49 protein-coding genes, 2 tRNA genes and 3 pseudogenes (2 of these 54 cut by a window edge) are annotated in these 57,671 nt (G+C 35.1%); 17 read left to right on the top strand and 37 right to left on the bottom strand.

Annotated features, from left to right (window positions below):
* The 7 genes from rplD to carA all read right to left on the bottom strand — a co-directional run.
* A protein-coding gene (gene rplD, locus AAGD74_RS02035; RefSeq protein ID WP_012673183.1) for a 50S ribosomal protein L4 crosses the window boundary here: on the bottom strand, positions 1-446 show its 5' portion. It extends 169 nt beyond the left edge of the window; only the first 446 of its 615 coding nucleotides appear in the window; its start codon is at positions 444-446; its stop codon lies beyond the left edge, outside the window.
* Between the two features lie 2 nt (positions 447-448).
* Positions 449-1,171: a 50S ribosomal protein L3 gene (rplC, locus tag AAGD74_RS02030; protein WP_338482386.1), complete on the bottom strand. Its 723-nt coding sequence runs from the start codon at positions 1,169-1,171 to the stop codon at positions 449-451.
* A 9-nt stretch (positions 1,172-1,180) separates the two neighbouring features.
* Entirely contained in the window at positions 1,181-1,501 is a 321-nt protein-coding gene (rpsJ, locus tag AAGD74_RS02025; RefSeq protein ID WP_012673184.1) for a 30S ribosomal protein S10, read from the bottom strand.
* Between the two features lie 14 nt (positions 1,502-1,515).
* Positions 1,516-2,688 carry an elongation factor Tu gene (tuf, locus tag AAGD74_RS02020; protein ID WP_236514841.1) on the bottom strand — a complete coding sequence of 391 codons (1,173 nt, stop codon included), beginning with the start codon at positions 2,686-2,688 and terminating at the stop codon, positions 1,516-1,518.
* Between the two features lie 78 nt (positions 2,689-2,766).
* Positions 2,767-2,837, bottom strand: a tRNA-Gly gene (locus AAGD74_RS02015).
* A 4-nt stretch (positions 2,838-2,841) separates the two neighbouring features.
* Positions 2,842-2,924 (bottom strand) — tRNA-Tyr (locus tag AAGD74_RS02010).
* A 114-nt stretch (positions 2,925-3,038) separates the two neighbouring features.
* The gene (gene carA / locus AAGD74_RS02005; RefSeq protein WP_236514842.1) at positions 3,039-4,130 is read right to left on the bottom strand and encodes a glutamine-hydrolyzing carbamoyl-phosphate synthase small subunit; all 1,092 of its coding nucleotides are present in this window, start codon (positions 4,128-4,130) and stop codon (positions 3,039-3,041) included.
* A gap of 205 nt (positions 4,131-4,335) precedes the next feature.
* Here carA and AAGD74_RS02000 point away from each other — a divergent pair, with 205 nt between their 5' ends.
* Positions 4,336-4,818, top strand: coding sequence for a hypothetical protein (locus tag AAGD74_RS02000; protein WP_077188183.1), 483 nt, complete (start codon positions 4,336-4,338; stop codon positions 4,816-4,818).
* Between the two features lie 126 nt (positions 4,819-4,944).
* Here AAGD74_RS02000 and AAGD74_RS01995 read toward each other — a convergent pair whose 3' ends face one another.
* Complete coding sequence (locus AAGD74_RS01995) at positions 4,945-6,327, bottom strand: IS66-like element ISWen3 family transposase (protein WP_007548562.1); 1,383 nt, start codon at positions 6,325-6,327, stop codon at positions 4,945-4,947.
* 113 nt (positions 6,328-6,440) lie between these two features.
* On the bottom strand, positions 6,441-7,367 hold the full coding sequence (gene glpX / locus AAGD74_RS01990) for a class II fructose-bisphosphatase (RefSeq protein ID WP_338482825.1): 927 nt from the start codon (positions 7,365-7,367) through the stop codon (positions 6,441-6,443).
* 115 nt (positions 7,368-7,482) lie between these two features.
* Here glpX and AAGD74_RS01985 point away from each other — a divergent pair, with 115 nt between their 5' ends.
* A complete protein-coding gene (locus AAGD74_RS01985) occupies positions 7,483-7,935 on the top strand; it encodes an ankyrin repeat domain-containing protein (RefSeq protein WP_341810709.1) in 453 nt (150 codons plus the stop codon).
* A pseudogene (locus AAGD74_RS01980) lies at positions 7,886-8,830 on the top strand (IS481 family transposase); the annotation flags it as partial. The gene AAGD74_RS01985 and the pseudogene AAGD74_RS01980, both read left to right, overlap by 50 nt.
* A gap of 314 nt (positions 8,831-9,144) precedes the next feature.
* On the opposite strand, the gene AAGD74_RS01975 reads toward AAGD74_RS01980, so the two are convergent.
* Entirely contained in the window at positions 9,145-10,527 is a 1,383-nt protein-coding gene (locus AAGD74_RS01975; RefSeq protein ID WP_007548562.1) for an IS66-like element ISWen3 family transposase, read from the bottom strand.
* Between the two features lie 143 nt (positions 10,528-10,670).
* Between AAGD74_RS01975 and AAGD74_RS01970 the strand changes: the two genes are divergently transcribed.
* Positions 10,671-11,270 carry a hypothetical protein gene (locus tag AAGD74_RS01970; RefSeq protein ID WP_338482392.1) on the top strand — a complete coding sequence of 200 codons (600 nt, stop codon included), beginning with the start codon at positions 10,671-10,673 and terminating at the stop codon, positions 11,268-11,270.
* A gap of 85 nt (positions 11,271-11,355) precedes the next feature.
* Here the strand turns inward: AAGD74_RS01970 and ppdK are convergent, their stop codons facing one another.
* Entirely contained in the window at positions 11,356-14,091 is a 2,736-nt protein-coding gene (gene ppdK, locus AAGD74_RS01965) for a pyruvate, phosphate dikinase (RefSeq protein ID WP_338482394.1), read from the bottom strand.
* 210 nt (positions 14,092-14,301) lie between these two features.
* Here ppdK and AAGD74_RS01960 point away from each other — a divergent pair, with 210 nt between their 5' ends.
* On the top strand, positions 14,302-15,153 hold the full coding sequence (locus AAGD74_RS01960; protein ID WP_077188186.1) for an Rpn family recombination-promoting nuclease/putative transposase: 852 nt from the start codon (positions 14,302-14,304) through the stop codon (positions 15,151-15,153).
* Positions 15,154-15,259: 106 nt separating this feature from the next.
* On the opposite strand, the gene AAGD74_RS01955 is transcribed toward AAGD74_RS01960, so the two are convergent.
* Complete coding sequence (locus tag AAGD74_RS01955; RefSeq protein ID WP_341810708.1) at positions 15,260-16,615, bottom strand: phosphomannomutase/phosphoglucomutase; 1,356 nt, start codon at positions 16,613-16,615, stop codon at positions 15,260-15,262.
* A gap of 34 nt (positions 16,616-16,649) precedes the next feature.
* On the opposite strand from AAGD74_RS01955, the gene AAGD74_RS01950 reads away from it, so the two are divergent.
* Positions 16,650-18,755, top strand: coding sequence for a hypothetical protein (locus AAGD74_RS01950; protein WP_410529905.1), 2,106 nt, complete (start codon positions 16,650-16,652; stop codon positions 18,753-18,755).
* On the opposite strand, the gene AAGD74_RS01945 is transcribed toward AAGD74_RS01950, so the two are convergent.
* Positions 18,700-19,662, bottom strand: a complete 963-nt coding sequence (locus AAGD74_RS01945; RefSeq protein ID WP_341810706.1) for an IS481 family transposase — start codon at positions 19,660-19,662, stop codon at positions 18,700-18,702. The genes AAGD74_RS01950 and AAGD74_RS01945 overlap by 56 nt on opposite strands.
* A 117-nt stretch (positions 19,663-19,779) precedes the next feature.
* On the opposite strand from AAGD74_RS01945, the pseudogene AAGD74_RS01940 reads away from it, so the two are divergent.
* Positions 19,780-20,437, top strand: a pseudogene (locus AAGD74_RS01940) (IS5 family transposase); the annotation flags it as partial.
* A 365-nt stretch (positions 20,438-20,802) separates the two neighbouring features.
* Positions 20,803-20,937 carry a transposase gene (locus AAGD74_RS01935; RefSeq protein WP_406829215.1) on the top strand — a complete coding sequence of 45 codons (135 nt, stop codon included), beginning with the start codon at positions 20,803-20,805 and terminating at the stop codon, positions 20,935-20,937.
* Between the two features lie 250 nt (positions 20,938-21,187).
* Here AAGD74_RS01935 and AAGD74_RS01930 read toward each other — a convergent pair whose 3' ends face one another.
* From AAGD74_RS01930 to AAGD74_RS01920, 3 genes are all read right to left on the bottom strand, one after another.
* Entirely contained in the window at positions 21,188-21,946 is a 759-nt protein-coding gene (locus AAGD74_RS01930; RefSeq protein ID WP_338482827.1) for a cytochrome c1, read from the bottom strand.
* A gap of 368 nt (positions 21,947-22,314) precedes the next feature.
* Positions 22,315-23,547 carry a cytochrome b/b6 gene (locus AAGD74_RS01925; protein ID WP_338482423.1) on the bottom strand — a complete coding sequence of 411 codons (1,233 nt, stop codon included), beginning with the start codon at positions 23,545-23,547 and terminating at the stop codon, positions 22,315-22,317.
* An 85-nt stretch (positions 23,548-23,632) separates the two neighbouring features.
* The gene (locus AAGD74_RS01920; protein ID WP_341810705.1) at positions 23,633-23,857 is read right to left on the bottom strand and encodes a DnaJ domain-containing protein; all 225 of its coding nucleotides are present in this window, start codon (positions 23,855-23,857) and stop codon (positions 23,633-23,635) included.
* 196 nt (positions 23,858-24,053) lie between these two features.
* Here AAGD74_RS01920 and AAGD74_RS01915 point away from each other — a divergent pair, with 196 nt between their 5' ends.
* Together AAGD74_RS01915 and hisS are read left to right on the top strand one after the other, a co-directional pair.
* Entirely contained in the window at positions 24,054-24,626 is a 573-nt protein-coding gene (locus AAGD74_RS01915) for a NifU family protein (RefSeq protein ID WP_338482826.1), read from the top strand.
* A complete protein-coding gene (hisS, locus tag AAGD74_RS01910) occupies positions 24,623-25,846 on the top strand; it encodes a histidine--tRNA ligase (protein WP_077188193.1) in 1,224 nt (407 codons plus the stop codon). The genes AAGD74_RS01915 and hisS overlap by 4 nt, the downstream gene beginning before the upstream one ends.
* Positions 25,847-25,870: 24 nt before the next feature.
* Here hisS and surE read toward each other — a convergent pair whose 3' ends face one another.
* From surE to rseP, 8 genes are all read right to left on the bottom strand, one after another.
* Positions 25,871-26,623: a 5'/3'-nucleotidase SurE gene (gene surE / locus AAGD74_RS01905; RefSeq protein ID WP_077190543.1), complete on the bottom strand. Its 753-nt coding sequence runs from the start codon at positions 26,621-26,623 to the stop codon at positions 25,871-25,873.
* 1,340 nt (positions 26,624-27,963) lie between these two features.
* The gene (gene ffh / locus AAGD74_RS01900; RefSeq protein WP_341810704.1) at positions 27,964-29,307 is read right to left on the bottom strand and encodes a signal recognition particle protein; all 1,344 of its coding nucleotides are present in this window, start codon (positions 29,305-29,307) and stop codon (positions 27,964-27,966) included.
* Positions 29,292-30,851: a proton-conducting transporter membrane subunit gene (locus AAGD74_RS01895; RefSeq protein WP_236514983.1), complete on the bottom strand. Its 1,560-nt coding sequence runs from the start codon at positions 30,849-30,851 to the stop codon at positions 29,292-29,294. The genes ffh and AAGD74_RS01895 overlap by 16 nt, the downstream gene beginning before the upstream one ends.
* A gap of 303 nt (positions 30,852-31,154) precedes the next feature.
* Entirely contained in the window at positions 31,155-34,058 is a 2,904-nt protein-coding gene (locus AAGD74_RS01890; protein WP_338482422.1) for an FAD-dependent oxidoreductase, read from the bottom strand.
* Positions 34,059-34,103: 45 nt separating this feature from the next.
* Complete coding sequence (fabZ, locus tag AAGD74_RS01885; RefSeq protein WP_006279640.1) at positions 34,104-34,535, bottom strand: 3-hydroxyacyl-ACP dehydratase FabZ; 432 nt, start codon at positions 34,533-34,535, stop codon at positions 34,104-34,106.
* Positions 34,536-34,539: 4 nt separating this feature from the next.
* Positions 34,540-35,091: an OmpH family outer membrane protein gene (locus AAGD74_RS01880; RefSeq protein ID WP_077188197.1), complete on the bottom strand. Its 552-nt coding sequence runs from the start codon at positions 35,089-35,091 to the stop codon at positions 34,540-34,542.
* Positions 35,092-37,428: an outer membrane protein assembly factor BamA gene (gene bamA / locus AAGD74_RS01875; protein ID WP_338482421.1), complete on the bottom strand. Its 2,337-nt coding sequence runs from the start codon at positions 37,426-37,428 to the stop codon at positions 35,092-35,094.
* 8 nt (positions 37,429-37,436) lie between these two features.
* Positions 37,437-38,555, bottom strand: coding sequence for an RIP metalloprotease RseP (gene rseP / locus AAGD74_RS01870; protein ID WP_338482419.1), 1,119 nt, complete (start codon positions 38,553-38,555; stop codon positions 37,437-37,439).
* A gap of 99 nt (positions 38,556-38,654) precedes the next feature.
* Here rseP and AAGD74_RS01865 point away from each other — a divergent pair, with 99 nt between their 5' ends.
* Complete coding sequence (locus AAGD74_RS01865; protein WP_265024198.1) at positions 38,655-38,933, top strand: succinate dehydrogenase assembly factor 2; 279 nt, start codon at positions 38,655-38,657, stop codon at positions 38,931-38,933.
* Here AAGD74_RS01865 and AAGD74_RS01860 read toward each other — a convergent pair.
* The 3 genes from AAGD74_RS01860 to AAGD74_RS01850 all read right to left on the bottom strand — a co-directional run bounded on the left by AAGD74_RS01860 (position 38,908) and on the right by AAGD74_RS01850 (position 41,267).
* Positions 38,908-39,234, bottom strand: coding sequence for a cell division protein ZapA (locus AAGD74_RS01860; RefSeq protein WP_010082086.1), 327 nt, complete (start codon positions 39,232-39,234; stop codon positions 38,908-38,910). The genes AAGD74_RS01865 and AAGD74_RS01860 overlap by 26 nt on opposite strands.
* Positions 39,235-39,306: 72 nt before the next feature.
* On the bottom strand, positions 39,307-39,585 hold the full coding sequence (locus AAGD74_RS01855; RefSeq protein WP_010963035.1) for an HU family DNA-binding protein: 279 nt from the start codon (positions 39,583-39,585) through the stop codon (positions 39,307-39,309).
* 29 nt (positions 39,586-39,614) lie between these two features.
* Positions 39,615-41,267 (bottom strand): 30S ribosomal protein S1, encoded by a 1,653-nt coding sequence (locus AAGD74_RS01850; RefSeq protein WP_341810703.1) that lies wholly within the window; start codon positions 41,265-41,267, stop codon positions 39,615-39,617.
* Between the two features lie 139 nt (positions 41,268-41,406).
* On the opposite strand from AAGD74_RS01850, the gene trmB reads away from it, so the two are divergent.
* Entirely contained in the window at positions 41,407-42,072 is a 666-nt protein-coding gene (trmB, locus tag AAGD74_RS01845) for a tRNA (guanosine(46)-N7)-methyltransferase TrmB (RefSeq protein ID WP_338482416.1), read from the top strand.
* Positions 42,073-42,548: 476 nt separating this feature from the next.
* Here the strand turns inward: trmB and AAGD74_RS01840 are convergent, their stop codons facing one another.
* A complete protein-coding gene (locus AAGD74_RS01840; protein ID WP_077188200.1) occupies positions 42,549-43,196 on the bottom strand; it encodes a heme exporter protein CcmB in 648 nt (215 codons plus the stop codon).
* A gap of 106 nt (positions 43,197-43,302) precedes the next feature.
* Here AAGD74_RS01840 and AAGD74_RS01835 point away from each other — a divergent pair, with 106 nt between their 5' ends.
* Positions 43,303-43,695, top strand: coding sequence for a TraR/DksA family transcriptional regulator (locus AAGD74_RS01835; protein ID WP_064124828.1), 393 nt, complete (start codon positions 43,303-43,305; stop codon positions 43,693-43,695).
* Between the two features lie 296 nt (positions 43,696-43,991).
* Positions 43,992-44,130 (top strand): annotated as a pseudogene (locus AAGD74_RS01830) (IS4 family transposase); the annotation flags it as partial.
* 24 nt (positions 44,131-44,154) lie between these two features.
* On the opposite strand, the gene AAGD74_RS01825 reads toward AAGD74_RS01830, so the two are convergent.
* The 5 genes from AAGD74_RS01825 to AAGD74_RS01805 all read right to left on the bottom strand — a co-directional run bounded on the left by AAGD74_RS01825 (position 44,155) and on the right by AAGD74_RS01805 (position 47,059).
* A protein-coding gene (locus AAGD74_RS01825) for an IS5-like element ISWpi1 family transposase (protein ID WP_338482219.1) occupies positions 44,155-44,987 on the bottom strand; the annotation gives its coding sequence in 2 pieces (ribosomal slippage) (positions 44,155-44,618 and positions 44,618-44,987; 834 coding nt in all).
* An 87-nt stretch (positions 44,988-45,074) separates the two neighbouring features.
* Complete coding sequence (locus AAGD74_RS01820) at positions 45,075-45,461, bottom strand: cytochrome c-type biogenesis protein CcmH (RefSeq protein WP_015589263.1); 387 nt, start codon at positions 45,459-45,461, stop codon at positions 45,075-45,077.
* Positions 45,445-46,485 carry a hypothetical protein gene (locus tag AAGD74_RS01815; protein ID WP_077188201.1) on the bottom strand — a complete coding sequence of 347 codons (1,041 nt, stop codon included), beginning with the start codon at positions 46,483-46,485 and terminating at the stop codon, positions 45,445-45,447. Before AAGD74_RS01815 ends, AAGD74_RS01820 begins: the two co-directional genes overlap by 17 nt.
* The gene (locus tag AAGD74_RS01810; protein ID WP_077188202.1) at positions 46,478-46,840 is read right to left on the bottom strand and encodes a ferredoxin family 2Fe-2S iron-sulfur cluster binding protein; all 363 of its coding nucleotides are present in this window, start codon (positions 46,838-46,840) and stop codon (positions 46,478-46,480) included. Before AAGD74_RS01810 ends, AAGD74_RS01815 begins: the two co-directional genes overlap by 8 nt.
* 96 nt (positions 46,841-46,936) lie before the next feature.
* Positions 46,937-47,059, bottom strand: a complete 123-nt coding sequence (locus AAGD74_RS01805) for a hypothetical protein (RefSeq protein WP_007549233.1) — start codon at positions 47,057-47,059, stop codon at positions 46,937-46,939.
* Between the two features lie 655 nt (positions 47,060-47,714).
* Between AAGD74_RS01805 and AAGD74_RS01800 the strand changes: the two genes are divergently transcribed.
* From AAGD74_RS01800 to AAGD74_RS01790, 3 genes are read left to right on the top strand one after another with little or no spacing between them, the layout of a single operon-like run.
* Positions 47,715-49,268: a Mur ligase family protein gene (locus tag AAGD74_RS01800; protein WP_077188203.1), complete on the top strand. Its 1,554-nt coding sequence runs from the start codon at positions 47,715-47,717 to the stop codon at positions 49,266-49,268.
* A gap of 6 nt (positions 49,269-49,274) precedes the next feature.
* On the top strand, positions 49,275-49,865 hold the full coding sequence (locus AAGD74_RS01795) for a COQ9 family protein (RefSeq protein ID WP_064125504.1): 591 nt from the start codon (positions 49,275-49,277) through the stop codon (positions 49,863-49,865).
* Positions 49,866-49,869: 4 nt separating this feature from the next.
* Positions 49,870-50,202, top strand: a complete 333-nt coding sequence (locus AAGD74_RS01790) for a hypothetical protein (RefSeq protein WP_006279274.1) — start codon at positions 49,870-49,872, stop codon at positions 50,200-50,202.
* Here AAGD74_RS01790 and rsmD read toward each other — a convergent pair.
* The 4 genes from rsmD to AAGD74_RS01770 form a co-directional block, all read right to left on the bottom strand.
* A complete protein-coding gene (rsmD, locus tag AAGD74_RS01785; RefSeq protein WP_077188204.1) occupies positions 50,160-50,708 on the bottom strand; it encodes a 16S rRNA (guanine(966)-N(2))-methyltransferase RsmD in 549 nt (182 codons plus the stop codon). The genes AAGD74_RS01790 and rsmD overlap by 43 nt on opposite strands.
* A 122-nt stretch (positions 50,709-50,830) precedes the next feature.
* Positions 50,831-51,463, bottom strand: coding sequence for a hypothetical protein (locus AAGD74_RS01780; protein WP_010082417.1), 633 nt, complete (start codon positions 51,461-51,463; stop codon positions 50,831-50,833).
* Complete coding sequence (locus tag AAGD74_RS01775; protein ID WP_341810702.1) at positions 51,453-55,250, bottom strand: type IV secretion system protein; 3,798 nt, start codon at positions 55,248-55,250, stop codon at positions 51,453-51,455. The genes AAGD74_RS01780 and AAGD74_RS01775 overlap by 11 nt, the downstream gene beginning before the upstream one ends.
* An 89-nt stretch (positions 55,251-55,339) precedes the next feature.
* Positions 55,340-57,671, bottom strand: the 3' portion of a protein-coding gene (locus tag AAGD74_RS01770; protein ID WP_341810701.1) for a type IV secretion system protein. Its footprint extends 650 nt past the window's final position; the window shows 2,332 of its 2,982 coding nt (coding positions 651-2,982); its start codon lies beyond the right edge, outside the window; its stop codon occupies positions 55,340-55,342.

Genomic DNA, 57,671 nt, shown 5'->3' with positions numbered 1-57,671 from the left:
GAAGAAAATTTAAAATTTTTAATACATTTACACATTTCAGACGTTTTCTTCACATCAATATTTAAATTATCCAGAATAATTACTTGATTATTTAAATACTTTAGAGATAAAGCAATTTTTAAACCAAATTTGCGTACCTTCTTATTAAGAGAATAAGTATGACTCCTCACAACAGGGCCGAAAATAATCCCACCACCTCTAAATTGAGGAGATCGCAAGCTCCCTTGTCTTGCCCTACCGGTACGTTTTTGACCATAAGGTTTAGCTGTTGTACCAGAGACATCACTAATACCTTTTGTTTTATGAGTACCAGCTCTTCTCTTCGCTAATTGCCATCTCACTATATCATGCAAAATACTCAATTTTTGCTTAGCAGAAAATATCAAAGGATTGAGCTGAGCAGTACCTACATTATCATTAGATAGATTAACTAAATTACATTCCATAACTAACTTACCAAATTACTAGCATCATCATTTACATCTAACAGTAAACCTACCGGAAAAGGAACATCTTTATGTAAAGATTTTTTAACTGCATCTCTTACAAAAACATAGGAATTTTTAAACCCAGGAACATTATTACCCTTCACAGCAATTATACTATTTTCATGATCAATGGATAATATCTTCATATTTTGTGCAGTTATCCTGCTGTTACCTAAATGACCAGCCATTTTCTTTCCTTTGAATACTCTACCAGGATCCTGACATTGGCCAGTGGAACCTTGTGATCTGTGAGCAATAGAAACACCATGAGATGCCCTAAGCCCACTGAAATTATGCCGCTTCATCACACCAGCAAATCCTTTACCTATAGAATAACCCGTAATATCAAGATATTGACCAACCACAAAATGATTGATTCCCACTTTTTTACCACATTCTATTCCCGACAGGTCATTTAATCTACTTTCGTATAACTTACATTTATTATTTATACCCTTTTTCCTTAAATATTCCAACTGAGGTTTTGCTATATTTTTAAAATCTCCTGTGCCTAAAATGACTGAATTATAGCCACATTTATCTTGTCCTTTTATATCAATAATATAAGTTTCGCTGAGATGCAATAAAGTTACAGCCATGCGACTATTGTCAGAATACATAGCAGTATGACCAATATTCATCATTAGTAAACCAATTCTCCTCAGCGAATTTATTCTCTTCATTTCCTTCTCCTAAACCTTAACTTCCTTGACTTTTAAATCCACTTCTACGCCAGCAGAAAAAGATAAACCTGTAAGCATCTGCATCATAGTAGGAGTAAGATCATGTAAAACAATCAAACGCCTAGAAGTTCTCATTTCAAACTGTTCACGAGATTTTTTATCAACGTGAGGAGATCTATTAACAATAAATTTAGAATCTTTCCTTGGCAACGCAATCGGACCAGATAATTTTGCACTGGACCGCTTTAATTCATCAACAAATTTTCGAACACACTCCTCCAATAAAGAACAATCGAAAGCCTTAATGTTAATATATATATCTTGCTTCATCTTAGTTACTACACTCACTCCAAAATTTCAGAAACAACACCAGAACCAACAGTTCTACCACCTTCTCTTATCGCAAAACGCAATCCCTTATCCATCGCTATCGGTACTTGCAATTCTACTTCTATACTCACATTATCTCCTGGCATTACCATCTCCTTCCCATCTAGCAATTTTACGCTCCCAGTTACATCTGTTGTCCTTAAATAAAACTGTGGCTGGTAATTCGCAAAAAATGGTGTATGCCTTCCTCCTTCCTCTTTCTTTAATATATAAACCTCCGCCTTAAACTTTCTATGCGGTGTTATCGTCCCCGGTTTCGCTAATACTTGCCCTCTCTCCACTTCTTCTCTTTTTGTTCCTCTTAACAATATTCCTACATTGAGTCCTGCACTTCCCTTATCCAGCAACTTCTTAAACATCTCAACACCTGTGCATATCGTCTTTTGCGTCGCTTTCAGACCTATTATCTCTATCTCTTCTCCCGTCTTTATCTCTCCCTTCTCTATTCTTCCTGTTACCACTGTTCCTCGCCCCGATATCGAAAATACATCTTCGATTGGCAATAAAAATGGTAAATCCACAGGCCTTGGTGGAACCGCCACATATTCATCTAACTTTTCCATCAATTTATCTATTGATTTCTTTCCATATTCGCTGCTGTCATCCTCCAGCGCTTTCAATGCAGATCCCACTACCACAGGAACTTCATCCCCTGGAAATCCGTATTTATTCAGCAATTCCCTCACTTCCATTTCTACTAAATCCATCATATCAGCATCAGCAACATCAGCTTTATTTATATACACCACGATATATCCAACACCTACCTGCTTCGCCAGCAATATATGCTCTCTCGTTTGTGGCATTGGCCCATCAACCCCTGACACTACCAATATCGCCGCATCCATCTGTGCTGCACCTACTATCATGTTCTTTACATAGTCAGCATGTCCAGGACAATCAACGTGTGCATAATGCCTTTTTTCCGTCTGATATTCAACATGCGCTGTTGCTATCGTTATCCCCCTCTTCCTTTCTTCTGGCGCCTTATCTATCTGATCATACGCTACAAAATTTCCATAATGCTTTGTTATCGCCGCTGTTAACGTTGTCTTCCCATGATCCACATGTCCTATTGTTCCCACATTTACATGCGGCTTTCCAAATGCTTCCACTATTGCTGTCATAATTTAAACTTTTCCACCTAAAATACAAATACATCAATAAATAATATGTTGATTTTATAAAAATACAACAAAAAAAAGAGCGGATAGTGGGAATCGAACCCACGTCACTAGCTTGGAAGGCTAGAGCTCTACCATTGAGCTATACCCGCACAATGGAGGAGGTAGGATTCGAACCTACGTACGCTCACGCGGACAGATTTACAGTCTGTTACCTTTAACCACTCGGTCACTCCTCCGCAAAAATTTGTTAAGAGAATACTATTTTAGCATCTTAACTTAAGCTCTTATTGTATTTAATACTAAACGCCTAAAATTAAAAAATCAAGCAATAAAACCTACCCTGATTAAAATCACGCAGATTTCATTTTATACAACACAATATTGTCAATAAAACGTTTAAACAAATAATGCGAATCATGCGTACCTGGCGCTTCTTCTGGATGGTATTGCACAGAAAAGACTGGGTAATCCTTCATCATTATTCCCTCTACACTATTATCAAATAGAGAAATGTGAGTAATTTCAACATTACTTAGAAGAGAAGCTGAATCAACAACGAAACCATGATTTTGGCTAGTGATCTCAACTTTTCCACTAATTACATCATAAACTGGATGGTTACTCCCTCGGTGACCTATATCCATCTTGATGGTCTTTGCCCCCAAAGTAATCGCAAGTAATTGATGGCCCATGCATATGCCAAAAATTGGTATTTTAGATTTTATAATAATGTCTATTTCTGAAACTACACTTTCTCCTATTTCTTGCGGATCACCAGGACCATTTGAAAGCACTATACCATCTGGATTCATACTCAACACTTTTTGAGCAAAACCTGTGCTTGGTCTGATTAATTCAACTGTACAACCAAGTTCTATTAAGCGTGAAACTATACTGATTTTTACGCCAAAATCAACGATTACAACCCTATATTTTGCATTAAGGTCTCTTTTAAAATTACTATGCAAGCTAACTTTATTGGTTATTTCTATCCCATTTACAGGTTTGTATTTCTTCAATTCATCCAACACATGCGTCTCGCTTGACGGGTATATCATTCCATTTTGAGATCCATGTTCTCTCAAATGTCTCGTTAAAGCTCTAGTATCAACTCCTGATATCCCAATCACGTTATTTTTCTCTAACCAATCATTTAAACTGATATATGAAGAAGAGTGGGACATAGAAGAAAGTTCACGCATAACCACACCACTTGCAAAAATTTTCTTTCCTTCATTATCTTTATGGTTTACTCCAATGTTACCAATATGAGGAAAAGTGAACGTTATAATTTGATCGGCAAAAGAAGGATCAGTTATAGTATGCTGATACCCGGTCATACCAGTGGTAAAACAGATCTCACCTATGCACTTGCCTTTTTTACCTACTGATTTTCCCCAAAAGCATTTACCATCTTGTAAAATTAAAACTGCGTCCTGCACTTCATTATCTATTTAACTGATTCAAAACAGTATACAAGAATTTCAAATAATACGTAACTCTTTCTAAAACTCCAAATTCAACCATAAGGCGGCGAAGAACAATATGAAAAAAATTTTTAACACGCCCTTCCATAAAATATGTTGACTATCTCCGTATTTTATATTAGATATATTTAGTAGTTAAAAAATAGAGAGGTTAGTTATCATGCTAAGTGGGTTTCAGTCTAAAAATAAGTTACTGATTGCAGGAGCTGGTTTACTATTCTTTACGATGGTGTTGCCATCATTTTTTCTCTTAGCAAAAATAGCCATAGGATTAGCTATGACCGCAATTGCAATAATCGCGGTAAAAATTGTCTCAAAAATAATATCAAACGTTCTTGAAGAGAAGGAAGCAGGTCAAAATCAGGAAGCACAACAAACAACACAAAGTAAAATTATAAACCTGGCTATTGGATTAACATCTATATTGGTAGGAGGATTATCAATGCTCATTATAGCAAAAACTGGCTTGATTGCAGCATGTGCAGCTATAACTGCTTTAGCTCTACACGAATATGTTAAAAATGAAGAAATAGGAAAAGATATAAACAATAAATTCGATAAGGTAGCTGACGGTATCACTGACTTTATTGTTAGCAGTGTTGAAAAACTTATTCCAACAAAGCCGCCAGGCATAACAGCCTAAACTGTCTCCGTTCAGCAGAGTGGTTTAAGAAACAATAGATAGAAGGTTTTGAAAAGGGTTCAGCCTCCTTTGTTTCCAAATTAAGTATAATGAAATTATCTTTTCGTATCCGTTCAGGAGAGTGGTTTAAGAAACAATAGATAGGAGATTTTGGAAAGGATTGAGACCCCTTTGTTTCCAAGTTAAGTATAATGAAATTATCCGCTCAAGGAATGTATTTCCCCGCTTTGATTGTGTAAAATATGAGTTTTTGCGATAAACGACATAATGCCGAATTTGCCGTTCAGCGTGGTTATTTGTCAGCGGAATATTTTCTGGGTCATCTAAAAATTTCCACATCATTCTTTCAGATCTCAGAACATTTTTTGCAACTCGAGAGGCTCCAATTGCTTCAGGTAAACGAGATATCTCCTTCAAGTAATACTTTGTACGTTTTCTTAATTTTCTGGCACGTCTGACAAACCTCAAAACATCTATCTCACTTTTTAGTAAAGCTTTTTTTAGTGCAAATAATTCAGTGGCCACGTTTCTCAAGTAACAACCCAGAACTTTAACTTCAATATTCCAACTATGTGCTAATCTTTCAAAATCTCTTGATAAATGTGCCCAACAGATTTGCCTGTTTTTATCGGCAAAATAATTGTATGCTGCATACCTGTCAGTTATTACCAAGCTATTGCGATTGCAGAATTTACTATTTTGTAAAACTTTCATTCCTCTTGACTCTGTAAATTTTACAAAACTTGCCGTATTGCTTGCAAACATCCAACACCAAGCGAGTTTACCTTTGTTATAATGGCTCGTTTCATCAATATGTAGAACTTTACTCCTACTTATCTCTTGTTCGATCTGCTCATACATTTTTTTGCATTTTGAAGCAACTCTATGTTCACTATTTGATATGCTACCGACGCTTATGTTCAAATTGAAGATATCATTTACGACACTCGCTATTTCGCGTTTTGAATTTTTGTAGAATCCGCTGAACGCTGCAATTATTGACTTAACCCTTGGACCAAATGTATCTGGCGTAACACCTTCTGGTAACTTGCTACTTCTTCTCTTTCCGCATCTCCGACAACGGCCATGTTCTAACTGATATTCCACTACATAAGGCTTGATTTCTGGAAGATCAACTTTCTGATGAATATATGGTTTTTCACATATTGCAATTTCTCCTCCGCATTCGCAAGTATTAGGCAACTCTATCTTTACTACTTTATCTGCATCCATGTTGGCGCGAAAACTTCCTTTATGACCAACCTGACCGCCAATATTCCTTTCGCTTTTCGGCTTATTCTTTTTTATTTTATACAACTCTTTGGAACTTGGTATTGATGAATTTTTTGAGCTTAAACCGAGTCTTTCTCTTAACTCAGCATTTTCTATCTTTAAAGCCTTATTTTCTGCTTTTAAACTTTCATTCTCTTTTTCCAATCTTTCTATTTTTGCTTCTAACCTTTCTATTTTTTGCTGTAAATTTTTGCAAAGTTCTAAAAGGTTTACCATATTACTTCACTTTTGCTCTATGATTATCTTTTTAGATCACCTTGTCTACCTTATTCTGCCACTCCGCTGAACGGATACAAATGTTGTAAAGCTAAAATTAGAAACTAAAAAAGCTAACATAAGTTCTGCATTGTTTGCAGCTTTATCAGCCTATTAGGCAGAATTATTAAAGAATTAGTTGAATAGGTATTATGATTCAATTTAACTCCATCCACAAGTTCTCCGCTTGTTACTCCAGTTGCAATGAACACTGATTCACCTCTTGCCATATCTTTTACGGCGTAGACTTTTTCTGGGTCATCAATATTTAAATTTTTTGCTCTTTCTCTTAACTGATCCGTATCAAGTACTAATCTTCCCTCCATCTGTCCGTCGATAGAGCTTAGCGCTGCAGCCGCAAGCACTCCCTCTGGTGCTCCTCCTATACCGATATACATATCATGATTGCCATTTATTAGTGAAACTATGGCCGCAACATCACCATCATCTATTAGTTTAATTTTTGCTCCTAATTTCCTGATTTTCTCTATTAATTCACTATGCCTTTCACGTTTAAGTACAGTTACCACGAGATCATTCACTTTGCACTTTTTTGCCTTGGCTAAATTGTCTAGATTCTTTTCAATGCTATTTTTTAGTGAGACTACACCCTCTGGAAGATTTTTTCCTGCCGCTATTTTTTCCATATAAACATCAGGTGCATGTAAAAAATTACCTTTTTTCGTTGCAGCAAGAACAGACATTGCCCCTGGTTTGTAATGAGCACAAATCGTAGTGCCCTCAAGTGGGTCAACGGCAATGTCGATTTCAGGACCATTTCCAGTGCCAACCTTCTCGCCAATATATAGCATCGGCGCTTCATCTCTCTCACCTTCACCAATTACGATAGTACCATTTATTTCCATTGAATTTAATACTGTACGCATTGCATCAACTGCAACCTGATCAGCCCTTTTTTCATCACCAAAGCCTGCCAATTTATACGCAGCAAGTGCTGCAGCTTCGGTCACTTTAACTAATTTATAGGCTAAATCTTCCATCATTTGCTTTAAGAACTATATTCAATATATATCATGCTGCTTGAAACTGCAATATGTCTTGACTGGTTGTGGGAAAGTTGCTATAATAAACTAACATATAGTAGTAGGGTTAGTTATGATATATAGTAATGATGATATTAGAGAGTTGTATCTAAATATAAATGAGACTGTAAAACAGAAGCCTCAAGCAAGTCTTGAAGAATTAAGTAAAGAGCTAAATGCAAGAATTGATCTAAAGCAAAAATTTCATAATGGCTGTGTGTTGGGAGATTTACTATTAGCACTTGCAATTGAAAAAAGTAATCTAGATTTTATAAAATTTCTCTTTAAAAATGAGCTAAAAATTATTAGTATCATTTCCCAACAAGAAGAAACATGCCATATTCCCAAAACTATAAATGGTCAATCTATATTAAATTATGCTGTCCATTTTGGTAATACCGAAATTTTAGATCTACTCTTAGATGTATGGTCCCAGAGAGTGATGGTATACTATCATCATCATTTAAGGAGTCATTATGGGACAGATATTACATGGGTGCGCCAAAACAACACAGACGATTCGTAGAGCAATACAAAATAGAAAAGAGAGCATAGCAAAACTCTCCAAGCATTATAACCTTAATCCAAAAACTATTATTAAGTGGAGAAAACGTTCATTTACGAAAGATGCTGATATGGGTCCAAAGCATCCAAGATCAACTGTTTTAACGCTAGAAGAGGAAGCTATAATAGTTACATTTCGCAAGTATACACTACTGCCACTAGATGATTGCCTTTACGCTCTGCAGTCTACAATTCCGCATTTGACTCGCTCTAGCTTGCATCGTTGTTTACAAAGACACAACATTAGCAGATTACCAACTGTTGATGGAGAAGTTAAGTCAAAAAAGAAATTCAAACAATATCCTATCGGTTACTTTCATATTGATATTGCTGAAGTTAGAACTGAGGAGGGCAAATTACATTTGTTTGTTGCTATTGATAGGACATCCAAATTTACCTATGTTGAGTTGTGTAACAGTGCTACAAAACCCATAGCTGCTGAGTTCTTACGTAATTTGATTAGAATTTTACCGTATAAAATCCATACTATTTTGACAGATAACGGTATACAATTTACAAACCAGAAGCGTCATAAGTATGCTTTCCAACATATATTTGATAGAGTTTGCGAAGAGAATGTTATTGAACATCGTTTGACAAAAGTTAGCCATCCTTGGACGAATGGGCAAGTCGAGCGTATGAATAAAACTTTAAAGGATGCTACAGTTAAGAAGTATTACTATCAATCGCACCAGCAACTTAAAGAACACCTTTATAACTTTGTTATGGCTTATAATTATGCAAAGAGACTCAAAACTCTTAAGGGTCTTACTCCTTATGAATTTATATGTTATCAGTGGACACAGTCTCCAGAATTATTTATACTAAATCCACACCATCACACTCTGGGACCATACATCTTACAAAATGTTAACGCAGAACAATCAAAGCTAATACCTAAAAGCAAGCTGTACAAGTTGTGTCAACAATTAAAGAGTAATGCGTTAGATAAGGCTATAGACAAAAACAATGAAAAACTTGTTACGTTACTCGTGTCAGCGATAGAGGAGAAACAAGAAAAGCAAAAAAATATCTAATGAGGAAATTAAAGTAGGATCTGGCAGTAATAGTAATGCCACTAGTAAATCTATAGCAACATCAACAAAAAAAAACAAATCCAACTACTGTACCAAATAGTGGTAACGGTAGGGTATCCGTTCAGGAGAGTGGTTTAAGAAACAATAGATAGGAGATTTTGGAAAGGATTGAGACCCCTTTGTTTCCAAGTTAAGTATAATGAAATTATCCGCTCAAGGAATGTATTTCCCCGCTTTGATTGTGTAAAATATGAGTTTTTGCGATAAACGACATAATGCCGAATTTGCCGTTCAGCGTGGTTATTTGTCAGCGGAATATTTTCTGGGTCATCTAAAAATTTCCACATCATTCTTTCAGATCTCAGAACATTTTTTGCAACTCGAGAGGCTCCAATTGCTTCAGGTAAACGAGATATCTCCTTCAAGTAATACTTTGTACGTTTTCTTAATTTTCTGGCACGTCTGACAAACCTCAAAACATCTATCTCACTTTTTAGTAAAGCTTTTTTTAGTGCAAATAATTCAGTGGCCACGTTTCTCAAGTAACAACCCAGAACTTTAACTTCAATATTCCAACTATGTGCTAATCTTTCAAAATCTCTTGATAAATGTGCCCAACAGATTTGCCTGTTTTTATCGGCAAAATAATTGTATGCTGCATACCTGTCAGTTATTACCAAGCTATTGCGATTGCAGAATTTACTATTTTGTAAAACTTTCATTCCTCTTGACTCTGTAAATTTTACAAAACTTGCCGTATTGCTTGCAAACATCCAACACCAAGCGAGTTTACCTTTGTTATAATGGCTCGTTTCATCAATATGTAGAACTTTACTCCTACTTATCTCTTGTTCGATCTGCTCATACATTTTTTTGCATTTTGAAGCAACTCTATGTTCACTATTTGATATGCTACCGACGCTTATGTTCAAATTGAAGATATCATTTACGACACTCGCTATTTCGCGTTTTGAATTTTTGTAGAATCCGCTGAACGCTGCAATTATTGACTTAACCCTTGGACCAAATGTATCTGGCGTAACACCTTCCGGTAACTTGCTACTTCTTCTCTTTCCGCATCTCCGACAACGGCCATGTTCTAACTGATATTCCACTACATAAGGCTTGATTTCTGGAAGATCAACTTTCTGATGAATATATGGTTTTTCACATATTGCAATTTCTCCTCCGCATTCGCAAGTATTAGGCAACTCTATCTTTACTACTTTATCTGCATCCATGTTGGCGCGAAAACTTCCTTTATGACCAACCTGACCGCCAATATTCCTTTCGCTTTTCGGCTTATTCTTTTTTATTTTATACAACTCTTTGGAACTTGGTATTGATGAATTTTTTGAGCTTAAACCGAGTCTTTCTCTTAACTCAGCATTTTCTATCTTTAAAGCCTTATTTTCTGCTTTTAAACTTTCATTCTCTTTTTCCAATCTTTCTATTTTTGCTTCTAACCTTTCTATTTTTTGCTGTAAATTTTTGCAAAGTTCTAAAAGGTTTACCATATTACTTCACTTTTGCTCTATGATTATCTTCTTAGATCACCTTGTCTACCTTATTCTGCCACTCCGCTGAACGGATACACGGTAGGAGTGTTATTAATAAACCAGTATCTCCTGTAGTATCAACAAACGCCGGCACATCCGCTATGTCAAGCGGTAATGATAAGTCTAGTAATATAAGAACTCACGGCGATGGTCTATCAAATCATACTATTACACCAAATAGTGGTAACGGTCAGCATCATAATAACAAAAATGAAACGCCTGTAGTAACAGTGCCTTCTATATTAACAAAGAAGACAAATACCAATCAAACTGTTACACCAAATAGTGGTAACGGTCAGCATCATAATAACGAAAATAAAACGCCTGTAGTAACAGGGATTGACCAAACTGCCACACCAAATAATGATAATAAAGCTAACGGCTTTGTAGATGCTCAATTTTCTATGCCAAATGAACAAGAAACTAAATATAAAGAGAGCAAAAAGGATTTTTACACCTCGTTGACAAAAGATGTTGTTGGAGTTGTTATTACAGGATTATTCATTACTGCTGCTGTGATGGTTCCATTTGTAGCTGGTGCAGTAGTTTGCAGTGTCATAGCTGCTTTGATTGCAATATATACCGGGTTGCATGTAAAAAATTCTACATTACCAAGTTATAGGGAGATGAGAGAGAATGAAGTTGAACATGTAACAGGATGTCATCCCAGTGCCCAGACACTGGGATCCAAAAGGCCATAATAAAAACTAGATTCCAGCGTCACGCGCTGGAATGACACCCTCTGGTGGGCTCAAACCATATGAGTAGCCAACACTGCCACTATACTTACCTAGCAAATTTAGATCTAACACTAAACTGTGCTGCCACTAACTTTGCAACCGGTACTCTATAGGGTGAGCATGAAACGTAATCCACCCCTGATTCGATGAGAAACTCTATGGATTTTGGATCTGCTCCATGCTCTCCACATATACCCAGTTTTATTTCTTTTCGGGTTTTTTTGCCTCTTTCAATGGCTATCTTGATTAACTCCCCTACCCCTTCGATGTCCAGCACTTCAAATGGGTCGTTTCCGAATATGTTGCTTTCCTTATAAGAATCGAGGAAATTAACTGAATCATCTCTTGAAAGTCCCATGGTTGTTTGCGTTAAATCATTAGTGCCAAAACTAAAAAACTCTGCATGTTTTGCTAACTTATCAGCAATCAGTGCCGCTCGTGGCAGTTCTATCATCGTTCCAATTGAATAAGCCTTGTCTGATGTCATTCCAGCGCGTGACGCTGGAATCGGCTTCTTGATCCTAGCTGAGATGACAGAAAATTCTTTCTTCACTAGCTCGCATATCAGAACAAACTCTTTCTCACTCATGATAAAAGGAATCATGATTTCAGGCTTAACTTCTACCTTTTTCTCTTCCTTCAGCTCATTTGCAGCACTAAGTATTGCCCTGATTTGCATGCTATATATTTCAGGATGAGAAATGGCAAGTCTACAACCTCGATGGCCAAGCATTGGGTTCTTTTCTGATAACTGTGCTATTTTATTTTTTACTGATTCAACTGACTTACTAAGCGATTTGGCGATTTTTTCTATAGTAGACTGATTATTGGGTAAAAATTCATGCAAAGGTGGATCAAGCAAACGTATAGTGACTTCCCTACCCTCCATAATAGAAAATATTTCTTTGAAATCAGACTTTTGCATTTCTTCCAGTTTAATGAGCGCATTTGCCCTTTCATTTTCATCGTCAGCTATTATCAACTTTTGAATGAATTCGATTCTATCACTAGCGAAAAACATATGTTCTGTGCGACATAAGCCTATACCTTCTGCACCGAATTCTTTTGCAATTTTTGCATCTTTTGGAGTATCAGCGTTCGCTCTCACTTTGATCGTTTTGATTTCATCTATCCAGTTGATTATCGTTTTGAATTCTTGCGATAATTCAGGTGAAATTGTAGGAAGAATGCCAAGCATAACCTCCCCTGTTCCTCCGTTGATGGTAATTGGTTCACCTTTATTTACTTTTGTATCCCCTACAGAAAAGAAAGTTCCATCTTTATCGATATAAAGTCCACTCACACTGCAAATGCATGGCTTACCCATTCCACGGGTTACAACAGCAGCATGCGAGGTCATCCCTCCCCGTGCTGTTACTATGCCACTTGCAGCATTCATTCCATTAATATCTTCAGGACTCGTTTCTGACCTTACTAAAATCACTTTTTTACCCTGCTCTGCAGCTTTTTCAGCATCACTTGCACTAAACACTACATATCCAGAAGCAACCCCTGGAGAAGCCGGCAGTCCCTTCCCTATTACTTTCTGGTCACCCTTAACGTCAAGAACTGGATGCAATAAATTGTCAAAGGTTTTTGGATCAATTCTCAATATTCCTTCTTCTTTTGTAATCGTTCCTTCGTTTACCATATCAACTATTATGCGAATAGCAGCTTCAGCCGTGCGCTTGCCAGACCTAGTTTGCAAAATCCATAACTTACCGTCCTGTACAGTAAATTCGATATCCTGCATGTCTTTATAATGCCTTTCAAGTTTTTCACATACCACGCATAATTCTCGGTAGACACTTGGCAGCAACTTCTCCATGGTGTTTTTTTGCTCTCCGTCAATTGGCATAGGAGTATAAACACCAGAAACCACATCCTCACCCTGAGCATTAACCAAAAACTCACCAAAAAGCTTTTTTTCTCCAGTTGAAGGATTTCGTGTAAATATCACACCAGTTGCAGAATTATCATTTAAATTACCAAAAACCATTGCTTGCACGTTGACCGCTGTTCCAAGGTTTTCAGGAATATTATGTATTCTTCTATAGGAAACAGCCCTATCATTTTTCCAAGAAGCAAATACTGCATTCACTGAGCTGAGCAATTGCTCTTCAACGTTCTGCGGAAAATGTTTTCCTGTTTTTTCATGTACTATCCTTTTGAAATTGTTAACAATTTCTTTTAAAACATCAACATCAAGATCAGCTAAGCTTTTTGCTCCACTCTTTTGCTGCTTATTATCAACAACATCTTGAAATAGGTGATGATCAAGCTGTAGTACAACATTGGAGTACATCATGATGAAACGGCAGTAGCTATCGTAAGCAAAACGTTCGCCACTTTTTTTTGCAAGCCCAACAACGGTTTCATCATTTAGACCAACATTTAAAATAGTATCAAGCATGCCCGGCATTGAACTAACACTACCAGAGCGTATTGAAACTAATAAGGGGTTATTTAAATCCCCAAATTTACAACCGATGTCATTTTCGAGCATCGCCATGTAGTTTTTGATTCCACTACATATGTCATTCCAGTGCGTGACCACATTTTTTTCTGGATCCGAGTAGTCAGCTACTTGGATAACAGAAGATCTATTGTCTTGATAATAGACTTCGCAAGCAGAGGTGGAAATTGTGAAACCAGGTGGAACAGGAATGCCAACATTGCACATTTCTGCTAAATTTGCCCCCTTTCCTCCCAGCAGATTTTTCATTTCTGCATTGCCTTCGCATTTACCCTGGCTAAAGTAATGTATTAACTTTTCCCCCATCATTTTCTCCGGATTTTCACTGATAAACACATTGTACATATAGTTCCAATAAACCTGTGAGAACTTGAAACCTTAGGATAATAAATTTTACAAAATTTTGCAACAACGTTCCTTCTGGCAACATCAGTAAAGTTAACAAAAAAGATGACAAATTATTGAATTATTATCAATAAGAATATATAATATAAAGATACATTTAAAAATTTTTTTATGGCTCTTTCTAAATTTCTCGACCCCAAGAATGATGTTGCGTTCCGGCGTATTTTTGGTACTGAAAAAAATAAAGACATCCTCATTCACTTTCTCAATGATATTTTGGGGTTCACTGGCAAAGATGAAATAAAAGAAATAGAATTCCTCAGCACTATTCAAGATGCTGAAATTGCCTCTAAAAAACAAAGTATCGTTGATGTTCTTTGCAGGGATGAAAATGGGGTGCAAGTAATAGTCGAAATGCAAGTTGCCAAAACTAAAGGCTTTGAAAAACGCGCTCAATATTACGCTGCTAAAGCTTATTCAAGGCAAGCTGATAAAGGTGATCAATATCAGGATCTTAAAGAAATCATTTTTATAGCTATTGCTGATTGTATTCTCTTTCCTAATAAATCTGAGTATAAGTCAGATCATGTAATGTTAGACAAAGATAGCTATGAACATGATTTAAAAGATTTTTATTTTACATTTATCGAGTTACCAAAATTTCCTAAAACTAAAGAAGACCAATTGGAGAGTATAGTTGAAAAATGGATCTATTATTTTAAATATGCAGATGAAACTAGCGAAGAAGAATTGGAAAAGATAATAGGTAGTGATGTAATAATTAAAAAGGCATATGAAGAACTAAATAGATTCAACTGGTCAGAGAAAGAATTTATTGCCTACGAACAGGAAATAAAACGTATTCGTGATGAACGGGCTGTTCTTGAACAAAAACTTGATGATGCTAAAAAGGAAGGAAAAATTGAAATTGCAAAAACAATGCTGGCTAATAATGTTGATGTCACCACTATTGTTAAGTTTACTGGCCTCTCCATGAGTGAGATCAAAGAATTGCAGAATTAAGTGGACCCGCAAACGGTTACACGAAATAATGCTGCAGCCTGACCAGGTGATAAGTGCATTTAGCCTATTTATCTTTATACTTTCATGTCAATTTTATAAATCAAATTTATTTCTGTGAGTAGCTACAATTTAAAGACCTTGCTTCATCAATGTAATGGAACAAAACCTTTTTAGTAAGTTCAAAACCCTCTAAAGTCTCTCCTTCGCATCTTGCTGTAATGCAGTTTTGCGTATTTGATACCCTAAGAAGCCACCAACCTTTATTATCGGTTACCTTAACACCATCAAGATCTGAAAATACAATATTTTGCTTCTCCAGTGTTTTCTTTATTGATTCAATTATTTGAAATTTTTTCTCATCTTTCACTACAATCTTTACTTCATGAGTGATATATAACTTCGGTAAATCCTCAATTACCTGAGATAGGCTTTGGTTTTTCTTAAGCAAAATGTCAACTGCTTTAACAGCAGAATATAGCCCATCATCAAAACCTAGCTCAGAAAAGAAGAAGTGCCCGCTTAATTCACCAGCAAACTTTGCCTCTTCCTCTACCATCTTCTTCTTAACTAGTGAATGTCCAGTAGCGCAGGTAATAACTTGCCCTCCTAACTTACTAACAAAATCATGCACTTTCATACTCATTTTTACGTTGGCAATAACTTTGCTTTCTGGATATTCCTCCAACACTTCACGTGCAAAAATTATAAATAAATGGTCATTGGAAACAACGTTGCCTTTATTATCAATTAAGCGCACCCTATCGCTATCGCCATCTAGCGCAATGCCAAGATCACATCCATACTCCTTCACAACGTCAATTAATTGAGCGAGATTTTTTTCCTCTATGGGATCTGGATCATGCAGTGGAAATGTCCCATCTATAGAATTATTGGTTACGATGTGCGTATGACCAGGCAAGATCTTTTCAATATACCTTATGATTCCACTTGCTGGACTATTTCCACAATCCCAGGCTATTTTTAATTTCTGTGTAGTATTATTCTTCACTGCACTTTTTAATATGCGAATGTACTCACTATATATATTTATGTTAATTAAGCTTCCAATTCTTGTGCTGTTTTTAATTGGACTGCTTATAATTTCCTTTATCTCTTGATCTGAGAAGACTTTTTTATTACTAAAAAATTTAAAGCCATTATATTCGCTGGGGTTATGAGAGGCAGTTACTATGATACCAAGATCCGCCTGTGTGATTTGTGTTGCAGCGCAAAGCATAGGTGAAGAGCATAGTCCAACGCGTATAACATTTGCACCGGATAAAGTTAAGCCCCTAATTAATTCTCTTTCTATACCTGGTGAATCTATTCTGCTGTCGTAGCCGACACAAACACTAGCTACGGTTTGGCCAAACTTTCTACCTATCTCGTACCCATCATTAATCTGTAAGTCTTTGCCTATTATACCTCTAATATCGTATTTTCTTATAATGGTATTGTCCATACTGTACTTCTTGAAGTGACTACTATATAACATTTTGGCCAAATGCTCAAGTTTATTTATCCAACAATTAGTTGACTTTTTAAAGAAATCTGTTAATATTATAGTATATTTTTTAAAATGTAAAATTATGCCACAGGAAAACGAAAATGTATTTATAGCTGAAAGTCAAAGTTTAGATGTAGATGAACAGCAGAAAAAGGATATTTTAGATGTGATTGAATCTTGTAGCAGCTTTCAAGAGACTATAAAACAATTGGAGGAAAAAAATTTAATCTGGTATTTTATTGGCCCTTTACGCAAAGATGAGAACATTACAGGACAGATAAATTTAAAGTGGGAAAAGGAGTTCCAAAAATTTGAGCAATCAATAAATGAAACACATAGAGAATTTGAAGCATCTTTACCAAATCAAAATTTCTTAGTGTATCCAACAAAGGATAATGACTTCAAAATTAGATTTGAAAATGAAGAAAAACCAATAGAAATTAGCAATATTTTAAGGACCAGCAGTGAAGGTAAGGTTTATAATATATCTTTAGGGAAAGATAGTCAAATAACCGCAAGCAAGAAAAATGGCAATGAGAGGCACTATGATTTTACTGGTTCAAGCTCATGTGAAATGACCATTAATTGGCAGGCTAAGGATTCTGAAGGTAACAGCATAGACTGTAGCATGACCGTAAAATTGGATTCTGGTGGTATACAGAGTGTTATTGGTGAGCCAAAATTTGGAGGAATAACGAGTTCAGAAGAAGTATTAAAGTTAGTTGGACAAAATAAAGAAGTTTTTATCAACAGAAAAACTCTGTATCAAGCTTTTACTGATATAGGTCAAGATATGGACAGTCTCGAGCCCACACAAGATCTATCATCGCAATTGCCTACACCAAGCAGCAGTGGGTATTCCTCTCCTAGCACACCTTCTTCACGTAGAAGTTCTATATCCACCAGCAGTGAATTTAGTGATGAAGATGAAATATTTGAGGATGATATGTCTGGTGATGAAGAAGAGTATGAGCAAGAAGGATTAAAAGATAAAGTAGATGAAATTATAAACGAAATTGAGGAATTAAAGGAAGGAAAAGAAACATTTGCTCAACATTTTGCAGCGCAGGCAAAGCAGCTTGAGGATCTAAGATTAGAACGTGACTCCTTGAGAGATAAAGTTAATGAACAACAGCGAGCGATATTTGAAAGAGATCAAAGAATAAAGGAGCAAGATGCTTCTATTAAGTCACTTATAGAGAAACTCGAAAAATTAGAAGAACTTAATCAAAAGATAGAAAAAGAAGGTGATACACAAATAAGCGAATTAAGTGAAGAAAAGCAAACTGGGGAAGAAGAAGCTGAAAGACTTAAAGCTGAATTAAAAAGGATGACGCAAGAATTAGCTTGGAAGAATCAAAATATTGAGCAGTTAACACAAAAGATAGAGAAAGAACTGCAGGATAAAAATGATGTAATAGAAAGCTTAAATGATAAGTTGAAAGATAAGGAAGGTGAAACAAATGAGGCAAATAAAGAATTACAGAGAAAATTGAAGCAAAGTGAAGCTAATTTAACTGTACTAAAGGAAAAGAATGCAAATTTGGAGAATGACCTGAAGAAAATAGTGGAAGGTTTAAACGATGATCATAAAAAGCAGTTGGCAGAACAGTTAATGGAAACAAAAAAGGAAAACAATACATTGGCTGAAACGGCGAGCCAATTGTCTAAAGAATTAAATGAATTACAGAGAGAAAAGGAAGATTTAGAGAGGGAAATTCGACAACTTGAACCTGGAAGATCACTTGCAGATGAGCTAAGCGAAGAAAATACGAAGGGGGAAATAGAAAAGCTTCAACGTCAGCTTAAGGAAAAGGAAGGGATGTTAACGTGTACACAGGAAGAGCTAGCATCTGTCAAAGAGAGTCTAGAGCAACTGCAGAACATATTACAGCAGGAAAAAGGTCAGGCAACTCAAACTGAAGTTGAATATGAAAGTAGAGGAACAAGCATGCAGCAGCAAGACCAAGGTATACAAGCTGTAAACAACAACTCAAGCAGAATAGCTAGTGGGTTAAGACAAGAAAACAAAAAATTGACTAGAGACAAACTAAGATGTATGGTCCCAGAGTGTGATGGTGTGGATTTAGTATAAATAATTCTGGAGACTGTGTCCACTGATAACATATAAATTCATAAGGAGTAAGACCCTTAAGAGTTTTGAGTCTCTTTGCATAATTATAAGCCATAACAAAGTTATAAAGGTGTTCTTTAAGTTGCTGGTGCGATTGATAGTAATACTTCTTAACTGTAGCATCCTTTAAAGTTTTATTCATACGCTCGACTTGCCCATTCGTCCAAGGATGGCTAACTTTTGTCAAACGATGTTCAATAACATTCTCTTCGCAAACTCTATCAAATATATGTTGGAAAGCATACTTATGACGCTTCTGGTTTGTAAATTGTATACCGTTATCTGTCAAAATAGTATGGATTTTATACGGTAAAATTCTAATCAAATTACGTAAGAACTCAGCAGCTATGGGTTTTGTAGCACTGTTACACAACTCAACATAGGTAAATTTGGATGTCCTATCAATAGCAACAAACAAATGTAATTTGCCCTCCTCAGTTCTAACTTCAGCAATATCAATATGAAAGTAACCGATAGGATATTGTTTGAATTTCTTTTTTGACTTAACTTCTCCATCAACAGTTGGTAATCTGCTAATGTTGTGTCTTTGTAAACAACGATGCAAGCTAGAGCGAGTCAAATGCGGAATTGTAGACTGCAGAGCGTAAAGGCAATCATCTAGTGGCAGTAGTGTATACTTGCGAAATGTAACTATTATAGCTTCCTCTTCTAGCGTTAAAACAGTTGATCTTGGATGCTTTGGACCCATATCAGCATCTTTCGTAAATGAACGTTTTCTCCACTTAATAATAGTTTTTGGATTAAGGTTATAATGCTTGGAGAGTTTTGCTATGCTCTCTTTTCTATTTTGTATTGCTCTACGAATCGTCTGTGTTGTTTTGGCGCACCCATGTAATATCTGTCCCATAATGACTCCTTAAATGATGATGATAGTATACCATCACTCTCTGGGACCATACATCTAAGAGGTTGTCCACAAACCAAGGAATACGTAGTATATAAAGAAAGAATATTGAGGTAAGAGATGAGGAAAAAATATCCAACAGATCTAAGCGAAAGGGAATGGGCAAGAATAGAAAAACACTTCAGAGTATCGTACAAGAAAGGAGGAAGGCCACCAAAATACAGTAAGTGTGAGATAGTAAATGCAATTCTTTATATACTGCGCACAGGATGTCAATGGCGCTATTTACCACACGATTTTCCGCCGTGGAAGGCTGTGCATGAACAGTTTAGAAGATGGAAAAAGCAGGGAATTTTTGAGAAAATGAACTATGATATCACTAAATATAGTAGGTCAAAAATGGGAAGCCGAGCGCATGCATAGTGGACAGTCAATCGGTAAAAACCACGGAAAAAGGGGGGGCAAAGGTTATGATGGTGCGAAAAAGGTAAAGGGGAGAAAAAGACATATAATCACAGATACTCAAGGATTTGTGCTTGGTTGCTATGTAGGAGCTGCAAGCGAAAATGACAGAGATGGGGTGAAGATGGCATTGGACAATATGAAGGAAAAATACAGCAATATTAAGAAAATGTGGGCTGATATGGGATACCAAGGAAAAGATTTAAAGGATTACGTAAAGAGAGAATATGGGATAGATATTGAAATTGTCAAAAGGCCTCCATGTAGGTTTTGGGTGCATAAAGATACACCACTAGAACTATTGCCACAACGGGATGGCTTTGTTGCATCGCTACTTATGAAAGGCTAACTATAATTAGGATTATAAGCAACCTATTGAAAATCTTGTTTTTTTGCAATCAATCTGATCAAATTTAAGAATAGTAATTTGTTATTTATATTAATAAATTTAATTCTATTGAAAATAGCTAAAGCATTGAAATTCTTGAATTTTAGCCAGATTAGTGAGTGGTAGTGAAATTTCTTTTACTCAAATTTAGGTATTCACTGACCGTTCTTGTTATAAATACCAGAATAATAAGCTACTGATATTCGCTATCTTTTTTATCTTTAATCCATCATAGCTAGCGATGCAACAAAGCCCAACGGGATCCTGGATTTTCAGTACAGCCGAGAAGGTGGGTGGTAGAGAGGACTTTTGCTTGGATCAATAGAAATAGAAGGCTATCAAAGGAGTACGATTTACTTACAACATCTACTGAAAGTTTCATATATCTGGCTATGAGTAAAGTTATGTTAAGTAGGGAATATGCTTGATTTACTGGTTTGTGGACAACCTCTAAATCGTGAAAAAGAACTGCTCATTAAGTGCTATTTGCTTAATAAATTTACTGACATTGGTATGGCTAAATTCGAAATGGCTACATGAATTTATCGTAAATTATTACCGTATAAGGTACGATGCGACAAAGCTATCCCAGTGTCAGCTACTCGGATGACACTGTCATAAAGGAACCAGTGTTAGCTACTTGGATGACAACCATTGTGCTTGAGGCAAAATTGACTATCACTTCTTTTTATAGAGCTTGCTCCAAACTTTGTTGTTAGTTAATACAAAAAACACTGTTAAAATTATAAAATACGCCACTACTTTTAATCCAAGTTTATGCCGGCGCTCTAATTCTGGCTCTGCTGCCCATTGTAAAAAATTTATCACATCATACGCCATATTTTCAACTGTGGCTTGCCTTGCACCATCATATTCCACCATTTCTTCAGAAAGTGGTGGCGCCATAGCTAATCTGCCTGTTGGAAAATACGAATTAAAATATAAATCATTTTCATCGTGTTCGCCGTTTTGATAGCCTGTTAACAATGAATAGACATAATTTGCACCATCATGCCTTGCTTTAATAATTAATGATAAGTCTGGTGGGACTGCACCATTGTTGCTTGCTGCAGCTGCTTCTTTTGTATCAAAAGGTGCAATAAAATAATCCGAAGGTATTCCAGGTCTATCGAACATTTCACCCAAATCATTTGGGCCATCTTTAACTTGATAAGAAGCTGCAATCTGTTTTACATCTTCTTCAGAAAAACCAACATCTTGCAAATTACGAAATGCTACCCTATTCATTGAATGACAAGCAGCACAGACTTCTTTATACACTTTATAGCCACGCTGAATTGACTCTCTATCGAAAGATCCGACAATTCCATCAAATTTCCAGTCTATTTTCTTATTTGGTGATGATTTAAATTCTTCTGCAGATATAAGACTAGATAGAAATAACATGCAGAAGATTGCAAATACATTAGATCCCATGCATAACCACTGTTTTAGTAAATTTCGAATTGATGTCATGCAAGTAGCTGACACTGGAATCCAGCTTATTTCATCACTGACATTATGGTTATCGTGCACTCCTAGAATCTGTCGTCCATTGCATGATTTGTAAGTATTTTTATACCTGGATCCTAGTGTCAAGCACTGGGATGACAACGGAAGATAGTGGAATGACACTGTGTGTTGTATACAACGTTCATACAATTGTGTACATGATGCTGGAATCCATTTATTTTTTTTCTGGATCCCAGTGTCAAGCACTGGGATGACAAAAGAGGGCTCTGGGATGACAGGAGAGAGTTCTGGGATGACAGAGAATTTTGTAAGAGATCTGCTTTGAATTGACATCACCTCATCTCCGGCACAGAATCACTTAAGGTTTTTGGTGGTTCTTTTGGCTTTTCATACTTACTAAGCAGTGGTAAAACTATCACAAAGTATGCAAAGTAATAAAGAGTAGATAGCCTACTCATAGTGATGTAAGGCTCTTTTACCTCTTGTCCTCCAAGCCAGGCAAGAAGTACAAAATTTATTGCAAAAACCCAAAAAAATTTCTTAAACACCGGGCGATAAGCACCACTTTTAACTTTTGATTTATCAAGCCAAGGTAACAAAAACCACACTAAAATAGACGCAAACATGGTAAGCACACCAGTAAGTTTATCTGGAATTGAACGTAGCATTGCATAAAAAGGTAAAAAATACCACTCTGGCACTATGTGTACCGGAGTTACCATAGAGTCAGCTTCTATATAATTGTCTGGATGCCCAAGATAATTGGGAGCATAGAAAACAAATGCGAACAAAACTACAAAAAACAGACCAAAAGTTATGCAATCCTTGACTATATAATAAGGATAGAGAGGGATGGTATCCTTATCTGATTTTACCTCCACTCCACTTGGGTTACCAGAGCCAAACCTATGCAGAGCTATCACATGAAGCATAGCTAAAGCAATAATAACAAAAGGCAGAAGATAATGCAGAGCGAAAAAACGGTTAAGTGTTGGGTTATCCACTGAAAAACCACCCCATAACCATATAACTATTTTATTGCCAATTAAAGGTATAGCAGAAAATAAGTTGGTTATAACTGTTGCACCCCAGAAACTCATTTGTCCCCAAGGCAATACATACCCCATAAAGGCAGTTGCCATCATTGCAAAAAATATAAATATTCCAATAAACCACACCATCTCTCTCGGTCTTTTATAAGATCCGTAATATAATCCACGCATTATATGAACATAGACTACCATAAAGAAGAGCGATGCTCCAACAGCGTGAGTGTAGCGTATTAACCACCCGTAATTCACATCCCGCATTATGCGCTCTACACTATTAAACGCATAATCAACATGCGGAGTGTAGTGCATAGCAAGAAATATACCTGTTATTATTTGTAAAATTAGCGCTATACCAGCCAAAGAGCCAAAGTTCCAAGCATAATTTAAGTTTTTTGGTACTTGATAAGAAGAGGTGTGTTTTAGAAAAGAAAATATAGGCAGTCTATATTCTATCCACCCTAATATGCCTTTTTCTTCTTCTATCGTTGTTTTTTTTTTAGTATCATCTTGCATAACTTAAAGCTTTCTCTACCTTTAACTCGTTTTATTGTAGCAGCTTATCCTTTATGCACAAATAAAAACTTTAAAGCAATATTAATTACCTCTTCAGCAACCTATCACGTGCCGCGTTTAACTTTTGTGCAAAATATTCCGAGCCTCCCTTATCTGGATGAACTAACTTCATTAAATTTTGATATGCTTTATTGATTTCATTTTGACTTGCCTCAGGATTCAGCCCCAGTATCTTTAATGCTTCATCTTTGGATATGTTGTCACCAGTGTAATTTTCAGTATAACTTCTACTGCTATTAAATTCGTTCAAAAACTTACTCAATATAGAGTTCATCATGAAACTTATGTTATTTTTTTTTGTCAGGAAAAGAAAAAATACAACAACGCTAGGCAAGACAAATGTAATTACTATGAATACTAAAAAAAGAAAAAAGATGAATGACATGTATATTTTTTTATCATTTTATGATTAAATAGTAACAATTATAATTGTCATGGTAAATAACATGTTCATCCAGATTGAAGAAACACCAAACCCAAATACGCTAAAATTCCTTCCTGGATTTGCAATTCTAAACGAAGGAGAAACGGCTGATTTTTCAAATGCAGATGAAATAAAAAACTCCAAGTTAGCAGCAAATCTTTTTCAAATAGAACATGTGGTAAGAGTGTTTTTTGGTCATGATTTTATTTCAGTAACAAAATTGGGTGGAATTAATTCGGATACACTAAAAGTAGAAATTTTAACTACAATCATGGATCACTTTACTTCAGGTGGAAAAGCGCTAGATAAAGAAGGAGTGAATGATAATAATATATCAGATGAGGAATTTTTCGATGAAAATGATATAGAAATTGTAAATAGAATAAAAGAATTGATGGAAAGTTATATCAAACCTGCAGTTGCTCAAGACGGTGGTGATATCAAATTCCGTGGCTATAAAGATGGAATAGTTTATGTTGAGCTGCAAGGAGCCTGCTCTGGATGCCCAAGTGCTGCAATTACCCTCAAGCAAGGAGTGCAGAATATGCTGAGCTACCACATACCAGAGGTTGCGGGTATAGAGACCACACTATGACTAATCAAACGGTTAGAGGAACAAAAGATCTCCTGTTTGATGAATGGTACAAGTTTAAATACATTCAGCAAACAGCAAATAGAATCTCAAGTCTATACGGCTTTTTGCCCGCCCAAACTCCAATATTTGAATACACGGAGGTTTTTACAAAAACCTTAGGTGATAGCTCAGATATCATCACTAAAGAGATGTATAGCTTCAATGATAAAGGGGGAAAGAGCATAACTTTACGTCCTGAGTTCACTGCAGCGATTGTTAGGCTACTCATTGAAAAAAAACTGCAAACACCGATAAAATTATTCTCAACAGGACCTGCATTTCGCTATGAAAGGCCGCAAAAGGGAAGACAAAGGCAATTTCATCAGATAAATTTTGAGGTTTTTGGCATAGAAGATCCAAAAGCTGATATTGAATTGATATCACTCGTTCAGCACTTACTAACTGAATTTGGCATCAATAAAAATGTAAAGCTGGAAATCAACTCTTTAGGTGATGGTGAAACAATAACTAAGTATAGAGAAGCTTTGATCTTATACTTTACAAAGTATCAAAATGATCTATCAGAAGATAGCAAAAATAGGTTGATCAAAAACCCACTCAGAATACTGGATTCCAAGGATGAGAAAGATAAATCAATAATTTCTGATGCGCCTAAAATCAGCAATTATTATACGAAAGGGTCCTCAGATTTCTTTGAACAAATACTAAATGGATTAACAATTCTTGATATACCTTATACCGTAAACAATAAACTAGTTCGAGGTTTGGATTATTATTGCCACACAGTGTTTGAGTTTGTTACAGAGGATTTAGGCGCACAAGGGGCAGTTTTTGCCGGTGGAAGATACGATAATTTAGTATCTTCAGTGGGTGGAAAACACACTTCAGCAATAGGATTTGCAGGAGGTATTGAACGCATAATGGAGTTAATCAATTATTCTCCGAAAGAAGAGCGACCTATTTACCTAATTCCAATCGGTAGAGAGGCTGAAGAATATGCCCTAACACTTGCAAATGAATTGCGCAGAAATGATTTGTATGTGATCTATGAATATAGCGGAGCGCTTAAAACCCGAATGAAAAAAGCAAATCAAGCAAATGCTAAAGTTGCTTTAATTTTTGGCGATGAAGAATTGAGTAGTAAAACTTTAAAGATTAAAAACATGGATACAGGTGAAGAAAAAATAATTGCTCGCGATAACACAATAGAAAACATCTAATTAGGAGCAATGCAAATGTTTTTCTCAGTCAGCTATAGAAGAAAATTCGTCTGCACAAGAATTTTTCATAGCATTCAATGTATCATAATCTGTAAAATCTAATTTTACTGGTGTGATAGTAATAAATCCTTCTTTTATTTTATTTACACTACCACTGCCTGAGTGCTCTCGAGACCAATTTAAGCTAAAAGAGCCATTCGAATTTTCAGTAAAAATTAAATCCCCATCAATGTTATATTCACCTTGTTCAGCAAATTCTACTCCTTTTACTTTTTCTGTAGCAGGAAAATTTACACTCATCACTATGTTTTTAGGCCAACCAACCTTAACGAGCTTGGCAATAACCTTTGGTGCAAAAACCTTTGTATTGTGCCAGTCTATTTTATCATGATAAACTTGGCTCAGTGCAATAGAAGGTATAGACCTTGCAGCACCTTCCATTACAGCACCAATTGTTCCTGAATAACAAATATCGTCCCCGACATTTGATCCAATATTTACTCCGGACAATATTAAGTCTGGTTTTTTATTCATAACTTTATTTAGCGCAATAATGACACAGTCTGCAGGAGTACCAGACACACTAAATTCCCTTTCACTATGTTGTTTTATTCCAATAGATTGTTTCACTGGATAATCAAGAGATCTTGCAGCTCCGCTTCTATCAGTATCTGGTGCCACTATCCATATTTCTGACGCAAAATTCCGTGCAACCTCTTTGAGTAATTTTATTCCTTCACTTCCAAAGCCATCATCGTTTGTTATCAATATTATCATATACAATACTCAGCTATACAGCTCCAAATTATGTAAATCACTGGCTGTAAATAAACTCATGAGGCTTTAAGTTTCTTTGCATAACTACGAACTGTAACAAAGAACCTGCTGTAAATCAATAGATTTCTTGCACAGGCCATAACTGTCATTACAATAGAAACGAAAAAACCTACTTGACAAACTCCGCCAGCCCCCTTATCATGAAACTGAAGCTATTTATTTATCTTCGCAATCTGTGCAGGTTAATGACAAAAAACTTAGGGTATTTGGCGTCTCATGTTTAATTTTTCGCACTACGTGCATCGCATGTCTTTAAAAATTTTTAGGTTTTTACCTATATAAGCCGAAACGAGCTTACAAAGCGTTTAAGACAGCAAAAAACGTCAAATTGACAAGGGAGAATTTGAATGCTAGCTACTACGGGGTTTCTTTGCCTTTTTTCCTGCTTAGTAAATTTCTTAAACACTTGCGGTGTAGGTTAGTTGCAAGTTAAAAGCAGCTAAATCGCTCTTAATCAAGCGTTTTAGAATAAAAAAAACGCCGATATTTTAGTACATAGTAAATAGCCAACCACCACGGGGCTTCTTTTGCCTTTTTTTCGTTTGGTAAATTTCTTAATATTTGTAGCTAAACGACAACCGTCATCCCGCTGCTTGTTAGCGGGATCTAGAGATACCGCGAATGAATCGCGGTATGACGTAGGACTGCTGTCATTCCAGTCTGGAATCCAAAAAAAAGGATGATGTCATCCCAGTGCCCTGACTACTTGGATCCAGTTTTCTTTACAAATTCACAAAAAGTGCTTCATTCTATAACGCAAAACCCATACTCACCAAACCCAATGCATTACTTGCAATTAAGTTTCCTGGATCCAAGTAGTCAAGCTACTCGGATGACACCCTTTTGGATGGAGACCAGTGTCAGCTACTTTCATGACACCATTCTTTTTTCTGGATCCAAGTAGTCAAGCTACTCGGATGACACCCTTTTGGATGGAGACCAGTGTCAGCTACTTTCATGACACCATTCTTTTTTCTGGATCCAAGTAGTCAAGCTACTCGGATGACACCTCTGGGCGCTGGGATGACAGGAGAAGGGGGCTACTTTCATGACACCATTCTTTTTTCTGGATCCAAGTAGTCAAGCTACTCGGATGACACCCCACTGGTGGCCCACACTACAATGTTCGTACAGTTATGAAATGAATCGCGGTATGACGTGTTGCTTGGGTCAGCTATAGTATTTCTTAAAATTAATAATAAATTTCTTGGCTAGCAAGAAGCTGTAAATTTTTTTGCGAGACCTAAGCCGGCTTTTGATATAGCTAAAGGTAAGGTCACTTACTTTCTGCTTAGCATATCCATCAAATCAGATTCTTTGAGTTTACTATGGTCAACTTTACTGAACTTATTTACCATAGAGCTCATTTGATTATACTGCTTAATTAGAAGATTAATGTCAGTTACAGTTGTTCCGGACCCCTTAGAAATTCTAAGTCTTCTTTTGCCATTTAAAATATCTGGATTTTGCCTTTCTTTTTCAGTCATTGAGTTTATGATGGCTATATATTTTTTCACTTTATTGTCATCTGGCACACTGCTACTTAGCTTTTTTGTAAATGAACTAGGAATGAATTTCATTATGTTGCTAATGCCATCCATTTTACTCAGAGTTTTTAACATTCCCACTAGGTCGTTTAGGTCGAATTTACCTTTTTTCACTTTCTTTTGTAACTTATCAAATTCTTCCTGACCAACAATCTCAGCAGCTTTTTCAACCAATGATACAACATCACCCATGCTAAGTATCCTTTTTGCAATTCTATCGGGATAAAAATCATCGAGGTCACTTAATTTTTCACCACAAGCAATAAATTTAATTGGACAATCGGCGATCATTTTCATAGAAAGAGCAGCACCACCACGTGCATCACCATCAACACGGGTGAGAATAATGCCGGTTACACCTATTACCTCATTGAATGATTTGGCAATGTTGACCGCATCCTGGCCTATCATTGCGTCGGCTACTAAAATAACTTCTGCAGGTGAAGCTATTTCCTTTACGGCTTTCAACTCATTCATCATATTATTGTCAATATGAAGCCTGCCTGCAGTGTCTAGTATTAATACATCATAATTATCGTTCTTTGCTATTGCTATTGCCCTTTTTGTAATTGTAATGGGCTTCTCATCTATTACTACAGGTAAAGTTTGCACATCTATTTGTTTACCTAGCACTTCAAGTTGTTTCTGGGCAGCAGGCCTATAAATGTCTAAAGAGGCAAGCATCACTTTTTTCTTTTGCTTTTTTAGTTTTAAAGCAAGCTTTCCTGAGGTAGTTGTTTTACCTGCACCTTGTAAGCCCACCATCATAATCACAGCAGGGGGTTTAACTGCTAGATTTAAGTCACTTTTCTCTGATCCGAGAACTGCAACTAAATTATCCTGTACAATTTTAATTATCATTTGTGCTGGAGAAACACTTTTTATGACTTTTTCCCCAATCACTTTATCTTTAATGTCGTTGATGAATTTTTTTGCAACTTCAAGTGAAACGTCAGCTTCAATTAAGGCTATGCGTATTTCACGCATGGCAAGATTAAAATCATCTTCAGAAATGATTGACTTTCCTCTCAGTTTACTAAATACAGAATTTAAACTTTCAGTTAACGATTTAAACATAATAGCATTAGTAGAATACTCATTAAAAAGAGAGAAGAAGCTGAAACAAAACTCACTGAGTTATAACCCAGCACTTCTTTAAGTTTAGTAATATTATTAAAGTATAAACCAGTAAGTGGATTAGTCAAGTTTTGCACTACGCTGGCAAACATTTCTCTAGTTTTAGAGACTAACTGATTGAACAGCAAGATAATATAGGGTATGAAAGCTCTAAAAATCCAATCAACATCCATTTTAAAATTTACTCTCGGGTAAAATAACTTGCGTAAAGGAATAAACAATAAAGTGGTACATAGTAATAAATTAAATTGCGACCAAATATTTTTTGTGTTGTACGCAAGATTAAAAATTGAAGGCTTATTGTAAATAGGTAAGTAAGGATTGCCAGCGATTACGCATATAAATGCTAAAATAATCATAGTCATTTTGCCTCCTCTCTCTGCTAAAGGTTTTGACTTACTTTTTGCAATAAATAAGTAATAAAGAAACTTTAGCCCCACGCTTAAATGAAGCAGCAAATTTAGAAGCTTATATAAATTTTTATACCCTTTTAAGGCAACAGTGTTCATTTCAATTTCAGCTGTGATATATGATTTACTGATAAATCCAACGGTTCCAGGAAATGCAGCCATTGTAAGTATTGCGATTATAGCACACATGCCTTCCACTGACATCAGTTTACCCACTCCATTAAAACTAATTGTTTTTGTTTGTGAAATAATCGAATTACTGACCACAAACAATAATGATTGATAAACAAGAGAGAAGATTATATGCAGTATCAAAATTGGTATTGCTTTTTCCGAAGGACTGAGCAAACTTCCTGCAATAATCAGCAAGCCCATTTGTCCTACAACGTTATAGCATAAAAATCTGCGAATATTTTGCTCAAGAGAAGCAAATATAATGCTGTAAATTGCAGTGATGGTGCCTACAAGCGCTAATATTTCAGTACAATCTTGCCATAGGTTATAAGTGTGTAAAAGCATCACTAAAAAAGAGACTTTAGTGGTAAATAAAGAGAGATATGTGGTGCCATGTAGCGATGCAGCAGGATATGCATCAACAACCCAAAACGAAAAAGGAAAACAAGCGCAGTTTATCAATAAACCCAAAATTATCAGGTTAGTGCTTTGAAGTGCCAATCCTGCTATTAATATAACTCCAACGAAAAAGTGTACACAAGCGTACCTTATTGCAGGTCCACTATCTCTACAGCTAGCTGCGATAATAAAAAATGCACTGATGGTCATTAATTCACAGAATATTATAACCAATATCATATGTTCAGATAAAACTGCATAAAGTGAACTAATAGTGTAAGCAGCAAAAGATAGCATCTCTGAAAAAGTCAAATTTTGTGCTGGTAGAACAGCTAAAAATGCAACTGATAAAAAAGATATTAGTATGGTACGAAAAGATAAATCAAAATCTAGAATTGGGAGAGACCAATTTACTGCAATGCTCAAATTTTCAGGTAATTTTAGGACTATAACTATTAATACAGTCAGTAGAAGTAACAGTGACGATTTATAAAGTTGCACAATAATTAAAACCAATATGGTTTATGCTATCTCAATATATGAATAAAATCAATTTGCATATTAACCACTAATTAAACTAATTATCATATAATTATATCAGAGTTTAGAGGGTTATAGAGAAACCGGTCAGATTAGGTTTTTAATCTAATCTGACCGACAGCTTTAATAGTGAGGTAAGCTTTAATATAGCACTCCTAATTCATAACGCTACACTCGTGCATAATTTATTTTTAATTTGTGCACGAGCGTTAGTAAATTATTTACTTTTTGAAATAAAATTTGGCATCACTTTAATATTGAGACTTAGTAAACCTCAGTAGGTCTGCCAGTTGGGCCCATAAGAATTATTTGCTCGCCTTCTCTTAAGTGTCTGCATAAATTAGTGGAGCCGCCGATTTCCAGCACAATAGTGGAAATAATTCCTTTTTTTTTGTCTACTTCAGTGCCGGTTACGGCTATACCTTCCATAGCAAGGTTTGTATTATTGGCTTTTCTGCCATTGGTTTCAAAATTTTGCAATCTAAAGAATTGCCCAGGCTTAAAATTCTTTGCCGCAAGTGGTGCTTTGATCACTATTTCCACAACTTTGTCTGTTAAATATTGAACTTTTATAACCTTTGCAGTGAATTGCTCTTTGATTCTATTAAATAATTCTTTATTAGCCAGGTCTTCAACACTTGACCACGCATTTTTTTTCTGGCCCACAACATCACACACTGGAATGACAGAAACGAAGCTATTAACTCCACTCAAAAGCTGAGAAATAATAGGGTAGCCGTTCTTAGCACTTGCCATAGCTTTCACGACGCTGCCACTATACGAAGGGTGAAGATCACCAAAAAAGCTGATTGTTTTATTGCCTTGCTTATACACTAATATTCTATCTTTATTTTGCATTTTAGGAGAAAATATTGGGTCTATTTCTTTTCCTGATGAATTCAAATGAGTAAAATACCCATTACTTAATTTAAAATGCTTTTTATCTTCTGTTGCAATAACTGTATTTGGCTCAGTACCTGCTGCTATAAAAATAGAACGTGCTTTTATACGTTTGATTTCGCCGGATTTTGTGTCTATCAGTTTTATTGATTCAGCATGGTTATATTTATCCGTCACAACTTCAACTGGCTCTAAGTTTTCAATAAAGTAAATCCCTTCTGACAGCCCATTTTGCACCTCTTCGCTATTTAATCGATAACTTGGTGAATCTTTTAGCTCTTTTCTATATATAACTTTCACTCCCCCGAGACTCTGCATCAACTCTAATATTTTTATTTCTCTATTCTCTTTTTTTGCTAACTTTTGCTTTTCTCGGATCAATTGTGCGTGTGATATAAACTCATTCGCAATTTCGCGCTCTTCTTCTGTCCAATCTTTTTCAACACAGTCCTTTCCATACTTATCAACTAATATCTCATAACGAAGAAGAAATTTTTCTACTTGAATTGGATAATACGCTAAAGCTTCAGTGGCAGTGTCAATCGCAGTAAGCCCAGCCCCTATTACAACTATCGGCATACGAACTTGCAGATTTGCTATAGAATCAAATTTAAGAGCGCCAGTCAGTTGTAACGACATAAGAAAGTCAGATGCCATACGCACTCCACGAGCTAGTATATTCTTTATTTTGATCATTCGTGGCTTGCCAGAGCCAAGTGCTAGGGCAATGTGATCAAAACCCGAGTTGAACGCGTCATCAACATTAATCGTGCCACCAAAACGAATGCCTCCATAAAGTGCGAAATGCTCACGTCTTTCCAGCAGTAATCTAATAATCTTTAAGTAATTCTTATCCCACCGAGAAGTAATACCATATTCTGCCACCCCACCAAACCCTCCTGCCGTGCGTTCACTCAATTTTTCGTGTTCAAAATCTTTAATTAGCTGGAAATTATCGATCAAAGGCTCAATTTTTAGTCCATCAATGGTGATAACGTTATGCCCATCGTTCAACAAATGATGAGCTAAATTAAAACCAGCAGGACCAAGGCCTACAATTAGAATGTTTTTTCCGGTGTTTTCTCTTGGCAATGAACGCTGAAAATTTAAAGGATTCCAACGGCTGAGCAGAGAATATATTTCAAATCCGTACGGTAAACTGAGCACATCATCCAGAATCCTTGTTTCAATTGCTGGCACATTTACGGGTTCTTGTTTTTGATATATGCACGAATTCATGCAGTCATTGCATATTCTGTGTCCAGTGGCTGCGCATAATGGGTTATCTATCATCACAATTGCAAGACTTGCTATGCTGTACCCTTCGCTTTTCACCAGATTCATTTCTGATATTTTCTGCTCTAGTGGGCAGCCGTGCAGTTCAACTTTTAGTGGAGATTGTTTAAAAGTATTGTCGTTATTAATTAGCCCCTTTGAGCAGCTGTCCTTACTTTGCTTATGACAAAATATGCAGTAGTGAGCATTATCTAGTGCTTTATTCAAACTCACCTTTTTGCTTGTTAGATCAAAACCGTATCGTCTTTTTACTTCATTTGAATACAGCACTTCAACTTTGTCCACTTCTTTTTTAGAAAATGGTATGAGGTTTTCGTGGTCGATTTTTTTATGAATACTGAATAATATACTCTGTTTATTTTTTACTCTCCACACTGCATATTGTGCTGCAAGTTCTATTTCTTCTTTGTGATTTTCTTTATCTTCAAACCAATGCATCACCTGCTCAGCAAAATTTTTTTCTGTTGTTGGCAAAGTGAGAAAATGACTTAGTTTGTTAGTAATATCTATATTCGCCACATTAGTGTATTTCTTCAATGCATAGCGTTGGACAAATAATCTTTTGCACTTATATATTACAGCAAAGTCGTTGTGCTTTTTCTTTAGCTCCTCTATTTCTTTTTCAACATTGAAAAGTTTTGCAATAAATTCATCAAGTAAATATGAGAGGTCTACTATTAACTGACTATCTGTCATCCAAGTAGCTGACCGTCCTTCTTGTTTTCTAGATCCCAGTGTCAAGCACTGGGATGACGGGGGGTGAAACTGGGATGACGGGGGGTGACACTGGGATGATGGGAGGTGACACTGGGATGACATCGAAGAAGAAGCTGCTTTTTCTCTTGCTTCAATTAATGAACAAAACAAGCTCTCATCACATGATTTAATATAATTCAAAAATGTCTCATCTAATTTTGTTAATCCATTGCGAGTATATAGATTCGAAAATGAGATTTTGAAATTCAGCTTCATTGCTATACTATAAAGTGTACATGCTGTTTCTTACAGATGAAGATTTTATTTATTTTGCAGTACTGCTGAGATTGTTGCTTCTGCAACTTTTTCTTCGCTAACAGATGCAATACACCTAAATTTGTGTACACCTAAACACACACTTTGAATGTTAGCTTGAAGAATCAATGTGTCCCCTGGAGTAACTGGCTTTCTGAATTTTGCATTTTCAATGGATCTCAAGTAAACAACTTTATTTTCTATTGTTTCTTTACCTAGAACACATATAGCAGATGCCTGAGCTAGAGATTCAATTATCAAGACTCCTGGCATTATTGGATGACCAGGGAAGTGGCCAATAAAAAATGGCTCATTGAAAGTCACATTTTTGATTGCTTTTATACTTTTACCAGGATCACACTCTATAACTCTATCTACTAAGAGAAACGGATAAGAATGTGGTAATATTTTTATAATATCACTGATATTAAATTGCATAAGCCTACTCAATGCCTTTCAAAGCAAATTCAGGTATTTTCTTGTTTATATTGTTTAATACCACATCTGATAAATCAACTTCATCCATGGAGTATAAAACTTGGTTCTTTTTTGAAATAAATAGTACCAAATCTATGTTGTTTTTTTCTGCCGTTTTTTTAGCGACTTCTTTTATCTTGTTAAAAACACTCTCTACTGCGTCTCTATAGCTTTCTTCTAAATGTAACATTTTTTTAGCGTAATTATCTCTAGTATTTACAGTGTGCTTATTAAACTGTTCTGTCTTTTCTTTTTTTGCTTCTTCTGACAAAAGTTCAAATTCTTCTTTTGATGGCTTAAGTTTTTCTAACTCACTTTCAAATTCTTGTTGTAATCTAGAATTCTGCTCCTTTATTTGTTGTTGTATATTTTGCAGAGCAAGAGATTCATTGATGACTTTGTCACTATCGATAATTGCAGCTTTTGTGTTCTGAGGTTGATATCCTACAAACTTATACCCCACAAATAAGGAAATAATTAAGGCAATAACTGATATAAATAACTGTATATATTTCATTCAAATCCCCGCTTCAATAGAAAATTTAACATTTGGTGATGGTATTACATCATAAGATTCCTTTACTAAAGGAAACCCGAAATCCAATCTAAGTCTACCAAAAGGAGAAAGCATTGAAAAGCCAAAACCTGGTGACACTCTCACAAGCTTGCTATCATAGTATTTCCCTTCATACTTCTTATTTTTATCATCTAAGCCAAAAAGTGTCGCATAGTCAACAAATAGTGAGCCTTTGATACCAGCATAGTCATATAGTTTTGGTAGAGGAAAATCCACTTGCTGTGTTAGATTAAAATAAGTTTTGCCTCCTAATGAGCTTTTATTTTTGTCTTCTGCTCTTGGTCCAATACCGGAAAGGTCAAACCCTCTAATCTCATTACCCCCTTTAAAAAAGTGCTGGCCAATGTTTAGATTTTCATCAGTATAAGAAAAAATATGACCTGCCGCCATCTTAAAGCGTAGCGTTATATCATCGTCAATTTTGCTTAATATAGGGTGCGTATAAAAAGATAAGAATTCAGATTTTAGGAAATTCACGTTTCCTCCCAATCCTGAAATATCCTGACTTAAGCGCAGTAAATACCCTTCTTTTGGAGCATATAGATTATCCAGTTTATTATATGCCAACGTGTATCCCACTGATGAAATCTGATGTTTACCTTTTCGGTCCAGTATTATTTCAGAGATATCGGTGTCTTGTCCACCCTTATTATCCATGTGTATATGATTATACTTATAAGAATAGCGAAGGGAATTAGTTAAGTTCTCTGTGACTTTATATGATAACTTTGTAAAAAATCCCATATCGCAACTATCAAAAGTAGTGTTTGGTTTATCTTGTTTTTCATAAAATACACCCATGCCTAGTGACGTATCAGAATCGTTAAAATTATTTTCAACAAACTCTAAATCAGTAGAAAATACGTATTGACTTTTTTCAAGAGCAAAAGAGAGCTCTTTTCCAGTACCAAATAAATTACGGTCTTTGAGGTCAATTTTAATCAATGCTCCACCAGGAAGAGACACACCGCCTCCCAAATACAACGAAGTAGTGTTTTTTTCTTTAACATTTAAGTCAAGATTTACTGTATTGTCATTAACTGCGTAACTATTTACTTTCACTGTTTCAAAAAAATCACTACTCATTAGTTTTTTACGTGACTTTTGAATCTCAGATATATTGTATGCATCACCTTCTGCTACACTTAGCTTACTTCTGATCACTTTATCTAAAGTGCGATCGTTACCATCAATTGTAATTTGATTTATATAAATCTTTTTACCCGGCAGCACTCTGTAGGTTACATCTACAACGTTGTCACGTTGTGCATACTCTGGATTAACTTTTGCAAATATGTATCCTTTTTCATTTAAATATTTGTTTATTTTTTCTACTGTATTATTAATTTTAACTCTATTAAATATCTTATCGTTTTCCTCTGTTATAAAATCCAATATTTCTTCTTTTAGGCTCAAATCCTGAATTTCAGTTTCAATATTAACCTCATTATTTCCAAACAAATACTGCTGTCCTTCGTCAATCAAAAAAGTTAACTCTGTTTGATTGTTATTATCAACCTCAACAATTGGTTGAATATTATTTTGAATATATCCCTTAGACGAATAAAAACGATCGAGCAATTCTGTGTTAATCAATAGATATTGCGGTGAATAATGATTTTCGCCTTTAAAAATGGCTCTAAATAACTTACTAAATATGTCATTACTATGTCTTTTAATAACTTGCTCTAGCTCATTTTCAGAAAAGTTTTTATTGCCTATAAATCTTATATCCTTAATTTTAGAGGTTTTGCCTTCTTTTATTTTGAAAATTAGATTGACCCTATTACTATCGAGCTTCTCCAACTCATATTCAATTTTAACGCCAACCTTACCGTTATTTCTATAAGTAGTGATTAAATTCATTAAATCGTTTTGCAATTTTGTTTCAGTGAAAATAGTTAGCGATTTTGACTGAATCACATTATTTAGTAACTCTTTGCTATTAAATAACTTATTACCCTTTAATATTATCTTGTTAATTAGTGGATTTTCTTGAATTTTTATTACTAAATTTTTTTTATCATCTATGTAAGCATTAACACTAGCAAATAACTTTGTTTTATATAGATCTTTTATAATTGAGTCTATATCATCGTCGTTTATATAATCACCAGATTTTAGTTTTATATAGAACCCTATTGTCTGGTTGCTTACCCTCTCATTACCAATACATTTGACATCTTTCACCTGCACTTTTTCCGCAGTTCCTAAAGCAACAAGCAGGGCAGGAAAAGAAATAAAAACCACTACCAGTATATAAAATAGCTTTTTCATATTTTATTTCAAAAAAGATCCCTAATATCATTTGACATTCCAGTTGCCATAAGCAAAAACAACACTAAAGCACCAAAAATAGCTGCATATTTTTGACATTTCAAGCTTAAATCCCTACGTATAACCGCTTCTATGATATAATGAAATAAATGCCCACCATCTAGCAGTGGTATTGGCAGCAAGTTAATTGCAGCTAAATTAGCTGAAATGATTGCCATAAAATATAGAACCATAATAAATCCCTTTTTAGCTGATTGTCCTGAATATTTTGCGATTTTTATTGGTCCACCTATTTCATTGATACTCCTTTTACCAACAATAATGTGAAAGAGAGCTTTGATCGTTAAGCACATAGTGTGGTAAGTTTCACTTACTGATAAGCTCACAGCCCCAAGAAAAGACGACTGCTTTAATGTATTGACTGAAATAATCCCTATAGTTTCTCTTTCTATTGTGTTGCCAAAAACGTCTTTGTCCTTGATTATTAATGGAGTTAAACTGGTCCTGTGCTTCTCATTATTTCTGCTATACTCAATCTCCATTCTTGTTTTAGGATTCGACATTATCACACGTGAAATATCTTCAAAGTATTTTATTTTATGCTCATTGATTTGTGTAATAGTGTCACCTGGCAACAAACCAGCTTGCTTAGCTGCACTACCTTCGATTACATTTTCAATCACCGGTGGAGTGCGATAATAACCTGCTATGCTAAAAAATATTGTAAAAGCTATAACAGCAAATACCATGTTTGCAAAAGGCCCTGCAAAAACTACTGCTGCTTTTTTATGACGCGTTTTTGTATGAAATGAATACAATTTTTCTTCTTCCGTTAATTCTTGTTGATCAGCTGGGACACTCGCTGCATTAGTATCTCCTAGCATTTTAACATAACCACCCAATGGAACAGCGCTTAATTTCCATCTAGTTCCAGACTTATCGTTAAAACCAAAAATTTCAGGACCAAAACCTATGGAAAAAGATTCAACTTTAACTTTGCATGCTTTGGCAACAACATAATGCCCATATTCATGCACGAATACTATGACAGAAATTATTAAAGAAAATGATAAAAAATAATATATTCCATCGCTAAATTGATGGATAAGATTAGAAATTAATTCCACCTGTATATTTAGATCTTAACAAAATGTTAAGTATATTAAAATGCGCCTCGCTTGACAAGTATTTAGTTTAACTTTTAAATTAAAAAAAGTTTAATTGTAATGACAGATACCTCACTATTCAGAAGAAAATTAATATATAGAAGCTGGCATAGGGGTTGCAAAGAAACCGATATACTTTTAGGGCATTTCGCATTGAAATATCTTGATAAATTTTCCTTAAGCGAACTAATCGAATACGAAAAAATAGTTGATCTTGATGATTACGAATTATATTGTTACATAACTCGTAAGACAAACCTCCCTCCTGGCTTGAATAGTCAGATAGTCAATTTAATTGCTTGCTTTATTGAAGCTAATCCTTTATGCACTCAAGATTAGTGATAATCTTATTTACCTTATCTAGTACCTCAGTATATTCTATTCTTTTCTCGTTTCTATACTTTTCGCGCTCTTGATTTACTTCATCTAATCGCTTTGTTAATTCTAAAATTTTATCCTCAAGAATTAGTGCTGCAAGTAAGAAATTTAATGCATCCGAACCCTTACCTCCAGTTTTTTGAGATACAGAACTAACTAACTTGTCAAAACTATTAGCAAGGCGTAATAAATGATTCCCCTTCCCACTTTCGCAAGATATTTTATATGTGTTATTGCGTATAACTATTTCTACTACTTGCATATGGTGCTAAAAATTTCTATCGTACAGTATAAACTCAAACCCCTACTTTCATCTTATTTATGGTATAAATTTTTATTCATTTATCAAATCAGATAATTTTTTACTGCTACGAAAATATGTTTTAAAGTATTGATTCTTTGTAAACTTCTGTAACATTAAATGGCTTGTTTCTTTCAAGTTATAACTTCTAACTGAAAAAGAACCAAACCCCCTAATTTCAACTCTATTATGATGTTTCAATGTGCTTGAAAGTATCCCAAAAAATCTATCAACTATAGCTGCTATAACAATCTTATCTAAAAAAGGATGTCTTTTTGCTACCCTCGCTATTATATCAGACTTTGTTGCCATTTATATGAAGCCAAAATAAGTAAACCTTATCACTTAGCAGATAATGCTATGTTATATTCTTCAACACCCAATACTTCAACTTCTATTTTTTCTGATATAGAGAATTTTTTATTCTCTGGTAAATGCTCTTGATCTATTAGAAGGGTTACATCGTTCTCAACTTCAACGACTAGTCCATTATCTTCTCTCTTACCTACAATAACCTGTATTTTATCACCTACCTTAACTTTCTTTATCAGTTCTTCAAGAGGATCATACTCTATTTGTTTTATTCCAAGATAAATTCTTGCCCGATTCACGTTAGCCCTTATTACTTTTGCTTCTATTTTATCACCTACATTATACTTCTTTATCTCATCTGAACCATTTTTAGACCAACTAAAATCTTTCACATATATTGTCCCTTCTACGTTCTCATCTATTTCAGAATCACCGAAAGCAACAGATACATATGAGCCGGTATTATTCTTCACTTCACCAGAAACAATAGAACCAGGAGGATATTTATTGATAAATACTTGCCAAGGGTTGTCTACACACCTTTTCATGCTTAAACTCATCCTACTCTTAGCAATTTCAATACTGAGAATTTTTACATATACTTCTTGTCCCCTTGTTACGAGACTACTAACTGGTAAATTACTCTTAACCCAAGTTATTTCTGACGAGTGCACTAAACCTTCAATTCCAGGTCTAAGCTCAACAAATAATCCATAATCTTCTATGCTTGTTACATAACCCTTATGCACACTATCAACTGGATATTTTGACTCTGCATCTTGCCAAGGGCTATCTTCTAGCTGCTTCACACCCAAGGAAATTTTAGCATTTTCCTTGTCTATTTTTATAATTTTAACTTTTATAGTCTGACCACAAGTAAAAACTGCAGACGGATGACTTACCCTACTCCAAGAGATATCTGTAATATGTAACAATCCATCTATAACTCCCACTACATCTGATTCATGAATACCGACAAATACACCGTAATGAGTGATACTTTTTATTTTCCCTTCTATTATATCACCTTCATTTAAAGATTCTAAAAATTTAATTTTTTCACCAGCGTGCAATTTTTCTAACACCAGCTTTCTTGATACTACAATATTGCCCTGCTTCTTATCCATTTTAAGCACGATGAACTTTTGTTCAGTTTCAATAAGGTGCTTCGCATCTTTTACTTGCTTCAAATCCACATGACTCAGCGGTAAAAAAGCGCTTATTCCGTCACCAAGATCAACAATAAAGCCACATTTAATTGAGCGTTTAATAACTCCGCTTACTTCAGCCCTTGTAACTGTATCTTCTTCCAACTTATTCCATTTTTCGTCCCTAATTGCTTTTTCACGACTAAGAACAACATTACCATGATAATCTTCAATTCTTTCCACATAAACTCTGATTTTCGAGCCAATAATGACCTCATCATTACAACCGAGTTCCTTGATCAGAATTCTCCCGTCAGATTTTAAACCAATATCAACCACAACGTCGTTAGGGTTTATTCTTGTAATTACACCTTCTACCACATCTCCTTCTTTAATTTTGTTAACAAAAGAATCTTCAAACAAGGTATTATCTTGATCCTCAAATTGGCCTTGACATATCTCTTCTATAAATTTGTTTGATGATAGCTTTCTGATAGTAACCGGTAGATTTACGACTGGATTATTATTATTCATACCTTTAACTTAAACTTTATTAGAACTCATATATTATATAATATTAACAATTATTGACAAGTAATTTTTCATTAACTCATTTCGAGAATTGTTTAAGCTATATAAAATATAGTGAGAAAATTATATATGTATCAAGAATATGCTATTTAAGAATAGCAAGTGGATTAGATCGTTCTCCAGAAGGTCCAGGCTAAAACCTGATGTTGATGAAATATTGGAAAAATATTCTATTCAAAACAGCAAGGAATCTATAGAGAAAATTGTAAATTCACAAAAAAGAATATGGGTAGAAATAGGCTTTGGCAACGGTGAAAATATGCTTTACCAGGTGCTCAATGAACCTGATCTATTATTTATAGGATGTGAGCCCTACTTAAAGGGGGTTTTTCGCTTGCTGACAAACATAGAAATACAGAACATAAAAAATATTTTAATGTGGACAGAAGATGCAAGAGAATTGATTGCAAATTTTCCTGATAACAGTGTTGAAAGATTCTTTATTCTCTTTCCAGATCCATGGCCAAAAAGAAGTCACAATAAAAGACGATTAATTAATACGGAATTTTTAAATTTATTAGCAAAAAAAATACTTATAACAGGGGAAATATTCATTGCAACCGATCATCAGGACTATGCAGAGTGGATAGCATCACATATAAAGCAGTGTAACTCTTTAATCTATAGGGAAGACGATTTCACAAGTTATACTCTTACAAAATACCACAGAAGAGCGCTCAAAGATCAGCGTAAAGTGAGGTTCTTTAAAGTAAGTGTTATTAATAATTTGCAGACTATGGATCAATAGAGTTTTTGCATATCTCTTTTACGTTAACTATAGATTAAAAATAATAAAAAAAGAGGGAGAAATAGAGTAAATTCCTTTAACTACTTCTCCTTATGAAGGAATAGACTTCTTGCATAACCCAAACTAAGTAGAAAAAAGGTATCATCCAAGTAGCCCCTTTCTCGTCATGCCGCTGCGAATCGTCATAGCGCCGCGGCGCTAACACGTAGCGGGATGATGAGGCTTATCGTCATGCCACCGCGAACCGTCATACCGTCACGGTATCTCTTAGCCGCTAACAAGTAGCGGGATGACGGTTGTCAGGTTAGCTGTTATCCCAGTTTTTGACACTGGGATGACAACGAAGGGCTACTTGGATGACAGGGAAGGATGCTGGAATGAAGGTTTTTCAAATTGTCGATAAACCTAAATCTATAATAACTATTTGCCTTTTTTCTAGGTTATGCAAGAAGTCTACTGAATAACAGTAAGATTTTTCAATCCTGTTCCACAGCAAATTTTAGTGCCATGTGAGTAGTTATGGTGCTGTTAACAATCAAAATAACAAAAATTAAGATGGTGATTAGTAGTGTATAAATATTCAAGGACAAATTTTCAAATTGAGTTAGCATTTTAAAATACACAAAGGTTGGCATTATCATTGGCAAAACAAGAATTTGCGATACTCCTGATGCTAAGTTGTTTCGACCAATCATCAATGCATTTCCAGTAGCTGAAATATTAATGATTATCAGCGTATTAAATAATAAAGACACTCCAACTGCTATTGAGTGTTCAATACTATTGCATAGAACTGCAAAGCTGAATATGGAAGAAATCACTGAAATTGGTAATCCAAATAATAGCCAGTGAGCGAAAATTTTATAAGCAACTATAAGCCTAGAAGAGAGTGGCTGTACAAAGATTTGCTCTAATATTCCATCATGATAATCAGATGTAAACAAATTATTTGTAGAAATCTGCAAAACAAATGTAGCACATATCCATGTTAATGTTAACATAACTTCTTGTTTATTGTTGTTTTTAAGTGTAAATGAAGATAAACTTAACATTATGATAAAAATACATACTATATAGGTAAAGTTCTTATCATCTATTACTAATTTTTTTACTGAGTCGATCATACTAGGCTTTTAAATGTTTATTATAAATTATAGTGTTTACTTTGAGGTAGTATAATTTTTTGTTCATAAATTATATAGGTTTTATTATTTTTTTGATAATGCAATTATGGAAAAGTTACCAAAAATAAAGTCACCAGAAGATTACACTCCTTCAGAAGATGAAGAATATATGAGCGTAAAACAACTGGAATACTTCAGCTTAAAGTTACAGTCAATACTCGCTGAGCTGGAGAAACAAGAACTAGAAGAGAATAGTATTGATACATACTATTCTGATGGAGATAGTGGAAACGAGGAATTAATCAAGCGTCGAAAAGATAGAAAAGAAAAAATTAAGGAGGCGTTAGAAAAAATAAAATTAGGCACTTATGGTTACTGCGATGGAACAGGAGAAGAAATAGGAGTCGAAAGACTTAAAGCTAATCCGCTTGCTATATATTGTATTGAAGAGCAAGAGAGAGTAGAAAAAGAAAAGAACGTGTACAACATTAACGATTAATTTACACATAAGTGGTGAGCCCATTGGACTTCAAGAGGAGCAAGAGGCGCTGAAGTATGTTATGCTATAAAGAAAGTGGAAAATTGGACATTCTCAACTTGACTCCTGCAGATTAAAAATTAAGTTGTATCCGTTCAGGCAATGGCGTCAACTTAAGGAAAAATGTCAGAGATTGTGTATAAAATTTCTCTCCAAATTTTTTATCATTAAATTATCCAAAGAGTGCAAGGGACAGCACTTTTGTTTCTGTTTTATTTCAACAAAGAAGTCTAAAATGTGTCCTTTTTAGGTGAAATATGCAAAAAGGAAAAAACCTTATTCTACAAATTAAAAATATAATATACTCGAAAACTTTTCAGAAAATCCATTGTGTTGAGTTTTACACGAACAAGAAAACTTCCTTTTTCGACAGTATTTTCTATGATTTTAAAGTTAGAGGTTGTCCGGAAACAAGTAAATTCAAGCATATTCCCTCTTTAACATAACCCTACTCATAGCTAGGTATATGAAATTCTCAGTGGATGTTGTGAGTAAATCATACTCCTTCGATAGCCTTCTATTCCTATTAACCCAAGCAAAAGTCCTTTCTACAACCCATCTTCTTGGCTGTACTTTAAACCCTTGTTCTCTTGTTGGTAGTAGCTCAGGTGGCGTATCTTTGTGCACCCAAAATCTACATGGAGGCCTTGTAACAATTTCAATATCTATGTCATATTCTTCCTTTGTGTGATTCTTTAAATTTCTTCCTTGGTATCCCATGTCAGCCCACATTTTTTTAACTTTAGTATATTTTGTTCTCATATTGTTTAATGCTATTTTAATACCATCTCTATCATTTTCGTTAGCAGCGCCTACGTAACAACCTAGTATAAAACCCTGAGTGTCTGTAATTATATGCCTTTTTCTACCCTTTACTTTTTTACTTCCATCATAGCCTTTGATCCCCCCTTTTCTGTAGTCTTTACAGATTGACTATCTACTATACAGGCACTCGGCTGCTCATTCCTTCCTATTTTTCTTCTACTATATTTTGTAATTTCATAATTCATTTTCTCAAAAATTCCCTGCTTCTTCCATTGCCTGAACTGCTCATACACAGTCTTCCATAGCGGAAAATCATTTGGTAAATACCGCCATTGACACCCTGTACGCAATACATAGAAAATTGCTTCTAATATTTCTCTTTTGCTATACTTTGGCGGCCTTCCTCCTTTCTTGTATGATACTCTGAAGTGTTTTTCTATTCTTGCCCATTCCCTTTCGCTTAGATCTGTTGGATACTTTTTTCTCATCTTTACCCCGTACTAAAATTTCAGATATTATAGCCTTTTACTTGTTTCCGGACAACCTCTAAGTCACTTTAGCTATATATAAAAGGTTTAAGTGGTTGTATTGATGTATCTTTGTATTAAAAAACACCCAATAAGCAGAGTTGTAAGTGGAATAAACCACAAAATGTAAGTGCTAGATTTTATAGGCGGTACGATTATAATTGAATTGCCGTAAGAATTTTTTAACTCTGAGATTATCTCTTCATCTGTGTATCCATCATTGATTTTTTTACGAATTGCTTCTCGCATATCATACGCGATCTGAGATCCAGATTCAGACAATGATTCGCCAGAACATATTGGACACCTTATTATTTCAAATAAACTTGTTGCTCGTTTTTCCATGCTTTTATCTCTGAGTTTATTATCCAGAGTAAAAGCGTTTACGCCTGAGTGGAATATCAATATGAAAAGTAAACTAACTACTGCTCTCATCCTTGGTTAATTGGGTTATTTTACTGAGCTGGTTCATAAAATCAGTGGTGGATAACTTTCCAATAAAACTTGACCCTACATCATCATCGTACTTTATTGAAAATTGAATGCCATCATCAGTTGTTTTTTCTGATAAGGAAGACATTAATTTTTCAAACGCATCTGAAGTTTTTGAGTCACCAATCATAAACGAGATTAATTCTTTATAATTTGATATAGCCACGTTGATTTTGTCTTTAAATGAATAAGTAACTAAGTTGTAATTGTTTACCCCACCATCTGCAGCAAAAGAAAAATTATTACTTTGAATCAAAAATTTCTCTATATTGAAATTAATTCTGGAAGCCGAGATGTCGTTTACAAATTCATAATCAAATTTAGTATCGATACTAAGGTAACTTTCAGGACTTGCAGTATTTTTATACCGATAAGTATACAAATCAAATCCTAGCTTAGCATTTCCACTCAGTTCTTTATCGAGGTAAAATTGAATGTAATTACTTTTATCATTCACTTCAGTTATAACACTTTGCTGATTTTCTGAAACATCACATTTTAATCCATAATCTTCGTAACGAAGTGTACCTATATAGTCTATCACGGTACTATTTCTGTTGAATCGCAATGAAGATGGTAAATCGTTTAGTCTAACAACAAAGTGGCTGCTATCGTTTGTGTGGCATTTTATATTCTTTTTCTCATCATCATGAACAGCAATGTTGACTTCATTGCTTGGTATGTAGATATATACTGATTTATCAAACAATCTATTTTTTATCAATAAAGCATCAGATGAGATGGTTAATTGCTCATTGGAAAATTTTGGGTTTGTCACACGGAAAATTAGGTTAGTAGGAAATCCACTAAAATCATGTGAAATATCAAATTTTTCGTCGTTAATGTATAGTATTGTTTCAGCTAAAAGATTTTTTACCTTACATGCAGAAAAATACCAAAAACCACTATACGCTACAGGAATAAACAAAAGTAAAGAGATGATAATATAGATAAAAATCTTACGCATGATTCCCCTGTTTATCTAATGATATGTTTCTTGTACCCCTTGGTATGGTTACACACAAGCCGTCGATATCTTTTGTGATTTTTATTTGGCATCCAAGCCTCGACGTCTCTGTTAAGCCGAAAGCTAGGTCTAACATATCATTTTCCTCATCAGATATAGGGTTATGTATTTCTACAGCATTATAAAACTTTGGATCAACAATTACATGGCATGTAGAGCAAGCAAGAGAACCTTCACATGCACCTTCAAGCAGATCTGGATCACTTCTGTGGGCTAAATTGAGCAGAGTTTCTCCCTCTGCAGCTTCATAGCTTTTCTTACTCCCATCAGGTAAAATAAAAGTAACAGATGGCATATTATTCCTATTAAAATCCTTACTAATTTCTCTATATCCTACAGGTAATAACTAATATTTGCAAACTCTTTACAATTCCAGTACCTATATTTCTTGTTATCCAAGTAGCTCTTTGTTGTCATCCGAGTAGCTGACACTGGTTCCTTTATGACGGCAGTGCCCTCTTCTTGTCATCCCAGTGCCCTGATTACTTGGATCCAGAAAAAAGAATGGTGTCATGCAAGTAGCCTCCTTCTCCTGTCATCCGAGTAGCTGACACTGGGATGACACCCCACTTAACCGTCATACCGCCGCGGTATCTCTAGATCCCGCTAACAAGCAGCGGGATGACGATTGTCGTTCAGCCATAAATATTAAGAAATTTACCAAATGAAAAAAAGGCAAAAGAAGCCCCGTGGTTGGCTAATTACTTACATTATACTTTCAAGTATGGCGTTTTTTTATTCTAAACGTTTAATAACCGCGATTCAGTTGCTTTTAAGCCGCAACTAATCTAAATTATAAACATTAAGAAATTTACTAAACAGAAAAAAAGGCAAAAGAAACCCTAGGGTAGCTAATTATTCACTATCCATTTTTTAAGTTGGCGTTTTTTAATGTTTTAAATGCTTTATAAGCGTATCTCAGCTTGTGTAGGTAAAAACCTAGAAATTTGATAAAGACATAAGGTGCACATAGTGCAAAAAATTAAACATGAGATGCCAGATACGTGAGTTTTTCTGTCATTTAATCTGTACAGAGAAGATAAATAAATAGCTTCAGTTTCATGATAAGGGGGCTGGCGGAGTTTGTCAAGGAAGTTTTTTGTTTCTATTGAATGACAGTTGTAACCTACGAAAGAAGTCTGTTGTAATTTGTACGATATCTTTATAAAATGGTTCGCATAAGTTATCTAGCAGTGCAACTAAACAAATACAAAAATCAAAACGTCGCGGTTTTTGGTCTTGGTAAAACTGGTTTATCCGCCATTAACGCTCTAACAAAGAGTGGTGCAAGAATATATGCATGGGATGATCATGAAGAGCAAATAGCAAATGCAAAAATGATGAATAAAAAATGTAATTTTATTCATCCCAAGGAATACAATTGGCATGAGATCAGTGCATTGGTTTTAAGCCCTGGAGTGCCAACAGAGCCACATTGGATAGTAAAACTTGCAAGGAGATTTGATTGCAAAATAAAATCAGACATTGAGCTATTTCTTGAAGCTAAAACTACGAACCAGAAGGTAATAGGCGTCACAGGAACAAATGGTAAATCAACCACTACATCACTAATAGGGCACATATTAAAATCTGCAGGGAAAAAAGTAGCTATTGGTGGAAATTTAGGCGTTCCTGTTTTGGATCTAGAAAGAGATGCAGAAATTTATGTAATCGAACTCTCCTCTTTTCAATTGGAGTTGATGAATGAAATTAACGTGGACATTTCAGCACTGCTCAATATTACACCAGATCACATAGATAGGCATGGAAGTATGGAGAACTACATAGCAACTAAATTAAAACTGATAAACGGTAGTGAGGTTGCCGTAATAGGATGTGACAATGAGATTACTGCTGATATATTCAACAAATTCACTGGAGACAAAATTCCAATCTCAGTAACATATTCCCCGATGTCATTCCAGCGCGTGACGCTGGAATCCAGAAAAGAAAAACCATTGCCAACTACTCAGATGACAGAGGGTGGTGCAAGAGATCTAATATCATTGGCAGGTAACAATTTGCTTGATTATAGTGAACAGATTACTGGTATAGATCGAAATTATCTGGATCCCAGTGTCAGCTACTTGGATGACAAAAGGGGCACTGGGATCCAGAAGATCTCGTTAAAACTAGAGAATCATAGCTTATCAGTAAGCGACGTGAAAATAAACCTAATATCCAACGCAGAAAACATAGCAGCCACATATGCCGTATGTAAGGTACTTGGAGTAGATAGCAACACTATTATCAATGGAATCAAGTCCTTTTCAGGACTGAGGCATAGGAATGAACTGCTTGGCAAAATAAGAAATGTGTTTTTCGTGAACGATAGCAAAGCAACTAATGCAAAATCGAGCGAAAAGGCGATCTTATCTTATGAAAACATAAATTGGATCGCTGGTGGAAGAAGCAAAAAAGGTGGAATAGAATCATTAAGCAAGCATTTTACAAGGGTTAGAAAAGCTTTTCTTATTGGAGAATCAACCGAAGCTTTTGCAAATGTTATGGAGAATAAAGTAGATTATGTTAAATGTTGCAATCTAGAAGATGCATTCAGATTGGCTTTTGAAGAGGCCTTAAATAGCGCAGAAGAAGTAACAATATTACTTTCTCCCGCGTGTGCTTCTTTTGATCAATGGAAAAATTTCGAGGAACGTGGTGAAGCATTTTGTAGAATGTTTGAAAATCTCAGGTACAATCACACATGCTGTTTAGTATGATGTTGCGTGGAACAAAAGTTAATAATAGATAAGCTAATTAGGGTTATTCCATTTGAAGGGATAAGCGATGAAACCCTATTAAAGGTGTGCACTGACCTTAATCTAGCTAATAGCTTTTGCAAATTTCAGAATGGAATATATAGCGCTTTGGAGCACATAGCAGAGGACTTAAATAGCTCAATGGAAGCTGAACTAAGGAATTCTAATTTAGAAGATATGAAAGTGCGAGAGCGAGTAAAGTTAGCCATTCAAATACGCCTTTCAAATTACGCTAAGCTACCAAATTATAGAGAACTTTTAAAAAATGTTTTATTATTCTCTGTATCACCAAAAAATACATATTTTTCTAGTAAACTTTTATACAGAACTGTTAGTGCGATTTGGTATGGCATTTATGACCAATCAACAGATTTTAACTACTATACAAAAAGAGCAATATTAGCTGGAGTGTACTTAAGTACGATACTTTTTTTTATCAATGATTATTCAGAAGATTTTGTGGATACTTTATCGTTTCTTGATAACCGTATCAACAATGTCATGACATTTCAAAAATTCAAAACTCGCTTAAAAGGAATCATAGGAAATTTCTTATAAGCTATTGATTGTTGGTAGAAAAGTACTTGAGCACGATCCTGAAAAGGTTTGTGAAAATAAAAATATTCATGCTGATCATAAAGAACATTTAGTTTATCGTGAGGATAATAATGGTACAACAAAATACACCAGTTACGAAGAAAAAGAAAATAAATTTATTGAAGAAGCACATGAATATTTAATAGACTCTGAATTTAATAAAAATTTTGATCTAGGGCAGTACAGAATAAGTAATTTCTCCGGAAACTTGACGAAAATAGAACTGGAACTCATCAATGAAAAGTATATGCAAGTTCAAGTTAATAGAGAAAGAAAAATTATTCTCGCTATACCGTAGGTGCGTTCCAAGATTATACTGAAGTTTTTATTGCACTCAAAATCTTCGTTTTTCCTAATCTCTAGAATTATCAATGCATCATCACTTAACCAGCCTGAGTGAGCTAGTCCATTCAACGTTGATTCAACTAGATTGCTATTGTAAGGTGGGTCTATAAAAACTACATCGCACTTTGAAATAGGTTGTGGCAATTTGTTAGCACTACAACAAATTAGCGTGACATTGTTCGTAATTCCAAAATCTTCTGCTGTTTTTTTAGGCAGTTGCAAATTGTAATAATCTGAATCCACCATGAATGCATGTTTAGCGTCGCGAGAAAGCGCTTCAAATGAAAAAGAACCACTACCACAGAATAAATCAAGTACATTCAAGTTATAAATAGGTTTTCTTGAGGAAAGCATATTAAATATTGCTTCTCGGACAATACTCATAGTTGGCCGTGCAGCTAAATGCTTACCTGTAGTTATTTTTCTTCCGCGATATTTGCCTGCAATGATGCGTAGCATATTAAATAAGCTCCAAAATAATTAATTATTTATACTATATGATTAATGTCAATATGGCTTTAGCAGTTTAATAGAGAGAAGCTATCGAGTCGCTTGTAAGAAAAACACAAACACAAGACTCATCAGTTATCTTTTTCTGATTTGCCTGCTGCATTAATTGCTTGACCAATCTCATCTTGTAAATCATCATGATCATTTTTTTCATCATGATTTAGCCCTTCAATTCTGCTTTCTAACTCTAACTTAATTATAGTATTGATTTTATCTATATTATCAAGAAAGCCTCTACATTCTTCTTCACTATACTCTTCACCAGATGCTTTTTTTTCAATAAATAGGTTTTTAAATCCTGCTAGATCAGAATTCTGATCGGTATTTAGTACAACATTTCTCTCTATGAAGCTAAGATCTGACAGCAGTAAGCTAACCTCTAACAGATCTTCACTTTTCACGCTTTTAAGGTCTTCAAGACTTTCTAAAATACTAAACACCTTAATCCTTTCTTGTACAATCTCTTTGTCTTCCTTATCAAATTCAGACAATAAACTATGATTATCTACAAATTTCTCACTCAAAGCTTTATTCAATTTAGCAAAATTGACATCCTTGTCAAGTGATGTGTTATCCCGCAACAAGTCTACCCTTGCCCTACGCGCATTTAAAATGTCGTCGTAGTCATTTAACTTTATGTTGCCATCTTTGTCTTGCTGCAATTTATAATAATCAAGGCCTTTGAAATTTTTATTAGTCTTCATCTTCAATCCTCTTCTCATCTCCTTTTGCATCTGGTTTCCTCATTGGTTCCGGTAATTTCCTTTTACTGTCTTCTCGATTTCTTTTTTCCTCTCTTTCAGCACGTTTTTTTATAGCTTCCTGGGTATTCATTCCAAAAAGTGCCTTAACGTACTCTTCTGGATTTTTTGGTTCTTTAAATAAAGGCTTAAGATTATAAACTTCGTCTTTTCGATCTCTTTCTTCTTTTCTTCTAGCTCTTTCAGCACGTTTTTCTACAGCTTCTGGAGTGTTCATTTCAAAAAGTGGTGAGAGGTTGTAAACTTTATCTTGATTTCTTCTGCCTTCTCTTTCAGCACGTTTTTCCATACCTTCAAAAGCAGATCCAAAATCATCAATTTCATCTGGGCCTTTTGGTTCCGTGCCTAAATTTCGTGTCACTTCATTTGATTGATCAGGCTTATCTTCTTCTGTTGGCTGATCATGCTGTAGTTGATTAGGCTTGTCTTCTTGTTCTGTGCTTAGTTCTCGTACTACCTTATCTGGCTGACCTCCCCCTCGTAGTCGAAGAGGGTCGCCTTCTTCTAGTGGCTGATCATGGTTATCTCTTACTAGTTCCGTGCCTAACTCTCGTTCTACCTTATTTGATTGATCAGGATTGTCTTTTTCTGGTTCTCTCTTACGGCCGATAGTGTAATCATGAAGCTTCTCTAAGAAATCTCGCCTATATTCTTTTGCTCTATAGAGTAGGTTATGATCATAGCCATGCTTTCCTATAGAGTCAAGGCCATGCTCCCAAGTAAATTTCATAGCATCTTCTATTGTATAGCCCAAATGTGATCCTACATATCCTTTGTAATATTCTAAATATTTACCGATCCTTCTATGCGTAATATCTTCCTTATCAACTCCAAATGCCCTGTAGATTTTTTCCTCAAGTTTATCAACGTCATTTTTAGGTGATGTTGCAAATTTTGTTGCTTCAATAGTAGCACCTACAAATTTACGTGGCACATCAATAGCGTATTTCAGCACTCCTCCAACTCTTGGTACTCTCCCCAGCAGATTAGCTGCACCTCCAGCTAATCTATCCGGTAAATGAGTAGCCCAACTGCCTAAAGACTCTAACCCTCCACCAATTTTATCTTGCACTGCTGATTTGCCAAAATATAAGATTTGACTTACAAAAGACGCATCTGGGTCGCCATGTGCAGTAGCGCTTGGAGAATGCTTAGAATACATACTAGATATATTGTAAACGCTGAATCCACCACCAGCGATACTTGAGCCCATTTGTTGTACGAACGTGCGTAAGGAGAACATTAAAAATGAAAGCAAGAATAATACAAAGATTTCCCCTGCATTGATTAAATAACCTCTCTGTATGTCTTGCACCCTTTGGTAATCACTATTTTCTCGATAATCTTTGCAATCCTCACAATCTTTACATTTCTTACAGTATTCACTGTTGGGATCCTTATATAAATCATGAAGTTTCAGTCTTCCACAACCTTGTTGTTCTAATACTCTTTGCACCAAAGACTTTATCTCTCTTTTGAGATCTGGTCTTATGGTACCTTTTCTGTAGTCATCCACTATTTTCCTACAATTTTTACACTTTGCTTCATCTTGCTGAGATCGACAGTAAAGCTCTGTTATTTTACTATTCATACCACCTATCTTTTTGTCTATATTGTTGATCAACAGTAGAATATCAGCTTTTTCTGATGCATATGATAAACTATTTGTTAAGCGTACTAGATCTTTTGCTCTACAGTCATTCTTCACTATCATATCACTTTCTGCAATATAGTGGTCTGCTGGATTCTTCTCAGTACCAGGAATTGGGTTAAAGAAAGGATAATCTATATAACGAAACCCTTTTTCAATGTAATCAGGTGGAAGAGGGATATATCCAGCGCCGCCAGTAAATTTTATTGTACCACCTTCTCTGCTTAGTTTTTCTATACCTTCTATATTTTTATCTATGTTAAGTGGAGAAGCTTCTCCAAGAGTGTAAGGTACAAAAATTTGCCCTGGGGTCCAACCAAAATACTGTTTATCAATGATACAAAAACCACCAAACACCCATTTTGGAGCACATAACCTTACCTCGAACCATTTATTGTAGCATACAGTAAAACCTAGTTGTCTATAAAAGGTATTCATTATAATGGAAGCCAGTAATGACAAGAGAGCAAATATCATAATCGACTTCAAACAAAAGCTGATGCAGAATTTTATCCAACCTTCAAATAGACTTTTCAGTGGTGAGAATAAAATAGAGATTAGGAACAGCGGCATGATAGCTATAAGAAAAGCTATACCCATAAAACCAGAGAGGAATATTATGTAAGCATATAAGCACAGCAAGAAATATAAAACTATCCCTATGAAAATTGCCGGTATCATCAGAAGGCTTGCCCACATTTGGTAATGCAAAAACGCTGCAAACTTTTTCCAAACAGAATAAGCAAAAAACTTATTGAACATGTCCTCCATGAAGCTAAACAACTTAGCTTCATCTCCTTGAGCAATACTTCCGGTGTTCATGTTGGGAGCAAAGTTAGTAATTATACTTATCAATTGTTCAAGACCTTTAACGAATAAAACAAGAAAATGATCATAGAAAAATCTAAAACTTCCAGGAGATATAAGCACTATTACTAGAGTGATTTTCATCATTCTGATGAGCATATCATGCTTAGTCTCTTGTATCATGCCAAAAAGATAAAGAAGCGATGAAATCATTACAAATAGAACAAGCAAGGAAAGAACAAAATTGTGAAAGCTCGTACTTTTTTCAGCTATATTTTCGAACATAGCTTGTGCAGCTGCAGGATCGTTACTGTTAAAATGCTCTTCACAATTTTTGTTAATCAATAATACACATTTTAGATAGTTATAAATATAATCAAAAAACCCAAAACTACTTGGCTGCTGCACTCCACTTAAGAACTCAAAAGAGTAGCCACCTACATTATCTAAGTAATATCTATCTAATATTTTTACATATATTTTCCATCCCTTTTTTAACTTCAACTCATTACAATTTCTGTCCTTTAATTTAGTGTTATCTCTGTCTAAAGTAAAAAATCCATTGTCGCCCTCTGCTGTGGAGTTATAACCTAGATGTACAGTAGGATATTGAGGATCGCGCATTAACTTTAGATTTTCGTTAGGATCATCTTTCCCCGTTTGAAACAAAAGATAAGCACCATGACCGTTGGTAAACCAACATGGAGCACCACGTGATACTGTATTTGCACTATCATCTTCATTAATGCACTTGCAATTTACAGTGCAACTTGCATTAGGCTTACTTGAAAATTTTTGTATGCTAGGTTTATAATCATTACAAACTAAGTGAAAATTAGGTAAACTATTATCACTTTGTTTACCTTCAAATTTAGTTGCATATTTTAACTGCTCCAAGCTTTGTAAGGTATAACTGCCTTTTTTAGATTCCTTCTTGTTATTATTACTCCAAGATGTCCATGCACCATTAACTCGCACTTTTAAACTATCTCCATTGGTTTCGAGTCCGGTATCCTCCCACTTCACCACTTGGTTATGGTGAAAACCATAATTAATTTCGCCAGTTTCAGGATCAATAACTTCTCCATCTCCTGGAATAAACGCATCGTGGTCGCTTGAAAAATGAGCGCTTACTGCAATAGGTTTAGGACCAAAATAGTCAGCAGATATACACCTTGGAAAAGGTATATCGTTTTTACTACAACCTGTGATCAGCACATAAGCTGCAAGAAGTAATACCCTAAACCAACATTTGCCTAAACGTGATTGCATATCTAAACTTTTTCCAAATACAGAATAAATTTCTAAAACTTTACTTAAAATATCTTTTTAATTAGTTACTCCATAATATCATTTATATCTTACTCCTCTCCATTTTCTTCCTTGTTTTTAGCTTTAGCACTAGGATCACTTCTTATTGTTTCATCAGAATTTTTTTGCTGATCTGATTGTTTTAATGTTTTAGGTCTATCACTCGTTGTTTTATCAGAACTTCCTTTAGAATCTTCTTTTTTGTCTGGTTGCTTTGGCGTGTTAGGTAATTTAGCCTCAATTTTTCCCCGATCTTTACTCATTTTCTGCTTGATACTCTGTATCATACTTTGGGTCTTATCATCAAGGCCAACGGTTGACAGCATAGCTTGCGATGCGCTCTTAGCAACTGTACCAACACCGCCAGTAACTCCATAACCAGAGCTAAATAGTGTTTGTACCATAGTTTCCGATATAGAAACAAAAGCTTCCATTGCACCGGCAATAATGAGGTATATAAACGCCTGGATTAGGTCTATAGGTAATGCTGCAAAGTGTCCACCAGCCCTTTCTCCGGTACTGAGTGCAACATCAACGCTAGTGCCAGGACTGTATCCAAGAGGCAGTATTGATTTCATCAAGCACAGATCATACGATAAGAAATTTACGCTAATTAAACATTGATAGCATGCAGAAAAATTTGTGAGGTTATATAAAACTGAATACATCAACTGATTTAAAAGAGATAAAAATGAAAATAAAATGACTGGTTCTAATGAAACATGAGCCAACGTTTTTATCCAATTATCAAACAAGGGTTTAGTCTTTTGAAATAGAATAAATACGATAAATAAAGGTGTTAATGACAGTAAAAACGCCACTAGAACAGTAGATATTACATATTTAAACGTAGCGCTAATAATGCATTTTAAGAACATAAAAGTAGCGTAGAGTATTGCCAAAAATGCAATAAAGCCAAAAGGACCAGAGAGCATCAATGATAAAAACTTTAACCAAGTTTCTGCTGTGAATAATACTCCTGCTGTCAAGTCTAAGAATGCAAATTTTCTCCCCCCTTCCCCTATATAGCCAGAAAAGCTATCAACCAAATAAGTGCTACCATCTATAAAAAGTCTGGATAAAGTTGTACCAAAAAGTTCCCAGCTTCTATCGCTAAAGGCAAAAGCTATAAATGCTATCTTGAACATTCTTACAATGAAATCAAATTTACTTAGCTGTATTGTTCCAAGCATATAGCCAACGACAGTAAATATAACGTATAGAGTAAGCAAAGCTCTTACCCCTTGAAGAAGACCTCTTGCATATCCTTTGTATGAATCTTTAACGCTGTCCCCAATTACTTCTTCTTTTATAAGTTTAAATACCCCGTTTACATTCGATGAAATAAAATCATTAATTTTTCTTTTAACAAATAAAGTTACTGTGTACTTATTATTTTCATAATATTTGCCATTTTTATCTGTAATGTCATCTCTCTCTACGTTGCTTACATTGATGCCGAAATATATCTTCTTAGATTCTTCGTTCTGAAAGTGTTCTCCGCTTATTACATCTAATATGGTGTACTCATCTTTTCCGTTTACTCTTTCTCTCACTCCTACCACTTTAAAATCATTAGTTCCCACACCATGCAAATCTTTAGGTGGCTCATCACCTAAAGATACATATAATTTTTCGCCATTAATATATTCACATGATCTAGTCACTTTAACATGGTACCCACCTCTATTAGCTCCATAGTGACCATAATCTGCAATGGCAAGCATCACACTGCTACCAGGTGTTACACTTCCTATTGGATAGTCATGATTTAATTTTAAGGAAAAATCTTCAAAATTATCACTGATTTTTGAGCATACTAGTTTATCATTTTTCTCCTTTCCTGCTCCTCCTCTTTTTGGAAGACATTGAATACCTTTAGCATCGCCCTTCATATCATTACGCTTGCCTTCAGAAATACTTGCATCACCTGGATCGCTTATTTTTGCAACAAGAGCCTCAGCCCAAGATTTATCATCTTCAGTAAAACTACCTGCTTTAACATTCCCTTCCATTTTTTCTAGATAAGAATACATATCACATTTATTTCCTTTATCGTACTTCTTATACCTTATAGAGGAGACACAGTTCCGTTCTCCTGCTTGACCTAAACCATAGTTCCATATACCCTTCTCAGTATAGCATATATTTTGATGGTAACAGTTAAGCTCATAGGAGGAGTACTTTTTTCTCTCATCAAGACTACAGTTTTTTCCATCACATAACTCGTTCAATCCTATTTTAGCGCGGCGTAAATCAAGTAGTGAACCATATACCCATGGTTCGTTGTCTTGAATATAACCTTTATTAAAATGCACCTTATTATCATATGGGGTATACCCATTGCCAACTAGCACTTTGCTTTCCTTTGCTTTTGTTTTA

This window comes from Wolbachia endosymbiont (group A) of Campoletis raptor (assembly GCF_964026755.1).
Classification (GTDB): Bacteria; Pseudomonadota; Alphaproteobacteria; order Rickettsiales; family Anaplasmataceae; genus Wolbachia; species Wolbachia pipientis.
Note: the sequence above shows the minus strand (reverse complement) of the source record. Positions and strands in the feature narration are given on the sequence as shown.

What these genes read in the sequence shown, in the direction of transcription:
- rpsJ (WP_012673184.1), bottom strand. Translation starts at nt 1,501, where the DNA reads ATGAAGCAAGATATATATATTAACATTAAGGCTTTCGATTGTTCTTTA.
- tuf (WP_236514841.1), bottom strand. Translation starts at nt 2,688, where the DNA reads ATGACAGCAATAGTGGAAGCATTTGGAAAGCCGCATGTAAATGTGGGA.
- AAGD74_RS01955 (WP_341810708.1), bottom strand. Translation starts at nt 16,615, where the DNA reads ATGGACAATACCATTATAAGAAAATACGATATTAGAGGTATAATAGGC.
- AAGD74_RS01880 (WP_077188197.1), bottom strand. Translation starts at nt 35,091, where the DNA reads ATGAAATATATACAGTTATTTATATCAGTTATTGCCTTAATTATTTCC.
- AAGD74_RS01800 (WP_077188203.1), top strand. Translation starts at nt 47,715, where the DNA reads ATGGTTCGCATAAGTTATCTAGCAGTGCAACTAAACAAATACAAAAAT.
- AAGD74_RS02000 (WP_077188183.1), top strand. Translation starts at nt 4,336, where the DNA reads ATGCTAAGTGGGTTTCAGTCTAAAAATAAGTTACTGATTGCAGGAGCT.
- AAGD74_RS01925 (WP_338482423.1), bottom strand. Translation starts at nt 23,547, where the DNA reads ATGCAAGATGATACTAAAAAAAAAACAACGATAGAAGAAGAAAAAGGC.
- AAGD74_RS01860 (WP_010082086.1), bottom strand. Translation starts at nt 39,234, where the DNA reads ATGCAAGTAGTAGAAATAGTTATACGCAATAACACATATAAAATATCT.
- AAGD74_RS01850 (WP_341810703.1), bottom strand. Translation starts at nt 41,267, where the DNA reads ATGAATAATAATAATCCAGTCGTAAATCTACCGGTTACTATCAGAAAG.
- AAGD74_RS01975 (WP_007548562.1), bottom strand. Translation starts at nt 10,527, where the DNA reads ATGGTAAACCTTTTAGAACTTTGCAAAAATTTACAGCAAAAAATAGAA.
- ppdK (WP_338482394.1), bottom strand. Translation starts at nt 14,091, where the DNA reads ATGGGGGAAAAGTTAATACATTACTTTAGCCAGGGTAAATGCGAAGGC.
- bamA (WP_338482421.1), bottom strand. Translation starts at nt 37,428, where the DNA reads ATGAAAAAGCTATTTTATATACTGGTAGTGGTTTTTATTTCTTTTCCT.
- AAGD74_RS01855 (WP_010963035.1), bottom strand. Translation starts at nt 39,585, where the DNA reads ATGGCAACAAAGTCTGATATAATAGCGAGGGTAGCAAAAAGACATCCT.
- AAGD74_RS01835 (WP_064124828.1), top strand. Translation starts at nt 43,303, where the DNA reads ATGGAAAAGTTACCAAAAATAAAGTCACCAGAAGATTACACTCCTTCA.
- AAGD74_RS01890 (WP_338482422.1), bottom strand. Translation starts at nt 34,058, where the DNA reads ATGAAGCTGAATTTCAAAATCTCATTTTCGAATCTATATACTCGCAAT.
- AAGD74_RS01840 (WP_077188200.1), bottom strand. Translation starts at nt 43,196, where the DNA reads ATGATCGACTCAGTAAAAAAATTAGTAATAGATGATAAGAACTTTACC.
- AAGD74_RS01915 (WP_338482826.1), top strand. Translation starts at nt 24,054, where the DNA reads ATGTTCATCCAGATTGAAGAAACACCAAACCCAAATACGCTAAAATTC.
- rsmD (WP_077188204.1), bottom strand. Translation starts at nt 50,708, where the DNA reads ATGCTACGCATCATTGCAGGCAAATATCGCGGAAGAAAAATAACTACA.
- AAGD74_RS01985 (WP_341810709.1), top strand. Translation starts at nt 7,483, where the DNA reads ATGATATATAGTAATGATGATATTAGAGAGTTGTATCTAAATATAAAT.
- AAGD74_RS01820 (WP_015589263.1), bottom strand. Translation starts at nt 45,461, where the DNA reads ATGAGAGCAGTAGTTAGTTTACTTTTCATATTGATATTCCACTCAGGC.
- AAGD74_RS01815 (WP_077188201.1), bottom strand. Translation starts at nt 46,485, where the DNA reads ATGCGTAAGATTTTTATCTATATTATCATCTCTTTACTTTTGTTTATT.
- fabZ (WP_006279640.1), bottom strand. Translation starts at nt 34,535, where the DNA reads ATGCAATTTAATATCAGTGATATTATAAAAATATTACCACATTCTTAT.
- AAGD74_RS01995 (WP_007548562.1), bottom strand. Translation starts at nt 6,327, where the DNA reads ATGGTAAACCTTTTAGAACTTTGCAAAAATTTACAGCAAAAAATAGAA.
- AAGD74_RS01780 (WP_010082417.1), bottom strand. Translation starts at nt 51,463, where the DNA reads ATGAAGACTAATAAAAATTTCAAAGGCCTTGATTATTATAAATTGCAG.
- surE (WP_077190543.1), bottom strand. Translation starts at nt 26,623, where the DNA reads ATGATAATATTGATAACAAACGATGATGGCTTTGGAAGTGAAGGAATA.
- trmB (WP_338482416.1), top strand. Translation starts at nt 41,407, where the DNA reads ATGCTATTTAAGAATAGCAAGTGGATTAGATCGTTCTCCAGAAGGTCC.
- AAGD74_RS01805 (WP_007549233.1), bottom strand. Translation starts at nt 47,059, where the DNA reads ATGACACCATTCTTTTTTCTGGATCCAAGTAATCAGGGCACTGGGATG.
- AAGD74_RS01960 (WP_077188186.1), top strand. Translation starts at nt 14,302, where the DNA reads ATGGCTCTTTCTAAATTTCTCGACCCCAAGAATGATGTTGCGTTCCGG.
- AAGD74_RS01945 (WP_341810706.1), bottom strand. Translation starts at nt 19,662, where the DNA reads ATGGGACAGATATTACATGGGTGCGCCAAAACAACACAGACGATTCGT.
- AAGD74_RS01930 (WP_338482827.1), bottom strand. Translation starts at nt 21,946, where the DNA reads ATGGGATCTAATGTATTTGCAATCTTCTGCATGTTATTTCTATCTAGT.
- glpX (WP_338482825.1), bottom strand. Translation starts at nt 7,367, where the DNA reads ATGGAAGATTTAGCCTATAAATTAGTTAAAGTGACCGAAGCTGCAGCA.
- rplC (WP_338482386.1), bottom strand. Translation starts at nt 1,171, where the DNA reads ATGAAGAGAATAAATTCGCTGAGGAGAATTGGTTTACTAATGATGAAT.
- ffh (WP_341810704.1), bottom strand. Translation starts at nt 29,307, where the DNA reads ATGTTTAAATCGTTAACTGAAAGTTTAAATTCTGTATTTAGTAAACTG.
- AAGD74_RS01970 (WP_338482392.1), top strand. Translation starts at nt 10,671, where the DNA reads ATGTCAAGCGGTAATGATAAGTCTAGTAATATAAGAACTCACGGCGAT.
- hisS (WP_077188193.1), top strand. Translation starts at nt 24,623, where the DNA reads ATGACTAATCAAACGGTTAGAGGAACAAAAGATCTCCTGTTTGATGAA.
- AAGD74_RS01810 (WP_077188202.1), bottom strand. Translation starts at nt 46,840, where the DNA reads ATGCCATCTGTTACTTTTATTTTACCTGATGGGAGTAAGAAAAGCTAT.
- AAGD74_RS01865 (WP_265024198.1), top strand. Translation starts at nt 38,655, where the DNA reads ATGACAGATACCTCACTATTCAGAAGAAAATTAATATATAGAAGCTGG.
- AAGD74_RS01775 (WP_341810702.1), bottom strand. Translation starts at nt 55,250, where the DNA reads ATGCAATCACGTTTAGGCAAATGTTGGTTTAGGGTATTACTTCTTGCA.